Source organism: Brevundimonas kwangchunensis (genome assembly GCF_039523815.1).
GTDB lineage: Bacteria > Pseudomonadota > Alphaproteobacteria > Caulobacterales > Caulobacteraceae > Brevundimonas > Brevundimonas kwangchunensis.
In genome coordinates, this window is the sequence record NZ_BAAAGA010000001.1 from 542,267 (window position 1) to 595,219 (window position 52,953).

Here is a 52,953-nt window from a genome sequence, read left to right on the forward strand (position 1 = left end):
GGGCGAGACACTATGTGTATCTGGCGCAGCAGTTGATGGATTGATGTCCGGAGCCTTCTCCCCTTGCGGGAGGAGGTGGCCGAGCGCAGCGAGGTCGGATGAGGGGTGACCGTCAGCCACCAGCCCCCCTCATCCGCCCCTGCGGGGCACCTTCTCCCGCGAGGGGAGAAGGAAACGGATTCTGGCCTTCACCCTCGCCCCGCGACACGCTAACTGACCCCATGGCCGCCGCCGAGACCCCTGCCGATCTGTTCAAGCGCGCGCTCGCCCATGCGGCGCGGGCGCTGGCCGAGCAGTCGGAGCTGGAGGTGAATTTCGGCTCGGACGGGCCGAAGCTGTCCAACGGCGTGCTGACCCTGCCGCATCCGCCGCGCGACACCTCGGGACCGGAGAGCGCGTCACTGCGCGGGCAGGCGGACCGGCTGGCGCTGCGGCTGGCCAATCACGACGAAGGACTGAACGCCCGGCTTCGGCCGCAGGACACCCGCGCGGCCGAGGCCTTCGAGGCGATGGAGCAGGCGCGGATCGAGGCCGTGGGTTCCCGGTCGCTCGCGGGCGTGCGCGCCAATATGGACGCCGCCCTGCTGACCCGGCTGGAGAAGACGGGCGCGCTGCGCGTCACCGACGCCGAGCGGGTGCCGGCGGCCGAGGCCGTGGGGCTGCTGGTGCGCGAGCGGCTGACGGGCAAGCGCTCGCCGGACGGCGCCGGCGCCATGCTGGATCTGGTCCGCACCGAAATCGAGAACAAGGCGGGCGCCAAACTCGATGCGCTTGCCGCCGTCGCCGACGACCAGGCCGCCTTCGCCGAGCGGGTGAAGGACGTGCTGCGGGCGCTGGACCTCGATCCGGGCGACGGGCGCGGCGACGACACGTCGGAAGATGCCGGAGACGAGGCGCCGGACCCGCAGGACCCGGACGCGGCCGATCCCGAGGATCAGGAAGAGGACGACGCAGGCGGCGGCGAGGGCCAGTCGATGGACGGCTCGGCCGACGACCAGACGGCCGGCGACGAGCGCGACGCGCGACCCGACGGCGCGCCGGCCGACCCGGACGGCGAGGCCTCGGACGACGGCCCCGAGCTGAACGAAGGCGCCCTGCCCAACCGTCAGCAGACCATGGACGACGGTCGAAAGATCGACGCCTATCGCGTCTTCACAACAGCCTTCGACGAGGTGGTGGACGCCGCCGACCTGTGCGATCCGAACGAGCTGGATCGTCTGCGCAGCCTGCTGGACCAGCAGCTGACGGCGCTGTCCTCGGTCGTGGCGCGCCTGGCCAACAAGCTGCAACGCCGGCTGATGGCCCAGCAGAACCGCAGCTGGCATTTCGATCTGGAAGAAGGCGTGCTGGACACCGCCCGTCTGACCCGGATCATCACGGATCCGACCTCTCCGCTGAGCTTCAAGGCCGAGAGCGAGAGCCCGTTCCGGGACACGGTCGTGACCCTGCTGCTGGACAACTCCGGCTCGATGCGCGGGCGGCCGATCATGGTGGCGGCGGTCTGCGCCGACATTCTGGCGCGGACGCTGGAGCGCTGCGGCGTGAAGGTCGAGATCCTGGGCTTCACCACCCGGGCGTGGAAGGGCGGACAGGCGCGCGAGGCCTGGATCAGCGCCGGCAAGCCGCCGACGCCGGGCCGTCTGAACGACCTGCGCCACATCATCTACAAGGCGGCCGACGCGCCGTGGCGGCGGGCCAAGAAGAACCTCGGCCTGATGATGCGCGAGGGACTGCTGAAGGAAAACATCGACGGCGAGGCCCTGTTGTGGGCGCACGACCGGCTGATGGCCCGGCCCGAGCAGCGGCAGATCCTGATGGTGATCTCGGACGGCTCGCCGGTCGACGATTCGACCCAGTCGGCCAATGCGGCCCTCTATCTGGACAAGCATCTGCGGCAGGTGATCGAGCAGATCGAGACGAAGTCGCCGGTCGAGCTACTGGCCATCGGCATCGGCCACGACGTGACCCGCTGGTACCGCCGCGCGGTGACCATCGTGGACGTGGAACAGCTGGGCGGCGTGATGATCGAGAAGCTGGCCGAGCTGTTCGAGGCGAAGGAAGAGGCGCCGACGCGCCGGTCGAGGAAAGCCGCATGACGACGCTGCGCCGCCTGCTTCCCGCCCTCGCCGCGATGACGCTGGCGGCCTGCGCCAGCGTTTCGCCGGTCCCGACGATCCAGTCTCCCGCCTCGGGCTGGATTCCGGCCGAGGCCGGCGTGCGGTCGGTGGGGCTGGGCCTGCCCGGCGGCGCGCGACTGGCCGAGGGCGTGACGTTCGCGGGCGGAATCGAGCTGGTGCTGGCGGACGACTCGCCGCTGCACAGCCTGTCGGACTTCAAGATCATCTCCGGTCCGGAGTTCGTCAGCGTCAGCGACGCGGGCGATCTGGTGCGGGGCGTGCTGGTGCGGGACGAGGCCGGCCGGCTGACCGGCGTGGCGGAGCTGATGTACCGGCGACTGACCCTGGCTGACGGATCGCCGATCGTGGACAAGGTGGATGGCGACGCCGAGGGGCTGCTGATCACCCGCGACGGCGACCTTCTGGTCAGCTTCGAACGCAGGCACCGCATCTGGAACTATGGCGACGTCCGGGAGCCGAGCGCGCGGCCGACGGTCGCCCGGCATCCGGACTTCGACTTCCCGTTGAACGACGGGATGGAAGGCATCTCGACGGGTATCCGCGACGGCTGGCGCGTCTCGGCCGAGAACGGCGGGGTCTGGGACTGCACGCCGCGCGCCTGCACGGTCGTAACGCCCGCGCCCGATACGCCGGCGACGGACGGCGAGTATCGCACCACCGGCATGGACCGGGACGAGGCGCACGGCGGCTACTTCATCGTCCAGCGCAGCTTCGCCCCGCCGCTGGACGCCCGCGCCCAGGTCCGCCGGATGGCGGCAGACGGCTCGCTCGGCCCCGTGCTGGTCGAGTTGAAACTGCCGGGCACGACGGACAATTTCGAAGGGATCGCGGCGGTGCGAAACGGCGCGACGACGCGCCTCTATATCCTGTCGGACGACAACAACAACGCCCCGCAGCGGACGCTGCTGCTGGCGTTCGATGTCGCGAACTAGATCTTCTCGCTGACCTTGATGGCCACCCGGCAGCCGGCCTTGATGACGGCGCTGAGCAGTTCATAGGCCGGGGCGTCGCGGCTGCCGTGCTCGATGGCGTGGTCGTGGTGCGCCAGCTCCTCCTCGCGGAAGCGGGTCAGTTCGGCGGCGAGGGCCGGGTCCTGATCCTGCATCTCGGCGATCTGGTCGGCGTAGTGCTCCTCGATCACGCTCTCGACGGCCTCAGTGCAGGCGTGGGCGGCCTTCTCGCTGATCAGGGCCGTGCCGGCGCCGAGCGCCAGGGCGGCGACGCGCCACAGCGGGGTCATCACCGTCGGGCGGACGTTCTCGGCCTTCAGAAGGGCCTGGAAGCGATCCAGATGGACCTGCTCCTGACCGCGCATCTCCTCCATGTCGGCGGCGATGGCCTCCTTGCCGGCGCGACCCTCGAACACAGCGCGCTGGGCGCGGTAGATGTGGACGGCGGCGTACTCGCCCGCGTGGTCGACGCGCAGTATCTCGTCGCGGCGGCGCTTGCTGGCGCCCCGGCCGGGACGCGGCAGGGGGATGCGGCGGGCGTCGGTGTCAGATGCGTGGTGCGCGGGCATCCTTGGGCCTCTTGGCGGCGAGCAGGCTGAACACGGCAAGCGCGGCCGAGATCAGGGCGTTCCACCCTGCCATGCTGAGGCCCAGGAAGCTCCACGTCACCGCGTCGCACATGGCGATGCGCGTGACCGGGCCGCTGCCGAGGGCCAGGGAGGTCAGGCTTTCCAGATCGACCGATCCGCCGCCCGAGCAGGTGGCCGGCAGCGCCCACCATTTCAGCTCGCCACCCATGTGGAAGACGGCGGTGACGGCGCCGGTCGCGAAGACCACGGCCAGCAGGAATGCGGCGATGCGCGGCGTGCCCCGGCTGCCGCGGCTGATCAGATGCCAGACGGTGGCGATCAGGGCGATGGCGGCGGCCCCCCAGTAGACCTCGCGCTGCTTGAGGCAGAGGTTGCAGGGGTTCAGGCCGGCGAAGCGTTCGAACGCATGCGCGGCGCCCAGCATGGCCAGCGAGGCCAGAAGGGCGAAGGCGGTCCACCACCGCGTCAGGAGTCTGTACAGGCCTCTCATCGGACGACGTTCATAGCCGGGCTCGAGCGTGGGGGTAAGACCCTTCGCTCAAGGGGCGTGCGTCTGGCGCTATCCCTCCACCATGCTTCGCATGGTCCCCCTCCCCACCTTCGGTGGAAAGGTGGGGGAAGGCACACGCTCACCTCTCCACGCAGTGGGGAGGGGGCTCGACGGCGCAGCCGGCGAGACGGAGGGGGCCGATCAGATGAACCGGACCGCGAGGAAGGCGGCGAGAAGGACGCCGAGGCCGATGAAGGTCCACAGGGCCAGACGTTTCTCGACCATCTCCAGCACGACCGGCCCCCAGGTCTTCAGCACGAAGGCGACGAGGAAGAAACGACCGGCGCGGGTCAGGGCGCACAGGGCGAGGAAGAGGGCGAAGTTGAACTGGAAGATGCCCGAGGCGATCGTGATCAGCTTGAACGGGATGGGGGTCAGACCCTTGATCAGGATCACCCAGGCGCCGTGCTGCTGGAACAGGGCCTTCGACGCCTCGAAGGTGTCGGCCTTTCCCAGCCAGGTCAGGATCATCATCCCGACATCCGTCAGGAAATAGCCGATCGCATAGCCGAGGATGGCGCCCAGAACCGAGGCTACCGTGCAGACAGTGGCGTAGTAGTAGGCCCGGTCCGGACGGGCGAGGACCATCGGCCCCAGCATGACGTCGGGCGGGATCGGGAAGAAGGAGCTTTCGGTGAAGGACACCACGGCCATGGCCGGCGTGGCGTGCTTGCTGCGGGCCAGGGAGAAGACCCAGTCGTAGAGCTTGCGAAGCATTGGAATTCCGAAACGCGATCGAACGCCTCTAGCAGCCCCCGCGACAACGCGCACGACGAAACACCGGTTGAGTCGCGCTCGCGGCGATCGGCCGCTATAAGGCCCGCGCCGTTCCTCTTCCCCCCAAGGCCCGGAAACCCATGCGCTATCTGCACACCATGGTCCGCGTGACGGACATCGACGCCTCGTTGCGCTTCTGGTGCGACCTGCTCGGACTGGAGGAGGTGCGCCGCACCGAGAACGAGGCGGGCCGCTTCACCCTGATCTTCCTGGCCGCGCCGAAGGACAAGGAACGCTCCGCCGCCGAACGGTCGCCGGAAGTCGAGCTGACGTACAACTGGGACCCCGAGGTCTATACGGGCGGCCGCAACTTCGGCCACCTGGCCTATCGCGTGGACGACATCTACGCCGCCTGCCAGCGCCTGATGGACGGCGGGGTGACGATCAATCGCCCGCCGCGCGACGGCAACATGGCCTTTGTCCGATCGCCGGACGGGATCTCGATCGAGTTGCTTCAGGAAGGCGCCCCGCTGGCCCCGGCCGAGCCCTGGGCCTCGATGCCGAACACGGGAAGCTGGTGATCTTGAAGGCCCGCCCCCTCCTGTCGACGGCGGCGCTGATTGCGCTGACCGCCTGCGCCTCGACCACCGAGACCAACCCGGCCCGCACCGCGACCGAGCAGTTGCTGATCGCGCGCGCCGCCGACCGCGCCGTCGAGGGCCTGACCCTGCCGATCCCGGCGGGCTCGCGCGTCTTCGTGGACGAGCTGTATTTCCGCGTCGACAACGCCCCCTACGCCATCAGCGCCATCCGCGGCGCCCTGTCTGAAGCCGGCTATGCGGTCGTGCCGACCAGGGCCGAGGCCGATGCGGTGCTGGAGGTGCGCGCCGGGGCGCTGTCGCTGGAGCAGATGCGCCGGGTCGTCGGCCTGCCGGACATGCGGGTGCCGATCAACGAAACGTTGAACGTGGTCTCGATCCCGGAACTGTCGATCTACAGCCGCCGCGACCGGATCGGCGTGGCCGAGTTCTCGGGCTTCCTCTACGAGCCGCGCACCGGGGCCCCGCTGGGCGCCGTCCTGCCGATGACGGGCGAGTTCCGCATCCGCAGCCACAAGGTGCTGATGATCGTCTCCTGGGGGCAGCAGAACGTCGATCCGGGCGAACGCAACGAAGGCGACAGCTGGAAGCAGTTCTAGAACCGCGTCCGGTAGGCGATCAGCTGGAAGACGGCGCCGCCCGCCGCGCCGGGCAGGACGCCGAACGCGAACAGGACGCCCAGCTTCGACACCTCGCTGGCGAGCGTGGGGAGCAGATCGACTCCGGACGTTAGAAGGCTGACCGGCAGGACCGCGAGGAAGGGCAGAAGGCCGATGGCCATGACGCCACCCCCGGATATCGCCATGCCCGCGAACAGCGCGTGGCCGATGCTGCGGCAACCCCGGATGTGCAGGACGGCCCATAGCGGCAGACCTATCACCGCAGCGGGCAGACCGATAAGGGTCGTGAGCAGAGCCACGATCACATCAAGGCCATCGAGCGTCCAGGCATTCGCGAGGACGGCCAACTCCAGCACCGTGACACCGATCGCGGCCGCGACCGCTGCGATGAAGGCGACCAAGGGCGACCAGGCGCCGCGGAGCTGGGGGATGGCTGGATCGATCATGGCGACTTCCGGCTGAGGACGTGGCCGACCTTGTGCCCGCCGCCACCGCAGGGGTGATGCAGGCGTCGTGCAGCGCTGATGGTTGTTTCCCGCAAGCGGCTTGCGCCATGCCGTTCGAGCGGTGAAGGTCGCGCCCTCGTTTTCCGGAGGGTTGCCCATGCGTCGTCTGTTGATCTCCACCGCCTGTGTCGCCGCCCTGCTGACCGGCGCACCCTCGGCGGCCTTGGCCCAGACCGCGCCGGCTCCGGACATGTCGATCCAGACCGAGGATGCGCGGCTGGCGGCCTTCTTCGAACAGGCGTGGCAGGCGCGGATCGCACTGTCGCCGCAGACGATGACCTCGCTGGGCCTCAAGACCGACTACGACAAGCTGGACGACGCCACCGACGCGGCGGCCGACCGGTCTCTGGCGCTCGCCGAAAGTCAGCTGGCCCAGATGCAGGCGCAGTTCGATCCGGCGACCGTCAGCGCCGATAGCCGGATGTCGATGCGGCTGTTCGAATACGGCGTGCAGCAGGCGCGGCTGTCGAACCGCTGGCGGGACTGGGGTTTCCAGTTCGCGGCCAACGGCAATCCGACCACCAGCCTGCCGGTCTTCCTGATCAACAACCACCGGGTCGGCAGCGTCAGCGACGCCGAGGCCTATGTGTCCCGCATCCGCGCCTCGGAACGGGTCATGGGCCAGATCGCGGACGAGCTGCGCCAGCGGGCGGCGGCGGGCGTCATCTCCCCGAACTTCGTGTTCGAGCCCTCGATCGCCAACACCCGCAACATCATCACCGGCGCGCCCTTCGACGACGCCGCCGACAACCCGGTCTGGGCCGACTTCCAGCGCAAGATCGGCGCGCTGGAGACCGATCAGGCCACGAAGGACCGGCTGCTGGCCGACGGCCGCGCGGCCCTGACCGGCGAATGGAAGCGCGGCTACGAGACCGTGCTGACGGCCCTGGCCGAGGTGCAGCAACAGGCGGCGACCATGCCGGATCGCGACGGCGGCGTGTGGCGGCTGCCGGAGGGCGAGGCCTACTACAACGCCCGCCTCCAGCTCTCGACCACGACCGAACTGACCGCCGACCAGATCCACCAGATCGGTCTGCAGGAGGTCGAGCGCGTCCACGGCGAGATGCAGGCCATCATGGATCAGGTGGGCTTCGAGGGCTCGCTGCAGGAGATGTTCACCCTGCTGAAGACCGATCCGCGCTTCCAGTATCCGAACACACCGGAGGGCAAGGAGCAGTATCTGACCGACGCCCGCGCCTTCATCGCCCAGGTGATGGCGGCCGCGCCGCAGTGGTTCAGCGATCTGCCCGAAGCGGCGCTGGAGGTCCGGGCCGTCGAGGCATGGCGCGAGGCGACCGCCTCCATCGCCTTCTACAACGCCCCGGCGCCGGACGGATCACGGCCGGGCATCTACTACGTCAACCTGTCGGACATGACCCAGGTGCTGAAACCCCAGATCGAGGGCATCAGCTATCACGAGGGCGCGCCGGGCCATCACTTCCAGATCGCCTATGCGCAGGAGATGCAGGGGCTGCCGTCCTTCCGCCGGTTCGGCGGCTACGGCGCCTATGCCGAGGGCTGGGGTCTGTACGCCGAGCGGCTGGGCAAGGAGATGGGTTTCTATCAGGACCCGTATTCGGACTTCGGCCGTCTCTCGACCGAGCTGTGGCGCGCGGTGCGTCTGGTGACCGACACCGGCCTGCACGCCAAACGCTGGACCCGCGAGCAGGCGATCGAATACTTCCGCGCAAACTCGCTGCTGAGCGAGCGCGACATCGTCAAGGAAGTCGAGCGCTACATCACAAACCCGGGTCAGGCGACCAGCTACAAGATCGGCGAGCTGAAGATCATGGAACTGCGTGAGCGGGCGCGGACGGCGCTGGGCGACCGTTTCAACATCCGCGACTTCCACGCGGTCGTCCTGGGCTCCGGTTCGGTCCCGCTGGACGTGCTGGAGGATCAGGTGGACGCATGGATCGCGGCCGGCGGCGGGGCTCCCGCCGCCTGATCCGCGTGCGGCCCCGGGCCTAGTGCGCCTCGGGCGGGCGGGCCGCCGGGTCGTGGTAGGGGCTTTCGTTCTTCTTCAGCTTGCCCAGCACGAACTCGCGGTCGCAGTAGCCGCACTCGACGTGGTCGTCCTCGCCCATGTCCATATAGACCAGCGGGTGGCCGAGGGCGCCGCCGCCGCCGTCGCAAGACACGCGCTTTGACGTGACCACGATCTTTTCCGGCGGGGGGATGATCGCATCGGCGGGGCGCGTGGGCATTCGGCAGGCTCTGGCTTGGCGATTGGGTCGGGCGCACATAGGTATGCGCGCGCGCTCCTTACCGTCAAACGGAGCCGCTCGAAACCCGAAAGCGCCTGAATGACCGAGACCATCGCCCTGCCCGACAACGCCATCGAGGTCCGCGGCCTGGAAAAGACCTATGCCGGCACCAAGAAGGCCGCGCCCAAGACAGCCCTGCGCGGGGTCGATCTGGTCATCCCGCGCGGCTCGATGTTCGGCCTGCTGGGGCCGAACGGCGCGGGCAAGTCGACGCTGATCAACATCCTGTCCGGCATCGTGAACAAGAGCGCCGGGACGGTGACGATCTGGGGCCGGGACATCGACAAACAGCCGCGCGACGCCGCCGCGGCGCTGGGCGTGGTGCCACAGGAGATCGTGGCCGATGTCTTCTTCACCCCGCGCGAGGCGCTGGAGGTTCAGGCCGGCTTTTATGGCGTGCCGAAGAACGAGCGGCGCTCGGACGAACTGCTGGCCGCGCTGGGCCTGTCCGACAAGGCCAATGCCTATGTCCGCGCCCTGTCCGGCGGGATGAAGCGCCGCCTGATGGTGGCCAAGGCGCTGGTGCACAATCCGCCGATCCTGATCCTCGACGAGCCGACAGCCGGCGTGGACGTCGAGCTGCGCCGCCAGCTGTGGGAGTACGTCCGCAAGATCAACGCCGAGGGCGTGACCATCCTGCTGACCACCCACTATCTCGAGGAAGCGCAGGAGCTCTGCGACACCATCGCCATCGTCAACCGCGGTCAGGTCGTGGCCTGCGAGCCGACGCCGCAGCTGTTGCGCCGGCTGGATACGCGCAATGTCGTGGTGACGCCGGAGGGCGAGCTGGACGGCCTGCCGACAGTGAAGGGCTTCGAGGTCGTGGGACGCCCGAACGGCGCCTTCGCCATCAGCTACAAGAAGGGACAGTCGTCGGTGGAGCAGGTGCTGGCGGCCGTGCGCGCGGCCGGCGTGACCATCGCCGACATCTCGACCGAGGACCCGGATCTGGAAGACGTCTTCCTGGCGCTGACCTACGGGGATGCGTCGCAGGTCGATCCGACGAAGGACTAGATCACCATCACCGTGCCGATGAGCAGGCGGGCGCCCGGGCGGCCGACGGCCTGGTTGGTGGCGGCCTGAAGCTGGGCGACGAGACGTTCGAGGTCCGGCGGAGCGCCCGGCAGCATCTGGGCGGCAGCTTGCTGGAGCACCGTATTGTAGGCTGCGCGAAGGCGCGGGGCGGACTGGGCGACGCGAGTGCGCAGGGCGGCGTCCGGAGTGTCCACGCCGGTCTCGACCGTCATCACGCCCGTGCCGCCGCCGGGGCGACGCACGTTGGCCGTGATGGTGGGCAGACGCAGATAGCTCTGCTGGTTGCCGCCACCCCCGCCTCCGCCGCCACCCGCAGCGGCAGGCGTGGCGGCCGCGGCTGCGGCGACGGTCAGAACGGGGGCGAGGCCCAGAAGCGCGCGACGATCCATGCGGGCGTTCTCGCACAGGGCGCTTAACATTCCCTTTGGCCCGGCCTACCGGGGTTTGATGAGCATGCCGCGCGAGATCGACACCGGACTGGAAGGCTTTCGCTACTGGCCCGGCGCGCTGGACGCGACGGTGCAGAAGGCATTGGTCGCCGAGGTGCTGGCGGCGGTCGAGGACGCGCCCTTCTATCAACCGGTCACGCCCGGTGGACGGCCGTTCTCGGTACGGATGAGCAACCTCGGGCCGGTCGGCTGGGTGTCCGATCGGGCGGGCTACCGCTATCAGCCGACGCACCCCGAAACGGATCAGCCTTGGCCGCCGATCCCGCCGACGTTGCTGGACCTGTGGCGCGACCTGACCGGCTGGCCGGAGCCGCCGGACGCCTGTCTGGTCAATCTGTACCGCGAGAACGCGAAGATGGGTCTGCATCAGGATCGGGACGAGGCGGACCTGACCGCGCCGGTTCTGTCGGTATCGCTCGGTGACACGGCGGTGTTTCGCGTGGGCGCGGCGGCGGGGGGCGCAACGCGGTCGCTGAAACTGGCCTCGGGCGATGTCTGCGCCCTGACCGGGCCGGCGCGGCTGGCGCGGCACGGGATCGACCGGCTGCTGCCCGGCTCTTCGGGCCTGATCCCCGGCGGCGGGCGGATCAATCTGACGCTGCGAAAGGCCCTGCCGACTTCACGGCAATCGTGACTCGACGCTGAAGGGCGCCCCCGCCACTGTCCGGCCAAGCCAGACAGGAGCCCGCCGATGACGACGCTGATCCGCCCCGAAGGTCCGCAATCCGACGACCTGAAACTGAGCCGCCGCAGTCTGGGCGTCGGCGCCGTGGGCGGGCTGTTCATCGCCGGCTATGCGCCCGCCGCCCTCGCAGCACAGGCCGCGCCGGTGACCACTCCGGCGGACGGGCTGACGACCGGGGAGGTGACCTACCCGGCCCCGGACGGCTTCGACCTGCCGGCCTATGTGGCCCGCCCGGCCGGCGACGGGCCCTTCCCGGTGGTGATCGTCGTGTCCGAGATCTTCGGCGTGCACGAATACATCCGCGACTGCTGCCGCCGACTGGCCAAGGCCGGCTATGCGGCCATCGCCCCGGCCTTCTTCAACCGGGTCGAGGACCCGGCGCCGCTCAGCGACATGCAGCGCATCCAGCAGATCGTAGCCGCGGCCGGCTACGAGCAGGTGATGGGCGACGTCTCGGCGACGCTGGACTGGGCCAGCCAGCAACTCTGGGCCAATGGCGACAAGGTCGGCATCACCGGCTGGTGCTGGGGCGGCAAGGTCGTTTGGCAGGCCTGCGCCCGCTTCGCCGTGCTGGACGCCGGTGTAGCCTGGTACGGCCGTCTGGCCCCGGCGGCGGACGCCCAGCCGGCCGCGGTCTCGGCCGGCCAGCCGTGGCCCGTCGATCTGGCCGACAATCTGAAATGCCCGGTGCTGGGTCTCTATGGTGAGGCCGACCGCGGCATCCCCCTGCCCAGCGTCGAGGCGATGAAACAGGCACTGACCCGCGCGGGCCAGACCGGCAGCGACATCATCGTCTACGACGACGCCCCGCACGGCTTCCACGCCGACTATCGCGACAGCTACCGCGCGGCCGACGCCGCAGACGGCTGGCGCCGCCTGCTGGCCTTCTTCGACGCGCGGGTGAAGGGGTAGGGGTGTTTAGTGGCTAGTGATTGGTGATTGGCGAACGAGCGTGCGGGTACGGCGACGCGAGCTAATCCACTAACCACTAGCCACTACCTCAAGCCTTGCCGTCGAAGTTCCCACCGGCCTGTGCGGGGGCGGCATAGGCCGCATTGCCGGCAGCGGCGCCCGAGCCGCGCGCGGCGACCACGACCATGGCCGGGCGCACGACGCGGCCGAACAGGGCGTAGCCGGCCTGCAGGGTCTGGATGACCTGACCGCCCTGCACCGTCTCGGACGGCTGCTCCATCATCGCCTGATGCAGGTTCGGGTCGAAGGCCTCGCCCGGCTCCGGCGCGACGCGCTTGAGGTTGTTGGTTTCGAAGGCCTGCAGCAGCGACTTCTGCGTCAGCTCCAGACCGGTCACCAGACCAGCCTCGCCGGCGTCGGCGTCCTTGGGCGCGGCCTGAAGCGCGCGCTCGAGGTTGTCGGCTACGCCCAGCAGGTCGCGGGCGAATTTCTGGATGGCGTAGGCGCGCGCGTCGTTGTTCTGCGTTTCGGCGCGACGCTTGGTGTTCTCGGCCTCGGCGACGGCGCGCAGGGCGCGGTCCTTCCACTGGTCGCGCTCGGCGATCAGGGCGTCGATGGGGCCGAGGTCGTCGCCTTCGGTTTCGAAGCCTTCGGTCTCGCCGATGTCGGCGTCGAGTTCGGTTTCTTGATCGTGCTCAGGCGTGTCGTTCACGTGTCTTGTCCGTCCAGCATCCGGCCCAGCACCCGGGCGGTATAGTCCACCAACGGAATGACACGGGCGTAGTTCAGTCTCGCGGGTCCGATCACGCCGATGGCGCCCAGAACCCGTTGTCGGCCGCTCATATAGGGCGCCGCGATCACGGCGGAACCCGAAAGTGAAAACAGACGTGTTTCCGCGCCGATGAAGATGCGCACGCCCTGAGCCGAGGAGACGCCGTCCAGCAGGCCGATCAGCTGTTCCTTCTGCTCCAGATCGTCGAACAGGACGCGGACCCGCTCCAGATCCTCCATCGCGCCGGCATCCTGCAGGAGGTTGGCGCGACCGCGCACGATCAGGGCACGGTCGCGATCAGGCCCGCCGGACCAGGCGGCCAGTCCATCCTCGACGAGGCGCGCGGCGGCGGAATCCAGCTCGCGGCGTGCGGCGTCCAGTTCGGTCCGCATCTCGGTGCGCGCCTCGTGCAGCGGACGGCCGCGCAGGCGGGCGTTCAGGAAGTTTGACGCCTCCTGCAGGGTCGAGGGCGTGACACCGGCCTTCAGCGGCATGAGGCGGTTCTCGACCGTGCCGTCGTCGGCGACGAGCACCGCGAGCGCCTGATCGTGGCCCAGAGCCACGAACTCGACGTGCTTGACCCCCGCCTCGCGCACAGGGCTGGCGACGATGCCCGCGCCGCCGGCGAGGCCGGACAGCAGGGCGGAGGCTTCGTTCAGGGCCTCGTCGAACTTGCGGCCGCGCCCGGCGAGACGGGCGTCGATCTCGCGCCGCTCCTCCGCGCCGAGGTCGCCGATCTCCAGAAGGCCGTCGACGAACAGGCGCAGGCCGGCGTGGGTCGGGATGCGCCCGGCCGAGGTGTGCGGCGAGGCCAGCAGGCCGGCCAGCGTCAGGTCCTGCATGGTGTTGCGGATCGAGGCCGGCGACAGCGACACGCCCGACATCGACAGGGTCCGCGAGCCGACCGGCTCCCCGGTCTGCAGATAGCTCTCGACGATGCGGCGGAAGATGTCGCGGGCGCGCTGGTCGAGGCCCATCAGTCCGCCGGCGTCCATCGCGGTCGAGGTCAGCAACGGGGACTTCATGCGCGCGCCTCCCACACGGCCCGATCCAGCCGCATCACCAGACAATCGTCCTCGTCATTGAACAGCTGTCGGCCGACGTCGTGGAAGCCGAGGCGGTGATAGAAGCGATGCGCCTCGGTGTTGGTGTTCAGAGGGTCGATGACGATGGCCTCTACCGACGGATCGGCGAAGGCGCGATCGATGGCCAGGGTCATCATCTGCGTGCCGTAGCCTCGGTTGAGCGCGTCCGGAGGCCCGATCCAGATGTCCATCGCCTGCAGTCCCGGCTCGATCTCGCCCCAGTAGTGGGTTGGCTCCAGATGCGGGTCGCAGACCTGCATGACGCCGATGGCCCGGCCATCCACCTCGGCGATGTCGTAGAAGCTGACCGGCGAGCGCTCGGCCAGTTCCTCGGGCCAGTCGATGCCGTCGAAGGCGACGTCGAGGTCGGGCCGGTCGCTGGAGCAGGCGATCACATGCGGCTCGCGGTCCCACGCCTGCAACGTCGGCACGTCCGCGAGGGTCGCGGGGCGCAGACGGACCTTGCCGGGCTTGGAGGGGGACAGGCTCATGGTTTCAGGATAAGCAGCCCCGCGATTGCTTCCAAGGACCTGTCCCATGACCACGCCCCGCCATTCCGGCCGCACCCCCGAACAACTACGCACGGTGACGCTCGAGACCGGGGTGAACCGCTACGCCGAGGGCTCCTGCCTGGTGTCGTTCGGCAATACCAAGGTGCTGGTCACCGCCTCGGTCGAGGAGAACGTTCCGGGCTGGATGCGTGGCAAGGGCGCCGGCTGGGTGACGGCCGAGTACGGCATGCTGCCGCGCGCGACCCACACCCGCGGACGCCGCGAGGCCGCCGCCGGCAAGCAGACCGGCCGCACGCAGGAAATCCAGCGCCTGATCGGCCGGTCCTTGCGCGCCGTCGTCGATCTGAAGGCGCTGGGCGAGCGTCAGGTGGTTCTGGACTGCGACGTGATCCAGGCCGACGGCGGCACCCGCACCGCCGCAATCACCGGCGCCTGGGTCGCCATGGCCTCGGCCTTCGACTACCTGCGCGCCGAGGGCGTGATGGCCAACGATCCGATTCTGGATCAGGTCGCGGCCGTGTCGTGCGGCGTGTGCAGCGACCAGCCGGTGCTGGATCTGGACTATGAGGAAGACTCTTCGGCGGAGGCGGACAGCAACTTTGTCCTCACCGGTTCGGGCGCGATCGTGGAGATCCAGGCCACCGGCGAGAAGCGCGGCTTTTCGCGCGCCGAGTTCGACCGCCTGTTCCAGCTGGCCGAGGGCGGTTGCGCCGAGCTGTTCGCCCTGCAGCGGGCCGCGCTGGGCCGCTGAGGCTTTAACCCCACGTCGAAAGCGGGCATCGTCTCCCGAACCTCTCGGGAGACGATCCATGCGCCTGCCAGTTCTTCTGTCCGCCCTCGCCTTGCTCGCCGCATGCAGCCAGCCGGCCGAGGCGCCCGCTGACGCCCCCGCTCCCGCCGAGGCGGCCGCCGGTTCGACCGCCGAGCCGATGATGCCCGCCGACGCCCCGCCGCAGGAAGAAGCCGAGGCTCCGGCCGAAGGCGCCGCCGTCGCCTGTGAAACCGAGAGGGGTTCCGCAGCCGCCGTGGCGCTGGCCAGCCGCTGCACCCGCGTCAGCCCGGCCAGCCATCCGCCGTGCAACCCGGCCAACCCCTGCCAGATGATCCAGGACGAGATCGACCGTTCCTGTGCCATGTACGGGCCGGGCGAGACCAAACCGGCCGAGTGCACGGCTTAACGGTTTCAAGACTCTGAGGCTGTAGGGCTGCGGGCATGACGCCCGTGGCCACGCCCCCCGATCTTCGCGCGCTGACGTCGCTGCGCTTCCTCGCCGCCGCCTGGGTGGTGCTCTACACCGCATGGCCGCATCTGGCCGTCGGCTTCACGCCGGTGGCGGTGTCGAAGGGCTATCTGGGCGTCGAGGTCTTCTTCGTCCTGTCGGGCTTCATCCTCAGCCACGTCTATCTCGAGGCGGCCGGCGAGAAGCGGTATTCGCACAAGGGCTTCCTGTGGGCGCGGATCGCGCGGGTCTATCCGCTGCATCTGGTGACCCTGTTCGGCATGGTCGGACTGGGCATCGCGGCCGGCGTCGCGGGACTGGATGTCGACGCCAGCCTGACCGACTGGCGCTCCTTGCCCGCCCAGCTGACCATGACCCACGCCTGGGGCCTGGCGCCGAGCTCGGCGTTCAACCACCCCTCGTGGTCGATCTCGGCGGAGTGGTTCGCCTATCTGACCTTCCCGGCCTTCGCCTTCGTGGCGTGGCGGCTGCGGCAGTTCCCGGCCGTGGCCGTGGTTCTGGCGGCCGTGGTCGGGTTGGGCATCTGGGCCGTGTTCGAGCGGCTGGCCGGCTTCTCCCTGACGGAGGCGACGTTCCGCTGGGGCGCACTGCGGATCGTGCCCTGCTTCATGCTCGGGTGCGCGCTTTATCTGGTCTACCGCCGCGGCCCGATCCCGTTCGCTGGGCCGGTCGCCCTGCTGAGCGGCGCGGCCGTGATCGCCAGCGCCTCGCTGGGCCTGTGGGACCCCATCACCGTGCTGTTCGCCGGGGCGCTGATTCTGGCGCTGGGGTCGCTGGCCAACGACAAGGCCGGCGTCTTCGCCTCGAAGGCCGGGGTCTATCTCGGCGAGATCAGCTACTCGATCTACATGGTCTGCGCGCCGGCCCTGCTGGTGTCGACGAACGTCGCTGCCAAGCTGGTCGGGGCCGACGACAAACGTTTTCACGTGATTGTGTGGTTGGCCGTTGTCGCGGCCATTCCGGTCGCTGCGGTGGCGACCTACCACCTCGTCGAACGTCCGGCCCGCAAGGCTTTGAGAGGGTGGGCGGACAAAAACCGCAAAGCTTCGGGTGCGACGAAAGCGCACACCGAACTCGCCTGAAAGGGGACTTCAACCCGGCCAAACTATCCGTTACGGACTGTTTCAAGGCAGGTCGGGAAAGCCCCAAGCATGATCAAACGGCTCAAAGCCGCTGCGGTTGCAGCGACCCTCGGTTTCTTCGCGCTGGGCTTCACGGCCCCCGCCGCGCAGGCCGATCCGTATTGGCAGTGCGTGACCTTCGCCCGCATGTTCTCGGGCATCCAGATCTTCGGCGACGCCCACACTTGGTGGCGTCAGGCCCAGCAGCGGTTCCAGACCGGCCAGCGTCCGCAGACCGGGTCGGTGCTCAGCTTCGCCTCGAGCGGCCGCATGCGCCTCGGCCACGTGGCCGTCGTCTCTGAAATCCTGACCGACCGCGTCATCCGCGTGACCCACGCCAACTGGGGCGGCAGCCGCGGCAAGGTCGAGGAGAATGTCACCGTCGTGGACGTGTCTGACGACAACGATTGGACCGAGGTGAAGGTCTGGTACAACCCGATCCATGATCTGGGCACCACCGTCTATCCGACAAACGGCTTCATCTACGCCAGTGCGCCGCAGCAGCCCGCCGGCGAGATTCTCATGGCCTCGGCTTCGCACACGGCCGGCCAACCCTGATCCCCGGCCCCTGCGAGGGCCCCTCCCATGATCCGCGTCTATCGCCGGGGCTGCCAGACCAGCGAGCCCGTGATCGCCAATGCGCGCTGGGCGCTACCCGCCGACGCCGTCTGGCTGGACCTGATCGAACCGACGCCCGAGGAAGACGCCGCCGTCGAGCGGGCTCTGGGCCTGTCCGTGCCGACCCGCGCCGAGATGGCGTCGATCGAGGCCTCCAGCCGCGTCTATCGCGAGGGCGGCGCCACCTATCTGACCGCCGACATCATCACCCACGGCGATGACGAGATCCCGGGCGTCGATCCCGTGACCTTCATCGTCTCGCGCGGTCCGCTGGTCACGATCCGCTACGCCGACCCCAAGCCGTTCAGCATGGTGATGGAGAAGATGCAGCGGGAGCCGGCGCTGTGCGCCACCTCGGCCGAGATGTTCCTGATCCTGATGGAGACCATCATCGACCGGGCTTCCGACATCCTGTCGAGAAACGCCGCGCGGGTCGAAGGCATCGCCAGCCACGTCTTCTCGGGCGGACGCACGGTCGGGTTCGAGAAGCTGATCACCAAGCTGGGCCGCGCCCAGATCGCCAATGCCCGCATGGAGCAGAGCCTGGCCGGGCTGGCGCGCATCTTCGTCTTCGTCGACTCGGCCGAACTGGTCCGGTCCCGCGAGATCCGCGACCATCTGAACGCCCTGACCCGCGACGCCGAGAGCCTGATGATCCACAACCAGGCCGTCGCCGCGTCGATCGAGTTCCAGCTGTCGGCGGCGCTGGGGCTGATCAACATCGAGCAGTCGTCGATCATCAAGATCTTCTCGGTCGCGGCCGTCGCCTTCCTCCCGCCGACGCTGATCGCCTCGATCTACGGGATGAATTTCGAGCACATGCCCGAGCTGAGCTGGCCGTTCGGCTATCCGCTGGCGGTCACCGCCATGGTGCTGTCGGCCATCGCGCCGTTGCTGTGGTTCAAACGCAAGGGCTGGCTGTGACTTGACCGCGGGCGTGGCGGCGGGCTTCCTGCCGCACCCCACGGAGTTCGCCATGCGTCTGATCGCCCTCGCCGCCGCTTCCGCCCTCGTCCTGTCGGCCTGCTCGCCGGGCGCCGAAGGTCCCGCGCCCGCGCCGACCGAACCGGAGGTGCCCGTCGAACTGGCGGGGGTGAACCTGAACGAACCGGTCCGCCTGCTGGGCACCGAACCCTTCTGGGGCATCACCCTGAGCGGAAACGAGCTGGTCTATTCCGGCGTCGACCGCCCCGAGCAGCGCGCGCCCCTGCCCGCGCCGACCCTGCAGGGCACGGTGGCGACCTACGAGACCGCCACGGCCAACGGCTCGCCGATCTCGATCATGCTGGCCGCCACCGAATGCTCGGACGGCATGAGCGACCGCACCTATCCGCTGACCGCACGGGTGAAGATCGGGAGCGAGGAGTTGTCCGGCTGCGCCGCCTCCCAGGCCGCGATCATGAGCGCCGGCGAGAGCGGCCCGGTCCAGGCGCCGGCTCAGCCCGCCGCCTGATCCCTGAGGCTGCGCATCGCCGCCAGCCGCCCGAATGCGATCGTCAGGGCCTTGCGCCGGGCGGGGGCCAGCGGATTCAGCGGCGCATCGCGCACCACCGCCCCGCCGAAGCCGTCGGCCACGATCAGTCCCGGATCGACCGACAGGATGTCCTGCGGAAACTCCGGCGCGACGGCGAAGTAGAAGGCGTCACAGAAGGGGCCGTACTCGCCCCACTTCCGGTCGACGCGATAGTCCTCGATGCCGGACTTCACCTCGCAGATAACGATGTCGCCCTTCGGCCCCAGCGCCATCACATCGGCCCGCCGCCCGTTCGGCAGGCAGACCTCGAGCAGCGGCGCATAGCCCAGATCCACCATCAGCCGCGCCGCCCCGCGCGTGACTGACAGGGTGGTCTCGGGACGGCTGAAGACGAGATCGATCTGGAGGGCGGCGGCGGGCATGCCGAAGTTATGTTCCGGATGTGTTCCGGTTTCAACTGCCTGTGGTTCGACCGGGCGTCCGGCTCTGATCGAGCTCCTTGATGCGTCCGAGTCCGACGCAACAGAAGCCGATGCCGAGCCAGAACACGGTCGCTGCCGGTATCCAGAACCGTTCCGCGATCAACAGGACCACCCCCAGGATCAGGATGATTTTCGAAGCGACGTCGCCATCGATGCGGTTCATGCCAGCCCCCATGCCGTTCGCGGGAAGTCTGCGCGAGAGGCGGAGCGTCCGCAACACGGTCGACCGGCTTACCGCCCTGTATGCACGACCTCGCCGGTGTCGAGACCCGCGGCGCGGGCGCGCCTCAGCGTTTCGGCGCGGACCGCTTCGGAAGGGCTCTGGCTGCGGTGCCAGACCCACCAGTCCGACTTGTTGGGCAGGGCCAGGATGGCCCAGCTGTAGTCCGGAGCGTGGTCGAAGACCTGATAGTTCTGGCCCGCCAGACCGCCGACGCCCAGCAGGCCGGTCAGGGTAAAGCGGAAGCGCGTGTTGGTCCCGGGATTGGTCACCCGGGCGTTGGCCCGCAACGTCTCGACCTCGCCGTCCGCCCGGCGGGTGCAGGTGACGACGATGCCATAGCGATTGGCCTGGGCCTGCGGCGTGAAATCGATCTGCGCGCGGCGGCAGTCCTTCTGCGCATCGTTCGGGCTGCGCGCGATCTCGAACCAGCGGCCGTCGAAGCGGTCCATGTCGATGCTGGCGACCTGGGCCGAAGCAGCCACAGGGGCGGAAGCGATCAGAAGGGCCAGTGCGGCCGTGCGGATAGTCATGCGGTCTCTCCCTTCCCCCACGATGAATACGCGCGAGGGAAGGGTCCGGATGCTCGCGAGGATGAAACCGTCAGAGAATGTAGCGGCTCAGGTCGGCGTTCTTCGCCAGTTCGCCGATCTTCTCGCGCACCGCCTCGCCGTTGAACTCGACCGTCTGGCCGGCGAGGTCGGAGGCCTTGAAGCTGGTCTCCTCCAGCACCCGCTCCAGCACCGTCTGCAGGCGGCGGGCGCCGATGTTCTCGACCGTCGAGTTGGCCGCCACCGCCGCGTCGGCCATGGCCTCGACCGCGTCGGGCGTGAAGGTCAGCGTCACATCCTCGGTGGCCAGCAGGGCCTGGTTCTGACGGATCAGATTGGCCTCGGGCTCGGTCAGGATGCGCACGAAGTCGTCGCGGGTCAGGGCCTTCAGCTCGACCCGGATCGGCAGACGGCCCTGCAACTCGGGCAGCAGGTCCGACGGCTTGGCGACGTGGAAGGCGCCCGAGGCGATGAACAGGACGTGGTCCGACTTCACCGGCCCGTATTTGGTCGAGACCGTCGTCCCCTCGATCAGGGGCAGCAGGTCGCGCTGCACCCCCTCGCGGCTGACGTCGGCGCCGCGGGCGTCTGAGCGGGCGGCGACCTTGTCGATCTCGTCCAGGAAGACGATGCCCTCGTTCTCGGCCAGCAGCAGGGCCTCCTGCGTCAGGCTTTCCTGATCCAGCAGCTTGTCGCTTTCCTCGGTCGTCAGCGGGCCGACGGCGTCGCGCACGGTCAGCTTGACCGACTTGGTCTTCTGGCCGCCCAGCTTGCCCAGCATCTCGGACAGATTGATCATCCCGACATTGCCGCCGCCGGGCAGGTCCAGCCCCTGCATCGGGTTGGCGGTGTCGGCCAGCTGGATCTCGATCTCCTTGTCGTCCAGTTCGCCGGCCCGTAGCTTCTTCCTGAAACTGTCGCGGGTGGCCGGCTGGGAGCCGGGGCCGACGAGGGCGTCGAGGATCCGCTCCTCGGCCTGCCCCTCGGCCTTGGCCTTCACCCCCGCCCGGCGCTTGTCGCGCACCATCAGCAGGGCGGCCTCGACGAGGTCGCGCATGATCTGGTCGACGTCACGGCCGACGTAGCCGACCTCGGTGAATTTGGTCGCCTCGACCTTCAGGAAGGGCGAACCGGCCAGCTTCGCCAGCCGCCGCGCGATCTCGGTCTTCCCGACGCCCGTCGGCCCGATCATCAGAATGTTCTTGGGCGTAACCTCGTCGCGCAAATCCTCAGGCACGCGCTTGCGACGCCAGCGATTGCGCAGGGCCACGGCCACGGCGCGCTTGGCGTCGTGCTGGCCGACGATGAAGCGGTCGAGTTCTGAGACGATTTCGCGGGGGGAGAGGTCGGTCATTTGGTTGAGATAGGGCGGTGGCGGTGGCTTGGGGAGGGGTGCGGCGATTGGGGCGGCGGCGCGGGGTTGGCGGTGTCGGGTTCATCACCAAGGACACGAAGGATGCACGAAGGACACCAAGGTGTCAGAGAACGACGCGACGGATGCCGTTCTTGAGAAGCACGCTGTTGAAGTTGATCAGGTAGCCGAGCCTCGCGCCTGAGAACCGCAGGTATGTGAGGATTTGCGCCGTACGGATCGACGCCAGTGCGTCGATCGATTTCACCTCCACGACCACCGAGCCTTCGACCAGAAGATCGATGCGATAGCCGACATCGACCCGCACCTCGTCGTAGGTGACTGGAACACCGACCTGTCTCTGACATCTCAGTCCGGCCTTGCCGAGCTCCTGTGCCAGACAGGCCTCGTAGACGCTCTCAAGCAGACCCGGCCCCAAAGCGCGATGAACCGCGAAAGCGGCGTTCAGCGTCCGGCGGCCGATCTGGTCGATGGCGGAGGAGACCGGTGATATCCCTTGGTGTCCTTCGTGCATCCTTGGTGCTCTTGGTGATGAACCTCCTCCAGCACGCACAACACAACCACAGGACGCACCCTTACTCCAGCGTCTCCACCGTCAGGTTGCCGTTGGTGTAGACGCAAATTTCCGCCGCCAGTGCCATCGACCGTCGCGCGATGGTCTCGGCGTCCAGGTCCGTGTTCTCGATCAGGGCCCGCGCCGCCGACAGGGCGTAGTTGCCGCCCGAGCCGACAGCGGCGACGCCGTGCTCCGGCTCCAGCACGTCGCCGACGCCGGTGACGGTGAAGATCGAGCTCCGGTCCGCCACCAGGAGCATGGCCTCGAGCCGGCGCAGATAGCGATCCGTGCGCCAGTCCTTGGCCAGGTCCACGCACGCGCGGGCAAGCTGGTCCGGATACTGCTCCAGCTTGGCCTCCAGCCGCTCGATCAGGGTGAAGGCGTCGGCCGTCGCGCCGGCGAAGCCCGCCAGCACCTTGCCGCCGGCCAGAACCCGCACCTTGCGCGCCGCGCCCTTGACGATGGTCGGTCCCATGGAGACCTGGCCGTCGCCGGCGATGACGGTGCGGCCGTTCTTGCGCACCGCGATGATGGTTGTGCCGTGCCAGCCCGGCGAGGGGGTCGTGTCGTTAGTCATCTGTTTCAGATGGAGTCCGAAATGCGGCCGCGCAAGCGGAAAGCGAAGACAAAACAACGCTGAGCTTAGCCATATTATAGCCGATGTAACGGGTTACATAGCAATTCTGTACCGTATTTCCCCACATCGAGAGGAAGCAACGTGCTTCACCGAGTGATCTACGCCAGCGAAGCCGTTGGCGCGACCGGTACGTCGGTCCTGTCGATCGCCCAGATCCTGGGCGAGTCGGAAATCAATAATCGTCGGGACCACCTGACCGGCTGCATCATGTTCCACCGCGGGCATATCCTGCAGGTTCTGGAGGGCGCCCGGACAGATCTGGACCGCCTGATGCGCCGCCTGCTGGCCGACCCGCGCCACGCCAATGTGCGCGTCCTCGTGGACATGCCGATCACGGGCCGCGCCATGGACGAGCCGATGAGCCTGTGCGGCGACCCGGCCGCCCTGCTGGAGCGCGCCGGCCTGACCGGCATCCCCAACATCACCGCCAACGAGGCTGAGGCGATGCTGGAGCTGCGCAAGGCCGCCTGAGGGCGTGACCTGACGGCTCGCAGCGCCTAACTGGGGCGGGTGAGCTTTTCCGAAGACGAGATCGAGCGGTACGCCCGCCACCTGGTGCTGTCCGAGGTCGGTGGCCCGGGGCAGCAGCGGCTGAAGGCCGCGCGCGTCGGCCTGATCGGCGTGGGCGGCGTGGGTGCGCCGGCGGCCCTGTATCTGGCTGCGGCCGGCATCGGGACCCTGCGCCTGATCGACGACGACACGGTGGGCCTGTCCAACCTGCAACGCCAGATCGCCTTTGCGACGCCCGACATCGGCCGCCCCAAGATCGAGGCGGCGTCGGAGACCCTGTCGGCCCTGAACCCCCACGTCGTGATCGAGCACCGGGCGGAACGCCTGACCTCAGCCAATGCCGCCGCACTGATCGCCGACTGCGACGTCATAATCGACGGCACGGACGACTTCGCCGCCCGGTTCGCCGTCAGTTCAGCCTGCACGGCGGCGGGCATCCCGCTGGTCTCGGGCGCGCTGGGCCGCTGGAGCGGTCAGGTCGGGGTCTTCCACGGCCGGCCCTGCTATCGCTGCATGGTGCCGGACGCGCCGCCGGACGCCGAGACCTGCTCACGCGTCGGGGTGATCGGGGCGCTGGCCGGCGTGGTCGGGTCCATGGCCGCCCTGGAGGCGATCAAGCTGATCGCCGGCGCGGGCGAGCCCCTGTCCGGCCGCCTGCTGATCTACGACGGCCTGACCGGCTCGGCGCGCACCGCGAAGGTCGCCGCCGACCCGGACTGCCCGGACTGCGGTCAGGCGAACGCTCGACCCAGCAAGGTGACGTAGCGCTCCATCAATTCCCGCTCCTGACCCGCAGGCCAGTCGCCGTGGCCGAAGCCTTCGATCTCGATCAGTTCCGACGCCTTCCCGGCGGCTCTCAGGGCCTCGTGCATGCGCCTGGACTGAATGACGGGCACGACCGTGTCGGTCACCCCATGCACCAGCAGGATCGGGCACGTCAGGTCCTGAACACGTCGACGGGGTGAAGCCGTCGCGAGCGCCGGACCCATGGTGCGCGGATCTCCGATCCGTCTGGTCCAGAACTCGTAGGTCGGCTTGCCGGGAAGCTCGTCCTCGCGCTCTTCCCACGCCAGCATGTCCGGCAGATCGTAGACACCGCAGATCCCGATCGCCGCCCGGTACAGGTCCGGCCGTTTTGCGGCGCCCATCAGGGCTGCATAGCCGCCGTAGCTCGTCCCCACGATCGCGACCTTGTCGGCAGGCAACCCCTTGGCATTGACGACGTGGACGACGGCGTCCTCGACATCCTCCTGCATGCGGTCGCCCCATCGGGTCCAGCCCTGGCGCGCGAAGTCGAGGCCATAGCCGCCCGAGCCCCGGAAATTCGGCCGGAGCACCCACCACCCCTGCGCCGCGAACACCTGGACCTGATGATCCCAGGCCTGGGTGTCGCGCATCTCGGGTCCCCCGTGCGGAAGAACCACCAGCGGCCCAGGCGCGCCACCGGGCGGCGCCGTCAGATAGGCCTCGATGACCGCGCCATCCCGGGTGGTGACGGAAAGAGTCTCGTTGGATCCCAGTCGTTCAGCGTCGTAGGTCCGGCGAGCGCCGACGCCGACGATCGCCCGGGCCGCCCTGTCATAGAAGTACCAGGCCCCCGGCTCCCTCGGTCCGGTGACATAGGCGATGAAGCGGTTCCGGTCGCGCGACACCTCCGTCAAATGGACATCGCACTCGTTCTCGAAGAACTGCCGCAGGGCGGCGTGGTGCGGCGTCAACGCCGGCTCGGCGAACTCGTACTCGAGATGTTCGGCGTAGTAGGCGGCGCCGAGGAAGTTTCCGGCGCTGTCGTTCAGGCCATAGCTGACGTCCCGCCCCGAACGGGCGTTGATCGGCTGCCCCATGGCGAGGGTGCGCAGATCCAGTTCCCGCACCGCCTCGAAATCATCGCCCGCCGTGCGAGCCCGGACCAGAACCACGCCCGGACGATCGGTTTCGGCCACCCACGCGAAGTCCGGCGTATCGACCACGCGGGTCTGGCGCACCATTTTCCAGTCCGTTTCTCCCGGAGCGCGGCCGTAGACCGTCTCCATCGTGCCGCGCGAGTTGAGGTCGTGGCGCATGACCGCCGCACCGCCCTGGGTCTGCCACCCGATCGTGAGGCCCGAGCCGCGCTCTATCCGTTCGGCTGCGCCGGTCGCGATGTTGACCCGGTGCAGCCCCAGCACGCCCTCCCGCTCCCACGCGGTCATGAGGACGTGGTCAGGATCGTTGGGCAACATGTCGACGACCCGGCCCATATCGACCGAGTGTCGCATCCGTTCGCGCTGATCGTTGAACAGGATCACGGCCTCGCCCGTGCCGACATGGATCGAGATCACACGTCTCGCGGTGAGTTCCGCCGTACGGCTTCGGCGGTTGGAGCCGGTGGCCATCTGCGCGCGAGCGGCCTGGGTGACGGCGACCCGCACCAGAAGACGGTCGTCGCTGCCCCACCGCATCGCCTCGGCAACCACAGCGCCCAGCTCGATGCGTTGGCGGGATCCTTCGGGATCCTCGGCGCGGATGATGTCGATGACGCCTTGCGGCTGCTCCTCGGTCCCCAACTGGTCCAGCACCGCAATGCGGGCGCCGTTCGGCGAGAGACTGACAGCCCGCGTCCGGTTGCGGCCGAAGAAGTCCTCCAGCCGATACGGAGCGACAGACCGGGTTGCGCCAGACGCCCCTCCCGCCATGACCAGACCGCCGAGCAGACAGCCGCCGAGCATTAAACCACGCCGCGACAGCGCCATCCGCGCTGCCGCCTTCGATACAGATTTCACTATTGTCCCCCGACGCTTGTCTCGACACACAACCGAAGGTGCGCCGTTACGTCAAGCGTGCACGTCAGAGCATCGCAGGGATGACGCGGTCCGGCGGACGGTGGCCGCGCGCATAGGTCATGATGTTGGCGATGACGCGGTCACCCATGTCCTGACGGGCCTCGATCGTCGCCGAGCCGAGGTGGGGCAGCAGGACGACGTTGGCGTGACCGATCAGGCCGGGATGCACGGCCGGCTCGTTCTCGAACACGTCCAGACCGACACCGGCGATCCGGCGCGTCGCCACGACCTCGGCCAGCGCCGCCTCGTCGATCAGTTCGCCGCGGGCGGTGTTGATCAGGATGGCGTGAGGTTGCAATCGGGCCAGACGGTCGGCGGACAGCAGGTGATGCGTCTCCTTCGTCGCCGGGCAATTCAGCGAGATGACGTCCATTCGCTGCAGCATCTGGTCCAGATCGTCCCACCAGGTCGCGCCCAGCTCCTCGGCGATCATGTCCGGAACGGGTTTGCGGTTGTGATAATGGACCTGCATGCCGAAGGCCTTCGCCCGGCGGGCCAGCGATTGGCCGATGCGACCCATGCCGACGATGCCCAGCCGCTTGCCCCACAGCTTGCGCCCGGTCATCCAGGTCGGGGTCCAGCCCCCGAACCGGCCCTCCTGCATCACCTGCGCGCCCTCGACGATGCGGCGGCTGACGGCGAGGATCAGGCTCATGGCGAGGTCGGCTGTGTCCTCGGTCAGGACGCCCGGCGTATTGGTGACGATCAGCCCCTTCGCCACGGCGGCGTCGATATCGATGTGGTCCACGCCCGCGCCGAAATTGGCGATCATTTTCAGCCGCGGTCCGGCCTTGTCGATCAGGTCGGCGTCGATGGTGTCGGTGATGGTTGGCGACAGGACGTCGGCATAGCTGACGGCGTGTTCCAGCGCCGCCCGATCCATTGGCCTGTCGGTCAGATTCAGCTCGGCGTCGAACAGCTCGCGCATCCGCGTCTCGACCGCGTCCGGCAAGCGTCTGGTTAATACGACCTTAAGCCTGGGCGGGGACATTGGCGGCTTCAACTCCGATTCACTCCGGCTTTAATGGTCCTCCCGGTGTCTGGCAAAGCGCGCGAACGCCTCAGGCGGGTTCTGGTCGTCACAGGCCTGCTGGGCGTGGCCGCGCTGACGACCGCTTCGCAGACCATGCCGGACGGTCGCCCGACCCCCAGTCGCCAGCCAGTGCCGCGCTGGCTGTCGCTGAAGTCGGATGAGGTGCGCGCCCGGGAAGGACCCGGCCTCGATTACCGGATCATGTGGGAATACCAGACCTCGGGCCTCCCGGTTCAGGTGATCGCCGAGACCACCGAATGGCGGAAGATCTGCGATCCGGAAGGCGCCGTCGCCTGGGTCCACCGCTCGGTCGTGTCCAGTCGACGCAGCCTCTTCAACGCCTCCGCAGAGGAAATCCCGATCCACTCCAGCCGCTCGGCGACCTCGTCGGTGCGCGCCCGCCTGTCGCCGCGCTCGCTGGTGTCGATGGACGAGTGCGAGGACGGCTGGTGCGAGGTCCGCATCCGCCGGATGCGCGGCTGGGTGCAGCAAAGGGCCGTTTTCGGAGCCCAGGAACGCCCGCTGTGCAACGCCAATCGGCCCGCCGGGCGGGGCCGTTCGACGCGTTGAACCGGTCCCTCGCGGGCGGGAACTTCGTCTGAAAAGGTTTGAGACGGCGCGAAGCCTCGTGTACCCCGGCGTCGAAACCGCCGGAGAGCGTCCTTGAGCCAGTCGAAATATCCGTCCTCGTTCGATTACGAAGCCCTGCTGGCCTCGGGCCGCGGCGAACTGTTCGGACCGGGCAACGCCCAGCTGCCGGCTCCGCCGATGCTGATGTTCGACCGCATCACGCAGATCAGCGCGGACGGCGGCGCCCACGGCAAGGGCTATGTCGAGGCCGAGCTGGATATCCATCCGGACCTCTGGTTCTTCCAGTGCCACTTCATCGGCGATCCGGTGATGCCGGGTTGCCTGGGCCTGGACGCCATGTGGCAGCTGGTCGGCTTCTACCTCGGCTGGATCGGTGGTCCGGGCAAGGGGCGCGCGCTGGGCGTCGGCGAGGTGAAGTTCACCGGCCAAGTCCTGCCGACCGTCAAGAAGGTCGTTTACAAGATCGACCTGAAGCGCGTGATCAACCGCAAGCTGGTCATGGGCATCGCCGACGGCGTGCTCGAGGCCGACGGCGAGGTGATCTACACCTGCAACGACATGCGCGTTGGCCTGTTCGGCGCAACCGCCGAAGCAGCAGCCGGCGAATAAGTCCCTATCTCTTCCGAGACCGCGGCGAACGCGGCGACCGAGCGTACCAAGAAGGAAACCACCATGCGGCGTGTCGTTGTCACCGGCCTGGGCATTGTCTCCTCCATCGGCACGGGGGCCCAAGAGGTCACCGCCTCGCTGCGCGAAGCGAAGTCGGGCGTCCAGCACGCCGCCGATCACGCCGCGCACGGCTTCCGCTCGCAGGTCTGGGCGCCGCCCTCGATGGGCCATACCGCCGAGGACTGGGCCGACAAGGTCGACCGCCGCGCAGCCCGTTTCCTCGCCAACGGCACCGCCTGGGCGCACATCGCCTTCGAGGAAGCCCTGAAGGACTCGGGCCTGTCGCCCGACGAGATCAAGGACCCGCGCATCGGTCTGGTGGTCGGCGAGGGCGGTCCCTCGACGCAGGTGATCCTGCAGGCGGCCCAGACGACCGTCGAAAAAGGTTCGCCAAAGCGCATCGGGCCGTTCGCGGTGCCGAAAGCCATGGCTTCGGGCCCCTCGGCCGTGCTCGCCACTTGGTTCGAGCTGAAGGGCATCAACTATTCGATCAGCTCGGCCTGCGCGACCAGCGCCCACTGCATCGGCGCCGGCGCGGAACAGATCGCCTGGGGCAAGCAGGACGTGGTCTTCGCGGGCGGCTGCGAGGACATCGACTGGTCGATGTCCAACATGTTCGACGCCATGGGCGCCATGTCGTCCAACTTCAACGATTCCCCGGCAACCGCGAGTCGTGCCTATGACAGGGACCGCGACGGCTTCGTCATCGCCGGCGGCGCGGCCATCGTGGTGCTGGAAGAGTACGAGCGAGCCGTGGCGCGCGGCGCGAAAATCTATGCCGAAGTCACCGGCTACGCCGCCAACTCGGACGGTTACGACATGGTGGCCCCGTCGGGCGAGGGCGCCGAGCGCTGCATGAAGCTGGCGCTGGAAATGGCCGGCAATCCGAAGATCGACTACCTGAACCCGCACGGCACCTCGACGCCGGTCGGCGACAGCAAGGAGATGGGCGCGGTGCGCAACGTCTTCGGCGACCAGCTGCCGATGATCTCCTCGACCAAGTCGCTGACGGGCCACTCGCTGGGCGCCGCCGGTGCTCAGGAGGCGATCTATTGCCTGCTGATGATGGACAACGACTTCGCGTCGGAAAGCGCCCACATCGAGAACCTCGATCCCGAGTTCGAGGGCATGCCGATCCTGCGCAAGCGCCACGACGGCCCGCTGAAGCACGTGATGTCGAACTCGTTCGGCTTCGGCGGCACCAACGGCACGTTGATCCTGTCGAAGGTCTGAACGATCAGTTCCGGTCGGGCTGTCTCAGCCCGGTCCAGCGCTCCGACGCCGCCGCAGTGATGCAGGCGGCGAGCGCATCGTCGTCCCGGTCCAGATCCCTGACGCCATGCATGCGGGCTGCGCCCGGCCAGAGCCATGTGTCCTGCAGGCCGGCGTCGGCCGGGACCACGCCGCGACCGAAGCAGGTCACGCGCATGGTTTGACCGTCGATGTGGCGGGGCGCGGTCTCCGGATCGTCGTCGAGCACGACCACCACGACCGGGGGTCCTGCCGGCGCCTCGGCTCGCGTCAGGTAGAACCGGATGCAGTAGTCGAGCCCGGCGCCCATGCGATCGTCGAGGCATGACTCGAAGCGATCGGGCTGAACTGACGCCCGCGCCAACCGGAACATCCCCCAGCTCGGGTCGCCGAGCCGTTCGAGTCGGCCCCGGCCATAAGCTTCCTGCCCGCGCCGAAGACTATCGAGCGTCACCAACACGACAGCGACCTCGGTCCGGTCCCGCGGCGCGACGGCCTCCGGGAAGGCGCCGATCGTCAGGGCGAGGGTCGCGGCGAGGAGGCTCATGACGCCATCCTTGCCCGTGGTCCGATGCAGATCAGCCGTCGGAACCTGACGCGCCCGGCGACCCGGGCCACGAACACGCTCTCCCCTCGCTTGCCCCTGAACGCCGGACCGTCCAGAAAGGCGCCATTGATTTGAGGAGAGCGCCGATGGCCGCCGAATCCGCCTGGAACATGCCCAAGGGCGAACTGATGAAGGGCAAGAAGGGCCTGATCATGGGGGTGGCGAACGCCAACTCCATCGCCTGGGGCATCGCCCAGCAGCTGGCCGCCCAGGGCGCCGAACTGGCCTTCACCTACCTCGGCGAAGGGCTGGAGCGTCGCGTGCGTCCGCTGGCCGAGAGCGTCGGCGCCAAGCTGATCGTCCCGGCCGACGTCACCGATGACGCCTCGATGGACGCCTGTTTCGAGGAACTGGAGAAGACCTTCGGCACGATCGACTTCGTCGTCCACTCGGTGGCCTTCGCCAACAAGAACGAGCTGCAGGGCTCGTTCGTCGACAACACCACCCGCGACAGCTTCCTGCTGGCCATGAACATCTCGGTGTTCAGCTTCGTCGACGTCGCCAAACGCGCCTCCAGGCTGATGCCGAACGGCGGCTCGATGGTCACCATGACCTACCTCGGCGCCGAGCGGGCCATCCCGAACTACAACACCATGGGCGTGGCCAAGGCCGGCCTGGAAGCGGCGACCCGCTACATCGCCCGCGACCTCGGTCCCAAGGGCATTCGCGTCAACGCCATCTCGGCCGGCGCCATGCGCACCCTGTCGCTGGCCGGCATCTCGGGCGGTCGCGGCATGATCGCCCAAGGCCGCGCCATGTCGGCGATGAAGGAGGACACCTCGATGGAGGGCGTCGCCGGCGCCGCCCTGTGGCTGTGCTCGGACCTCGGCTTCTCGACCACCGGCGAAGTCGTCCACGTCGACGCCGGCTTCCACATGATGGGTCTGGGCGACAGCGAGGAGGCGTAAGCCTTCCCCTCGATCCAGCCGGACGGTAAGCGCGAGGGATGAGCCCCTCGCGCCTGCCCGTGTCCGTCTTCACCGCCGCCGCGGTCGGCACGGTGATCGGCTTCGGCGGGACCGTGGCGCTGGTGGTTCAGGCCGGACAGGTGCTGGGCGCCTCGCCGGCGCAGATCGTCTCCATGGTCACCGCCCTGTGCCTCGGCATCGGCGTGCCGGGCATGCTGCTGAGCTGGCGGCTGAAGGTTCCGATCATCCTGGCCTGGTCCACGCCGGGCGCGGCCCTGCTGGCGGCCTCGACGCTGGGTCTGGGCTGGCCGACGGCGATCGGCGCCTTCATGCTGGCCGGCGCGATGATGGTGGTGACGGGGCTGGTCCCGGCGCTGGGTCGGCTGGCCGCGCGCATCCCCGGCGGCATCGCCTCGGCCATGCTGGCGGGCGTGCTGCTGCCCTTCTGCATCAAGCTGTTTCTGGTCTTCCCGACGGACATCGCCCTGGCTGCAGGCCTGTTCGCGGTCTTCCTGATCATGCGCCGTCTGGCCCCGAGCTGGGCCCTTCCCGCCGTTCTGGTCGGCGCCTTCGCGGTGCTGGCCGTGCGAGGGCAGGTCACCTTGCCGCCCGGCACGGATCTGTTCGGCGAACTGCACCCGGTTCTGCCTGTGTTCGACCCGGTCGCGGCGATCAGCCTGGCCGTGCCGCTTTTCCTCGTGACCCTCGTCTCGCAAAACCTGCCGGGGCTGGTGGTGCTGAAGGCCTCGGGCTTCGAGCCGCCGCCCGAACCGCTGCTGCTGTCGACCGGACTGGCGACGGTGATGCTGGCGCCCTTCGGAGCCTACGGCATCAATCTGGCGGCCATCGTCGCGGCCATCTGCACCGGGCCGGACGCCCATCCGGATCCGTCGCGCAGGTGGTGGGTCGGGGTGATCTACGGCGCCCTGTATCTGATCGTCGCCCTGTTCGCCGCGCCTTTGGCCGGGCTGTTCATCGCCATGCCGCCGGCGGCTCTGGCGGTGCTGACGGGGCTGGCCCTGATCGGACCGCTGACGGGCGCCCTGACCGGCGCCATGGCCGAGCCGAAGGACCGGGAGGCGGCTGTGATCGCCTTTGCCGCCACCGCCTCGGGCGTGGCTCTGTTCGGCATCGGCTCGGCCTTCTGGGGCCTGCTGGCGGGCTTCGTGACGCTGGCGGCGCTGCGCTGGCGCAAGACGAACTGAGCCGCCCTCACGACACTGTGTCCGGTCGCCGACTTTACGGCGACGCCGCCTTCTGGCGCCGTGGCGCTCCGAACAGGAGAACGGCCATGGCGCACAAGTTCGAGATCTACAAGGACAAGGCGGGCGAGTTCCGCGTCCGCTTCAAATACAATTCCGAGACCCTCTTCTCGACCGAAGGCTATTCGTCGAAAGCCTCGGCGCAGAACGCCATCGACTCGATCAAGAAGAACGGGCCGAGCGCGCCGACCGAGGACAACAGCTAGTCCGGCTCGCGCTCGCCGACCTCGTTCGGGCGAACCGCCAGCAGCCAGCCGTCCGACAGGTAGACGTCCGGCACGGCGTCGCGCGTGAAGGGCAGATACCAGGTCGGGCCGCCGGCGGCGGGCGCGATCTCCAGCATGTCCGAGGCGCCGAAGTTCTGGACGGACTTCACCGTTCCCAGCACCACGCCCTCGGGGTCGCGCGCCTGAAGGCCGATCAGATCGGTCAGGTAGAACTCGTCCTCTTCCGGCTCCGGCAGGCGGTCGCGCGGGATGAACAGCTTGAGCCCGCGCAGGGCGTCGGCCTGTTCCTTGGTGGTGATTTCCTTCGCCTTGCCGACCACGCCGTTCTTGTCCGGCCGTCCGGACAGCAGGGTCAGGCCGGTGGAGCCGTCCGCGCGCAGCAGGTCGCGATAGGTCAGCAGCGCCATCGGGTCGGCCGTATAGGCCGTCACCCGCACGTCGCCGCGCACGCCGAACCCGCCGGCCACTTGGGCCACGAGAATGAGTTTGTCGTCCTGCGCCAATCGCTCGCTCCGCATGGGGTCAGCCCCGGATAGCAGAAAGGCGACGCCCGCGGGCGCCGCCTTTCGATGTTCAGTCCGGCGAACCGGAAGACATCAGCCTTCCGACTTCTCTTCGGTCGCTTCTTCAGCAGCGGCTTCAGCGGCCGGAGCCTCTTCAGCGGCGACTTCGGCGGCCGGAGCTTCCTCGGCGGCCGGCTCTTCAGCCGGAGCCGGAGCGGCGGCGGCGGCAGCGGCTTCAGCCTTGGCGCGCTCGGCGGCTTCAGCGGCTTCCACCTTGGCGGCGGCTTCGGCTTCGGCGCGGTCGGCTTCGCGCTGGGCGCGCTCGGCGGCGCGTTCCTGCGCCTTCTTGCCCGGCTGGGCCTTGTTCGGGTTGTTGCCCTGGGTCCACTTGACCTTGCCGGCCAGCTCTTCGTTCTGCGACAGGAAGCGCGCGACGCGGTCGGTCGGCTGGGCGCCCTTCGACAGCCATTCCGAAATACGGTCGGCCTTCAGGGTGACGCGCGGCTGCTCGCCGTCGCGCGGCAGCATCGGGTTGTACGAACCGACGCGCTCGATGAACTTGCCGTCGCGCGGAGCGTGCGAGTCGGCGACGACGATGTAGTAGTACGGGCGCTTCTTGGCGCCACCACGGGCCAGACGGATCTTCAGCATTTCAGGTCTCTTTCGGTAGTCAGTTCTTTTTGGGGAAGCCGGGGAGGCCCGGAAGCCCTCCCGGAAGTTGTCCGCCGCCCCCGAGAGGGTTTCCAAGCCCGGCGAGCCGGTCCTGAATGGCTTTCAGTTCGTCGGCGCTCGGCTCGGGCATCTTGCCCCCGCCCATCGCCTTCAGGCGGGCCATGTCCGGACCGCCCATTCCTCCGCCGCCGAGGCCGCCCAGCATGGCGGCCATCTGCTGCATCTTCTTCGGCCCGCCCCGCGACAGCGACTTGACCATGTCGGCCATCTGCCGGTGCTGCTTGAGCAGGCGGTTGATCTCCTGAACCTCGACCCCGGCGCCGGCGGCGATGCGCTTCTTGCGGCTGGCGTTCAGCAGGTCGGGCTTCTTGCGCTCGGCCTTGGTCATCGAGCTGATGATCGCTTCCTGACGGGCGATCATGCGGTCGTCGACATTGGCCTCGGCCATCTGGGCCTTCATCTTCGCGACGCCGGGCAGCATGCCCATGATGCCCTGAAGACCACCCATCTTCTTCATCTGCTGCAGCTGGGCGGCGAGGTCGTTCAGGTCGAACTGCCCCTTCGCCAGCTTGCGGGCCATGGCCTCGGCCTTGGAGGCGTCCAGCTCCTGGCTCGCCTTCTCGACCAGGGCGACGATATCGCCCTGACCCAGGATGCGGCCGGCGACGCGGCGGGCGTCGAAGACGTCGAGGGCGTCGACCTTCTCGCCGGCGCCCAGATATTTGATCGGCAGGCCGGTGACGGCGCGCATCGACAGCATGGCGCCGCCGCGGCCGTCGCCGTCGGCGCGGGTCAGGACCAGGCCGGTCAGCGGCAGGCGTTCGTGGAAGGCGCGGGCGGTGCGGACGGCGTCCTGACCGGTCAGGCTGTCGGCGACCAGCAGGGTCTCGACGGGCTTGGCGACAGCGGCCACCTCGGCCACCTCTGCCATCAGGGCCTCGTCGAGGGTGATGCGGCCGGCGGTGTCGAGGATCAGGACGTCGAAGCCCTGCAGCTTCGCCGACTGCAGCGCGCGTTTGGTGATCTGGACCGCGCTCTCGCCCTTCACGATCGGAAGGGTCGTGACCTCGATCTGCTTGCCGAGGGTTTCGAGCTGCTCCATGGCCGCCGGACGACGCGTGTCCAGCGAGGCCATCATGACCTTCTTGCGGTCGAACTTCGTCAGACGCAGCGCCAGCTTGGCCGAGGTCGTGGTTTTACCCGAACCCTGCAGGCCGGCCATCAGGATGACGGCGGGCGGCGTGGCGTTCAGATTGATGCCGACCGGCTCCTCGCCGCCCAGCATCTCGATCAGGCCGTCGTAGACGATCTTGACCACCTGATCGGCCGGCTTGACCGAACGGATGACTTCCTCGCCGGTGGCGCGCTCGGTGGCGAAGGCGATGAAGTCCTTGACGACGGGCAGGGCGACGTCGGCCTCGAGCAGCGCCACGCGAACCTCGCGCATCGCCTCGGCGACATCCTTTTCGGACAGGGCGCCGCGACCGGTGATCCGGTCGAAGACGCCTGTCAGCCGCTCGTTCAGAGCCTCGAACATTCACTACCTCTTTTGGCGCAGGTGAAACGGCTCCATACGACAACGGCCTCTGGCGACGATCACGTCGGCAGAGGGTTCTCGCCCACCTCGTCCGGACATCCCTGAAGCGCTAACGCTACGCGGCTTGAGCGCGGGAACCGGGGTCGTGTGGGAGGAGACGCGAGGTTCACTTGCGTCGGAAGCGGCGGCTTATGGCGGAAAAGTCCGGCCAAGACAAGGCGCGGGCGGCTACCGGCCCTTGTCAGCCCTGCAGGGTCATCGTCTAGTCCGCACCGAACAGGGAGTTGAACACATGATCCGCAGGACTGTCCGCCCGTTGGCCCTCGCCGCCGTGCTTCTGGCGACCACCGCCCCGATGGCCATCGCCCAGACCGCCGAGGCGCCGCAGCGGCGCGAGGTCGGGGCGCTGGTTTATGATGGCGTGCCGGCGATCCCGGCCAGCCTGCGTCCGCAGATCCAGCGCTATCGCAACGCCCGCGGCGCCGGTTTTCAGGACTGGATGGCCGACGGCTCCATCCTCATCAGCACCCGCTTCGGCGAGACCTCCCAGCTGCACCGCGTCGCCGCCCCGGGCGCCGACCGCCGCCAGCTGACCTTCTTCGGCGAGCCGATCGGCGGCGCCACGGTCATTCCGGGCACGAACCGCTACGCCTATTCGCGCGATGCCGGCGGAGCTGAATATTTCCAGATCTATCTGGCGGACGAGCACGGCGGCGAGATCGCCCTGACCGAGGCCGGCACCCGGAACCAGAGCCTGCTCTTCTCCCGCGACGGCAAGACCGCCTTCTGGTCGCAGGTCCGGCCGGGTCAGTCGGTCTATGAAATCATCGCCGGCGACGTCGAACGTCCCGGCGAGCGCCGCGTCGTCCATCGCGGCGAGGGCAGCTGGTCTCCGGTCGATGTCTCGGCCGACGGCCGCACCCTGCTGATGAGCAAATACATCTCGGTGCAGGAAAGCGAGCTGTGGGTGCTGGACCTGACCACCGGTCAGGCCCGCGAGCTGCGCCCGACCGACGGCAAGATTTCCTGGGGCGACGCCTCCCTGACGCCGGACGGCCGCAGTGTCATCGCCACCAGCGACGAGGGCTCGGACTTCAGCCGCCTGGTGCAGGTGTCGGTCGCCGACGGCTCGGTGACACCGCTGGTCGACGATCTGAACTGGGACGTCGAGGGTGTCGAGCTGTCCGACGACGGCCGCCTTCTGGCCTACACCGTGAACGAGGACGGTTACGCCAAGGTCCATGTGCGCGACCTGCGCACCCGCCGCGCCCTGCCCCAGCCCGAGCTTCCGGTCGGCACGGCCGGCGGTCTGGAGTTCTCTCCGGACGGCCGGACCCTGGCCCTGACCCTGTCGACCCCGTCCAGCTCGGGCGATGTCTGGACATGGGATGTCGAGAACGGCGGCCTGACCCGCTGGACCGAGTCCGAAGTCGGCCCGGTCGATCCCTCGACCTTCGTGACGCCGGAGCTGGTGCGCTTCGACTCCTTCGACGGGCTCAGCGTTCCGGCCTTCGTCTACAAGCCGCGCGAGGTCGACGGCCGCGCCCCTGTCATTATCGACATCCACGGCGGCCCCGAGGGCCAGTCGCGCCCCGGCTTCAACCCCGGCTACCAGCAGTGGGTCAACGACCTCGGCGCCGTGGTGATCGTGCCGAACGTCCGAGGCTCGACCGGCTACGGCAAGGCCTATGTGGCCATGGACAACGGCCCGCTGCGCCAGAACTCGGTGAAGGACATCGGCGCCCTGCTGGACTGGATCGCAACCCAGCCCGACCTCGACCCGTCGCGCGTCGTCGTCCACGGCGGATCGTACGGCGGCTTCATGGTGCTGGCCTCCAGCGCGGCCTATCCGGATCGTCTGGCCGGCGTCGTCGACATCGTCGGCATCTCGAACTTCGTCACCTTCCTGCAGAACACCGAGGGCTATCGCCGCGACCTGCGCCGGGCGGAATATGGCGACGAGCGCGATCCGGAGATGCGGGCCATCTTCGACCAGATCTCGCCGCTGAACCTGACCGACCGGATGACCGCGCCCCTGCTGGTCATCCAGGGCGCCAACGATCCGCGGGTTCCGCGCTCGGAGGCCGAACAGATCGTCTCGGCCGTTCGCGGTCACGACCGCCCGGTCTGGTACCTGCTGGCGATGGACGAGGGTCACGGCTTCCGCAAGAAGTCCAACTCCGACGCCCAGGCCGAGGTGACCAACCTGTTCCTGCGTCAGGTCTTCGGCTTGCCGACGGACCCGGCCGCCGGGTCGCAATAGGTCGTGCCGTCAGCGAAACCCTCCACCTCCGCTGAAGCCGACGACCTCTATCTGGCGGGCCTCGATCTGCTGCTCGGCATGATGGGGACGCCCGAGCCGGAACAAGCCGTCGAGGCGTTCAGGGCCGCACAGGCGGCAGGCTCACCCGCCGCCGCCGCGCGGCTGGCCGTACTGGCGGGCGTCGGCTTGGGCCGGGACCAGAGCTGGTCGGACAGCCTCGACCTGCTCGAGGCCGCAGCTGTTCTGGGCGACCGCTCCGCACAACGCCAGCTGGCCCTGCTGACCTCGGATGTCGCCGTCACCGCCCGCATCCGCACCTCGACCACCCACGGGCCCGCCGTCTGGGCGAAGGCCCGCGCGGGCGTCGATATCGACGCGTGGATCAGGCCGCCGACCGGCAAGGTCGGGTCGGATGCGCCGCGTATCGTCACCTTCGAACGCTTCGCGACACCCGAGGTCTGCCGCTGGCTGATGCGGCGCGGCGAAGGCGCGATGGAGCCGGCCATGGTCAATGACCCGGCGACCGGCCAGCCGCGCACGGATCCCATGCGCACCAATGGCGTCGCCCGCATCGGCCTTGCCGACACCGATGTCGTCGTCCTGCTGACGCAGGCACGCATCTCGGCCGCCACAGGGCTGGCCAACGCCTGCCTGGAGACCCCCAACCTGCTCTGCTATGCGCCCGGACAGCAGTACCGGCCGCACCATGATTTCTTCAATCCGGCGGCCGGCGGGTTCGCGGACGAGATCGCCATCCTCGGACAACGGGTGGCGACCTTCCTGATCTATCTGAACGACGACTACACGGGCGGTGAAACCGACTTTCCTTCGGTCGGACAACGCTACCGGGGCGGCACGGGCGACGCCCTTCTGTTCGTCAACGTTCGCCCCGACGGCTCGCCGGATCCCGACACCCTGCACGCCGGTCTTCCGCCGGCACGCGGCCGCAAATGGGTTCTGTCACAGTGGATCAGGGACAAGCCGCAGGCGATTGGTTGAATCGCGGCGAACGCTCGCCCGCCTTCGGCGTTGGCGTTTGGCATGGCCGATTCCAGAACCCCTGATACGGTGGCGCTTCCAGCCTCCCCGCTGAAAGCCTCACAGATGAATGCTGTCGCCGACGATCAACTGCGCGAGGAAGTCCGCCTGCTGGGCGGGTTGCTGGGCGAGGTCATCCGGGACGAGGGCGGGCAGCAACTCTACGACCGTATCGAGGCGGTGCGACAGGCCTCGGTCGCTTGGCACCGGGATGCAGGATCGGCCGACGCCGAGCGACTGGAGGCTCTGCTGGGAGAGCTGTCTCTCGATCAGGCCGTCGGGCTGGCGCACGGTTTCGCCGTCTTCTCCCTGCTGGCCAATGTGGCCGAGGATCGGGCCGGCCAGCGCCGCGCACGGCTGCAGACCGCCGAGGGCGACCGCCCCGACACCGCCGACGGCGCCCTGGCCCGCCTTGAGGCCGCCGGTCGCACCACCGCCGACGCCCGCGATCTGCTGGCCGGCGCCCTGATCTCTCCGGTGCTGACCGCCCACCCGTCGGAGGTGCGCCGCAAGAGCGTGATCGACCGCATCGCCGCCGTCTCCGACGTGCTGGACGCCTGCGACCGCAACGGATCCGCCTGCGATCTCGAAGCCCGCGATGCAGGGCTACGGCGGCAGGCGACCATCCTCTGGACCACACGGCTGGTCCGGCAAGCGGGCCTGAAGGTTCAGGACGAGATCGACACCGTCGTCTCCTTCCTCGACAGCATCTTCCTGCACGTCGCCCCGGCCCAGCTGGCGGACTGGCGCAAACGGCTGGACGCGCCCGACCTCGAACCCTTCATCCGCATCGGCACCTGGGTGGGCGGCGACCGGGACGGCAATCCCAATGTCGACGCCGGGGTGCTGGAGGCCGCCTTCGCCGCCCAGTCTCGCGCTGTGCTGCGGTTCTATCTGCGCGAGGTGAATGCGCTGGGCGCCGAGCTCAGCCTGTCGGCGTCGCTGTCCGACGTCTCGCCCGAGCTGGCCGCGCTGGCCGAGGCGTCGGGCGACGATTCCCCCCACCGCGCGGACGAGCCCTACCGCCGCGTGCTGAGCCATATCTACGCCCGACTGGCGGCGACCCATCCGGTGCTGACCGGCCAGCCCGCGCCGCTGGCGGCCCAGTTCGACGCCGAACCCTACGCCGGGCCCGACGCCTTCCGCGCCGACCTGAAGATCATCCACGACAGTCTGGTCGCGAACCACGGCGCCATCTTCGCCGACGACCGGCTGGCGCGGCTGATCATCGCTGCCGATATCTTCGGCTTCCACATGGCGACGCTGGACCTGCGCCAGAACGCCGACGTGCACGAGCGGGTGGTCGCCGACCTGCTGAAGGTGGCCGGCGTCTGTCCCGACTACCTCGCGCTGGAAGAGGAGGCGCGACTGGACCTGCTGTCGGCCGAGCTCGCCTCGGGCCGCCTGCTGTTCAACGCCTGGTCGGAGTACGAGCCCGAGACGCTGAAGGAGCGCGAGATCCTGCTGGCCGCCGCCCGGGTGCTGGCGCGCTTCGGGCCGCAGGCGATCCGAACGCACATCGTCTCCAAGACCGACGCGCCGTCCGACCTGCTGGAGGTCTATCTGCTGCTGAAGGAGGTCGGGCTCTATCGCCCCGACCAGCCCGAAACCTGCCCGATCCAGGCCGCCGCCCTGTTCGAGACCATCGACGACCTGCGCGCCTCTCGCCCGACGATGGAGCGGGTGCTGAAGGAACCCTCCGCCCTCGCCGTCGCCCAGGCGCGCGGGGTGCAGGAGGTGATGATCGGCTATTCGGACTCCAACAAGGACGGGTCCTATCTGACCTCGACCTGGGAGCTCCATCAGGCCTCGCGCGAGCTGCTGGAGGTCGTCGGCGAAGCGGGCGTGCGGTTGCAGCTGTTCCACGGCCGGGGCGGCGCTGTGGGCCGCGGTGGCGGCTCCAGCTTCGCCGCCGTGCTGGGCCAGCCGCAGGGCACGGTCGCCGGCCGCATCCGCGTGACGGAGCAGGGCGAGGTCATCGCCAACAAGTACGGCGAGCCCGAGGTCGCGCGCCGCAACCTCGATGCCCTGACCTGCGGCGTGCTGCTGGCCTCGCTGGCCCCCCCGCCGGACGCCGAGATGACGCGACGACACGGGGCGACGCTGGACCGTTTGTCCGCCGCCTCGATGCAGGCCTACCGCAAGCTGGTCTACGAGACCGACGGCTTCGTCGACTACTTCCGGGCCGCCACCCCCATCGCCGAGATCGCCGACCTGAAGATCGGCTCCCGGCCCGCCTCCCGCTCGACCTCGACCGCCATCGAGGACCTGCGCGCCATTCCCTGGGTGTTCAGCTGGAGCCAGAGCCGGGTGATGCTGCCGGGCTGGTTCGGCTTCGGCTCCGCAATCGAGGGGATCGATCCCCTCGAACTACAGACGATGTATCGCGACTGGCCCTTCTTCCGGACGCTGGTGCAGAACATGGAGATGGTCATGGCCAAGGCCGACATGACCATCGCCCGGCGCTACGCCTCGCTGGTCCCCGACCGCGCCCTGGCAGACCGCATCTTCGGCGAGATCCTGAAGGAGTGGGAGCGCACCGAGGCCGCGGTGCTGGCCATCACCGGACAGGACGCCCTGCTGGGCGGCCAGCCAGAACTGGACCGGCTGATCCGCCTGCGCATGCCCTATGTCGAACCGCTGAACCATGTTCAGATCGAGCTGATCCGCCGCCGACGGGCGGGCGACGACGATCCGCGCGTTCGCGAGGGCATTCTGCTGGCCCTGAACGGGGTCGCGGCCGGGCTGCGCAACAGCGGCTGATCGCCGTTCAGCTTTCCGCGATTTAATGCGGTGTCGCGATTTCGCCGCCGAAGTCTCACGCAGCCGAAACAGGACAGGCGCATCTCCCGCCCTGTCGCCGACCCCGGGTGACAGCAAAGCGATCCGAAGGAGACCGCCATGAAAGTTCTCGCCTCAGTGACCGTCGCCTGTGTTCTCGCCGCCGCCGCCGGCGCCGCCGGTGCCGCCTCCGCCCAGTCGGCGCGCGTGTCGTTCGGCGACCTCGACCTCTCCACCATCTCGGGCGCCGACGCCTTCGACGCCCGCGTCGATACGGCCGCCCGCAAGGTGTGCCGCGGCGCCCGACGCACGGGCAGCGCCATTACCGACCGCGAGGCCTGTCGCGTGGCGGTGCAGACCGAGGCGCTTGCAAGCCTGCCCTCGATCGCCCGTGCGGACTATGCCTCGGCCCGCCGCACTCTCGACCTCTGATGGTGAAGGCCGAGGGGAGCCTCCGGAGCCGCCCCTCGGTCACATACATAAGCCTGGCTTGTTCGTAACTTTGCCGTTCTTGCCCTGAAATCACCTGTTTGTCGCCATTCTGGTCTGGCGATCGTCACACAAGCCCCTCATCTGCCTTGTCGTCGCACACATCGCGACAGGAGGATGATCCGATGACCAAGACCCTGTTTTCCGTCGCCGCCCTCGGCCTGCTGACGGCCGCCCCCGCCTTCGCCCAGGACACTGTTCGCGTCCGCGTGAACGACCTCGATCTGTCGACCCGCGCCGGCGCCGTCGCCTTCGACACCCGCGTCGCCGCCGAGGCCCGCACCGCCTGCCTGCGCGGTTCGCGCTCGATCCCCAACGCCGTCTGCATCCAGCGCGTCCAGCGCGAGGTGCTGGCGCAGTTGCCGCAGGCCCGTCAGGACGACTACGCCCGCGCCCGCCGCGCCGGCGACATCGAGGCCCGCGCCTTCACCGGCTGGGCGGCCTGACCGACACCGGCGGCAGGAGGGTTCGGGTCCCTGTCGCCAACGTCGAATAGAAGAAAGGCCCGCGGACGCATCCGCGGGCCTTTCTTTTTTGCCCTACCGCCCCACGCGCGGCGTGGGGCTGCTTGAGGGCGCCGACTGCCCCTCAAGCAGCGAGGTCCCGCGGGCCGAGCGATAGGGGCCTGACTTTACTAGGAAGTCGGGAACCCACGCACCTTCAGCAGCGCCGCCACTTCCGGGTCGCGACCACGGAACCGGCGATAGGCCTCGCCGCGATCGGTCGTGTTGCCCTCGGCCAGGATGATGGCCTTGTAGCGGGCGGCGATGTCCGGATTGAAGACATCGCCCGACTCCTCGAAATAGGCCCAGGTGTCCGCGTCCATCACCTCGGACCACAGGTACGAGTAGTAGCCGGCCGAGTAGGCGTCGGACGTGAACAGGTGATTGAACTGCGGCAGGCGGTGCCGCATCACGATCTCGCGCGGCATGCCGTAGCGAGCCAGGCTGTCACGCTCGAAGGCGTCGATGTCGGTCGGCGGCGTGGCCTGGGTGTGCAGGTCCATGTCCACCAGCGCCGAGGACAGATAGCTGACCGTCGCATAGCCCTGGTTGAAGGTGGAGGCGGCCTCGATCTTGTCGACCAGCGACTGCGGCATCGGCTGCCCCGTCTCCACATGCTTCATGTAGCCGTCGAGGATCGGGCGGCTCAGCACCCAGTGCTCGTGCACCTGCGACGGGTACTCGACGTAGTCGCGCGGCGTGCCGCCCAGCGCCGGGTATGTGTAGGCCGCCGACAGCGAGTGCAGGGCGTGACCGAACTCGTGGAACAGGGTCTCGGCGTCGTCCAGCGAGATCAGGATCGGCTCGCCGCCCTCGGCCTTGGTGAAGTTGTTGTTGTTCGACGACAGGACGTTCTTCACGCCGTCGTAGGTCGAGTAGCTGCGGTAGGTCGTGGCCCAGGCGCCCGAGCGCTTGCCGGCGCGCGAGAAGTCGTCCGAGTAGAACAGGCCGACATGGCTGCCGTCCGACTTGTTGGTGACCTCGAACACCTCGACGTCCGGATGGAAGCCCGGGACCGTGCCGCGCGGCAGCGGCTTGAAGTCGAACCCGTACAGGCGACCGGCCATATAGAAGGCGCCGCGCTTGACGTTGTTCAGCTCGAAGTACGGCTTCAGCTCGTTCTGATCCAGGTCGTACTTCTGCTTCCGGACCTTCTCGGCATAGTACAGATAGTCCCACGGCTCGATGTCGTGACCGGCGATCGCGCGCATGTCCGCGACCTCCTCGGCGACGCGGGCCTTGGCCGGAGCCCAGACGCGCTCCATCAGGCTCATGGCCGCGGCGGGCGTCTTCGCCATGGTGTCCTGCATCCGCCATTCGGCGTGGTTGGCGAAGCCCAGCAGACGGGCGCGCTCGGCGCGCAGGCGGACGATTTCGGCGATCGTCGCATTGGTGTCGTTGCCGTCGCCGTTGTCGCCGCGGTTCACGAACTTGCGCCAGACCTGCTCGCGCATCGCGCGGTCGTCACCGAAGCTCAGGAAGGGATCCACGCTGGAGCGGGTGTTGACGATGGCCCAGCCCTGCACGTTTCGGGCGCGGGCCGCTGCTGCGGCGGCGGCCTTGTTCGACGCCGGCAGGCCGGCCACGCCGGCCTCGGTCGGGATCACGGTCCAGGCGTTCTCGTCGGCCACGACCTTCTGGCCGAAGGAGGTGAAGGCGTTGGACAGGGCGGTGTTGATGCGGCCCAGCTCGGCCTTGCCGGCGGCGTCGAGCGCGGCGCCGTTACGGATGAAGGAGTCGCGCGAACGTTCGGCCAGACGGGTCTGCTCAGCGGTCAGGCCGGCGGCGCGGGCGTTGTCGGCCACGGCCTTCACGCGCTGGAACAGGCGCTCGTTGAAGGTGATCTCGTCGCCGGCGGCGGACAGGACCGGCGACACTTCGCGGTCGACCTGCTGGTACTCGGCCGAGCCGATGTTCGAGGTCATCACGCCATACAGGGCGCTGGCGCGCTGCAGCGGCTGGCCGGCCATCTGGGTGGCGACCAGGGTGTTGGCGAAGGTCGGCGGCTCGGGATTGTTGGCGATGGCGAGGTATTCGGCGCGGCGCAGCTCGATGCCTTCCAGCAGGGCTTCCTTCAGCTTGGCCGGGGTCACGCGATCCCACGGCGGCACGCCTTCGTAGGGACCTGTCCACGGCTGCAGCAGTTCCGCGCGCGGAGTCTGCACCGGCAGCAGGGCGCGCGCCACGGCGGCATCGGCTTGCAGGGTGGCGGCGGGCGTCCCGCCCGCGCCTGCACCGGCGGTCGCACAACCCGAAAGCGCCACGAAGCTGCCTCCAGCGATAAGAAGGTGTCGTCTGTTCACGCGGAAAACTCCGTCAGTCTTTGATCGTTGCCGGGGACCCTAGGCCTTACCGACCTCTGCTGTCACATGACAGCCCTGTAATCCTGCCCGGTGGACGCGGTGAGGCCATGCGGCTAAAGCCCGCGCCATGGCCATTGGCGTTTTCGACTCCGGCGTGGGCGGGCTGACCGTCCATCGCGAACTGACCCGTCGGTTTCCCGAGCGGGACTTCGTCTATCTGGCCGACCAGGCCAACGCCCCCTACGGCGGTCGCGGCGGCGAGGAGATCGTCGACCTGACGCGCGCGGGCTGCGAGCGGCTGTTCGAGGCCGGGGCCAATGTCATCGTCCTGGCCTGCAACACCGCCAGCGCCATCGCCCTGCGCCGCCTGCAGCAGACCTGGGTGCCCGAGGCGCGTGAGCGTCACGGCCGTCCGATCAATGTGCTGGGCATCATCGTCCCGACCATCGAGGCGGCCACCGGCCTGCCTTGGACCTACGAGGCCGAACGGCTGGGCGACAAGATCGAGGCGCTGGAGATCACCGGCGTCTTCTGCACCGCCGCCACGGCGATGAGCCGGGTCTATGAGATCGAGATCGACAAGCGCCGCGAGGATCTGGCCGTCTTCTCGGAACCCTGCCCGGGCCTCGCCGGCCTGATCGAGCTGGGCGCCCCGACCGAGGAGTTGGACGTGGTGGTCCGCGATCACGTCGACGCCCTGCGCCGCCGCATCGGCCGGCATCCGGACAAGGCCATTCTGGGCTGCACCCACTACGAGATCGTCGCCGAGGTCTTCGCCTCGGCCCTGCCGGAAGGCACAGCCCTGATCCACCAGCCGACCGCCGTCGCCGACGCGCTGGAGCGCTATTTCGAACGCCATCCGGAGTACGCACTGGGCGGGTCGGGCCGTCGGGACTTCCTGACCACCGGCAAGGCCGGCCCGCAGTCGGATCTGGTCAGCCAGTTCTGGGGCGCGCCCCTGACCTTCCAGCCGGCTTGACGAAAGTCGTTCCCGGTCGCCCCATGCGGCCGGGAGGATCCGCCATGCTGAAGACCCTGCTCGCCGCCGGCGCCATGGCCGTGGCGCTGATCGCCTCGCCCGCCGCCGCCCAGGTGATCGAGCGCAGCGACGATCATTTCGTGCTCCGCTACGAGATCGATCTGGAGTACCCGCCCGAGGACATGTGGACCGCGCTCGGCCAGATCGGCGAGTGGTGGGACAGCGCGCATACTTGGAGCGGCGACGCCTCGAACATGTCGGTTACCCTGGAGCCGGGCGCCTGCTTCTGCGAACGGCTGGCCGACGGGACCGACTTCGAGCACGGGCGCGTGGTCGAGGCCGATCCGGAGACCGGCGTGCTGTTCGACGCGCCGCTGGGGCCGCTGAAGGGCAAGGCGACCATGGCCCGGTGGAGCGTGGGCTGGACCGGCTCGCCCATGGGCGCGGGCACTCGACTGGTGATGACCTATGTCGTGCGCGGTCCGGGCGTCGGCGCCTGGGCCGAGGGTGTGGATTCGGTGATGCGCACCCAGTACGGCCGGTACAGCCATTTCATGCACTACGGAGAGGCGCCGGAACCTTCGCCTCCCACCCCCACGCCCTGAGCCACAGCTCCATCAGCATCAGGTTGGGGACCCAACACAGGATGGCGATGGCCGGGTAGACGACGGCGAAGTCCAGCCGCCAGATCTCCGCCAGCGGGATCATGATGCGCAGGGTCACCGCGGCGAAGGTCAGCGACAGGCTGCGCAGCATCCAGCGGCGATGCTGGGCGAAATCGCCGGTCATGGCCAGCCGCCAGCCCATCGCGGTCGTGCCGAACCAGAAGATGCCCAACAGGCTGAACGCGACGCTGGCTACCGGCCCCGCCGTGCTGGTCAGCGCCAGTCCGAGTCCTGCGACCGCGCCGATCAGGCAGGCGATCACATAGACCCGCCCGGCGATGCGGTGCCACCGCCGACGCGGCCCGCGCCACGTCACCTGTTGGAAGGCGCCCAACGCCAGCGCGACCACGCCTCCGCCGACGTGGGCCAGAAACACCGCTGGCCGCGCCTGCAGATGCCCCGCCATACCCTCGGCCATGATCGGCTCGGGCAGCAGAAAGCGGGCGCTGAACAGGGCGACCGCCAGGCACATCAGGGCCAGAAGTCCGAACAGGGTATGGGTCGCGACGCGCTGCATGCAGGCTCTCCGGGAAAGGGGAGCCGCCCGCTTGAACGCTTCGGCCGGGCCGTGCAGCTTCGCTTTCGCGAACGGTGCGATCCGTTTCGCGAACGGGAGCGGGCGTGACGGACCTTGGCGTGAAGAGCGGGATGGGCCGCCTGCGGATCGGCCGCTCGGGCGTGGTCGAGATCGTCGGCCTGCTGCTGCTTGGCGTCTTTCTCGCCGCGACCTCGGCCTTCGATTCCGAGGAAATCCCGACCGTCCCCCGCTACCTCTACTGGATCGCGGCCCTGGTCGGCGGCGGGGTGATCGCCGCCCTCATCGAACCCTGGATCGCCGCCCGCCTGCCCGGCCGGCCGCGCCTGTTCGCCCTCGCCCAACTGGTCGCCATGACGCCGCCGATCACGCTCTGGATCACCGTCCTGCCGATGTGCCTGTGGGGCGACCCGTTCCGCATCGAGCGCCTGTACTGGACGATGCCCAGCGTGGTGACGGTCAACGTCGCGGTGATCGGTCTGGCCTGGGTCGTCCGGCAGGCTTTCAAGCCAAAGACCGCTCCGGCTGTGGACGGCGCCCCGCCGCCGGCGATCCGGGCGAAGCTGGCGCCGCGACTGGCCCGCGCCCGGTTGATCGCCATCGAGGCCGAGGATCACTATCTGCGCATCCACACAGATGCGGGCTCGGAGCTGGTGCTGATGCGGTTCGGCGATGCGCTCGATGCGCTGACCGCCGCCGACGGCTTCCGGACGCACCGCTCGTGGTGGGTGGCCCGGACCGCCGTCGAGACCGCCCGCTGGAAGGGCGGTCGGGGCGAACTGGTCCTGTCGACCGGCGCCGTGGCGCCCGTCAGCCGGACCTATGCCGCCGCCCTGAAGGGGACGGACTGGGCCGCCCCCGTCATGGCCGACGGTTAGTTCGCCAGCGCCGTCTCGGACGCGATGATGCGGCTGGCGGCATGGACCACCGCGCCGATGCGCAGGGCGGCCTGCACCTGGGTGGCCGGCACGCCGTGCTTGCGCAGTTCGCCCTCGTGGGCGTCCAGGCAGGCGCCGCAGCCGTTGATGCCGGAGACGGCCGTCGACCACAGCTCGAAGTCCATCTTGTCCACGCCCGGGTTGGCGATGATGTTCATGCGCAGCTTGGCCGGGATGGTCGTGTACTCCTGGTTCTTCATCAGGTGCAGCGACCGGTAGTAGATGTTGTTCATGCCCATGATGGCGGCGGCCGCCTTGGCCGCATTCAGGGCTTCGGGCGACAGGACGGTCGCGGCCTGGGCCTCGATGGCCTTGACCACCGGAGCCACGCCGATGGCGTGAGCCGAGGCGACGAAACAGCCCCACTTCTGCTGGTCGTTCAGAACCGTCTCGCCGGCCAGCGACGACAGGTTCAGGGAGATGTCCTTGCCATAGGCAGGGATGAGGTCGCGCAGGGCGTCGATCGACATGAGGGTGTCCTGTCGTGAGAAGTGATAAGCGAGCGCAGGGGTGAGCAAGGGGCGGCGGCGAACCTGCTCACCCCTTGCTCACCAGCACTCTTCACCCGGCCTTAGGCAGCCAAGGTTTCGCCGCCCAGCGGGCGGTTGCAGGCGCACAGTTCGTCGGTCTGCAGGGCGTCGACGACGCGCAGGGTGTCGGCCGGGGCGCGACCCACGTTCAGGTTGGTGACGTAGACGTGCTGCACGACGTTGTGCGGGTCGACCACGAAGGTGGCGCGCAGGGCGACGCCCTCTTCCTCATTCAGGACGCCGAGTTCGCGGGCGAACTTGCCGCCGTTGTCGGCGAACTGCCAGATCGGCAGCTTGTTCAGGTCGGCGTGGTCACGGCGCCAGGCCAGCTTGACGAACTCGTTGTCGGTCGAGCCGCCCAGAACGACGGTGTCGCGATCCTCGAAGTCCTTACCGAGGCGAGCGAACTCGGCGATCTCGGTCGGGCACACGAAGGTGAAGTCCTTCGGGTAGAAAAAGATGACCTTCCACTTGCCCTCGAAGCTGTTCTGATCGATTGCCTCGAAGGCCGACACGCCGTTCTCTTCGTGGCTGTTGAAGCCCGGCTTCACGCCGACCAGCTTGAATTCCGGCAGTTTTTGACCGACGCCCAGCATCGCTGTTCTCCGTATTGGACAGATGGGATTGTGGAATCTCGGAGCGCCGGGGGAGCGGCGCCGCAGCTGCGAGATGGACTTTGCGATGCACAAAGTCAATCGTTCCATAAAACTCATTTCGATAGATTTTTCCTATAGTCCTCATAAGCCTCCATCTGGCGCGCGCGGGTTTACGGCGGGTCGTGATCCCGTCAGTCTCGATGTTCCAGAAGCGAGGATTTCCGATGCGCCGACCGATCGCCTGCCTGCTGCTCGCCGCCGTCGCCCTGCCATCTGCGGTGGTCGCCCAGACACCGCCCGCTTCGATCGGGGATCGTTATGTCCCGGCGCCCTGGTGGATGCGCGATCCGGTGATCGCCTCGGTCGGTTACGTCCGCACCGAAATCCCCGCCAACCGGGCCGCGTTCAACGCCAGCTTCCAGTCGATCGACCGCTCCGCCGCCGAGGCCTCGCGCAAGGCGGCCGACCAGATCCGCGAGCTCAGCCGGGCGCTCGGCGCCTATGGCGCGACCGTGGTGCGGGTTGAAACCTCCATCACCACCCGCCCGCTCTACGACCAGTACCGCGACGAGAATGGCGTCCTGCGTGACAACACCCGCGCCGACCGGATCGCCCGATATCAGGCCGACGCCACCGTCTCCCTGACCGTTCGCGATGTCGAGGTGCTGGAACGGGTCTACGCCACCGTCACCGCGTCGCAGCCGACCTCGGTGAGTCAGGTCTGGTTCACTCTGGATCCCGACAACACGGTGAAGACGTGGCTTCAAGGCGAGGCAGTCAAGGACGCGGCGCGGCGGGCGCGGGAAGCCGCCTCGAACGCCGGAACCTCGCTGGGCGGAGTGCGAGTGATCGACCCCACCGGCCGGGCCTGCGAAACCGACGTCCTCGCCGGCTGGCCTTCGTACGCCAGCAATCAGGAACAGGCGACCACCGTAGATGATGTCGTCGTCACCGGCAGCCGTATCGCCGCCCGCGGCATGGCGTCCCCCGCTCCGCCAGCAGCGCCACCACCGCCGCCCGGCGCGCAGGCTCCAACCGAAGCCCAGATAGAGGCCGCGCGTCTGGCCCTGCAGCCGCCCCTGCGCGAGCTGACGGATCGCGCCTGCGTCGTGTACGCCCTGAACTGAAGTACGGGGTTGTGGCTTGACGCTTCGCCCACACCGCGCGACCGAAGGCCGATGAGCACTTCCTTCAGGGCCGATCCCGCCTTCGACGCCGGCTCCGTCGTCGTCTGCGACTGGCCCCTCTGTCAGGTGCGTCTGCAGGACGACGCGCGGTTTCCATGGCTGATCCTGATCCCGCGCGGCGAGGGGCTGCACGAGCTCGAGGATCTGTCGGCGGCCGACCGGGCTGTGCTGATGGAGGAGATCGTGCGCGCGGGCGAGATCGTGCGCGAGCTGGGCGAGACGGCCTTCCGCCCGGTGCAGAAGCTGAACGTCGCCGCGATCGGCAACGTCACCGCCCAGCTTCATGTGCATGTCGTGGGTCGCCGCCACGACGACGGCCTGTGGCCCGATCCGGTCTGGGGCAAGGGGCCGGCGCAGCCCTATGGCTCCGCGCTTCAGGCGGCGGTGTCGCGTGTTCGGCTCAGCCCGGCCGGCTGACCGTCACCGTCTTCGGCCGGCCGTCGCCCGTCAGGGTTCCGCGCCAGCCTGAGCCGTCGGCCTCCAGCGCCAGAACACCCAGACCTTCCAGAGTCACGGTGCGACCGTCCGCGGTCACGACACCCGAGCCTTCGCCTCCGCGCCAGCCGCCCTCGATCAGGGCGCCGCGGTCGCTGATGACCATATTGAACAGCACATGGCCGCGCTCGTCCGTCACCCGCCAGGCGCCGTCCAGCGGGCCGGCGGTCTGGTCGACCCGGATCTCCGCCGAAGCGACGCCCTGGTCATACGCCGCCTCATTGTCCGACGGCGTGAACTCATAGGAGCGGACGTAGCGGTCGACGGAGACCGGCGCCTCCAGCGGGCGGCGGTGCAGATCTCCCGCGCCGTCGCCCTGCGCCGGCTCGCGACCGAAGTCCGACGGCGGCTCGAACGGCCGGATCGCCGGCGCCTGATACAGCGACAGCGTGGACGGATGCGGCTCTGCCTGCTGTTGCATCAGCAGGCCCGCGAAGGCGGCGACGATGAACCCCGACATGAAACGAAAGCTGCCGCCAGCTTGCGTCGCCGACTAGTGCAGACAGGTCACAGACGAAATCGTGATGTGCGCCGCAACCGCTCATCACGCATCTGCGAGCCCCTCCTCGACCTTGGCCGCGTTGACCCCCCGGTTCCGGCTGACTAAAGCCTGTTCACCGATTTCGAGCGCCTGATTTCGTTCGGGTTTTTGAGAACCATTCGCATATGTCGAACACTCCCCAGCCGGGCAGTCCGACGGCCGATCGCACCGGCCGTTTCGTGAACCAGCCCAACGGCCGCGTCCGTCCGCTGTCCCCCCATCTCCAGACCTGGCGCTGGCACGTCACCATGACGGCCTCGATCCTGTTCCGGGTGACCATCGGCGCCGCCAGCTTCGGCGCCCTGTTCGCCCTCGGCTGGGTGTTCGCGGTCGCCAGCGGTCCGGAAGCCTATGCGGGCCTGCTGGCCTTCGCCGGCTCGCCGCTGGGCCTGCTGATCGCCTTCGGCCTGACGGTGGTGCTGTTCTCCTTCACCCTCAACGGCGGTCGCCACCTGATCAACGACACCGGCAACGGCCTGACGCTGAAGTCGGCGGTGCTGCTGTCGAACATCGCCGTCTGGGGCCCGATCCCGCTGGCCATCCTGTTCTGGGTCGTCCTGTTCGCCACCGGGAGGGTTTCGCTGTGAGCGGTCCCGCGCAGTTCAGGAAGAACGTCAAGATTTCCGAGCGCCACGGCGCCGGCGAATGGGCGCTGGAGCGCGTCGCCCTGCTGGCGCTGATGCCGCTGGGCCTGTGGGTCGCCTCGAGCGCCTTCACCCTGGCCGGCGCCGGCTACGACACGGTCGCCGCCTGGTTCGCCAACACGCTGAACGCCGGCCTGGCCATCGCCACCGCCGTGATCTTCTGCCTATTCGGCGCTCTCGCCTGGAAGGTCATCGTCGAGGACTACGTCCACAAGCCCGCCAGCAAGGGCCTGTGCCTGTTCTTGGTGAACCTCGTCTTCTTCGCGCTGGCCGCCGCCAGCGTCTTCTTCATCGTGCGTCTGGCGCTGGGCTCGGCCCCGCTTCCGGCCGGCATCGGAGCCTGATCGCGTGGCTGCTTACGAATTCGTCGATCACGAATACGACGTCGTCGTCCTCGGCGCCGGGGGCTCCGGCCTTCGCGCCGCGCTCGGCGCCGCCCAGCAGGGCCTGAAGGTCGCCTGCGTCACCAAGGTCTTCCCGACCCGCTCGCACACCGTGGCCGCCCAAGGCGGCATCTCGGCCTCGCTGGGCAATATGGGCGAGGACAGCTGGCAGTGGCACATGTACGACACCGTCAAGGGGTCGGACTGGCTGGGCGACCAGGACGCCATCGAATACCTGGTCCGCAACGCGCCCAAGGCCGTCTACGAGCTGGAACACTGGGGCGTGCCCTTCAGCCGGACGGATGAAGGCAAGATCTACCAGCGCGCCTTCGGCGGCATGACCCGCAACTTCGGCGAAGGCCCGGTGCAGCGCACCTGCGCCGCCGCCGACCGCACCGGCCACGCCATCCTCCATACGCTTTACGGCCAGTCGGTCCGTCGCGAGGTCGAGTTCTTCGTCGAGTATTTCGGCCTCGACCTGATCATGCAGGACGGCGTCTGCACCGGCCTGACCGCGCTGAAGCTGGATGACGGGACCCTGCACCGTTTCCGCGCCAAGCTGGTGATCCTGGCCACCGGCGGCTACGGCCGCGCCTACTTCTCGGCCACCTCGGCCCACACCTGCACCGGCGACGGCAACGCCATGGTGCTGCGCGCCGGCCTGCCGCTGCAGGACATGGAGTTCGTGCAGTTCCACCCGACCGGCATCTACGGCGCCGGCTGCCTGATCACCGAGGGCGCCCGCGGCGAGGGCGGCTATCTGACCAACTCCGAAGGCGAGCGCTTCATGGAGCGCTATGCGCCGACCGTGAAGGACCTCGCCCCGCGCGAC

Annotated in this window: 61 protein-coding genes (1 of these 61 running past the window's edge); 35 read left to right on the forward strand and 26 right to left on the reverse strand. The window is 68.7% G+C overall.

The genetic code is table 11. The features are described from left to right. Window positions 1-221 precede the first annotated feature (221 nt). Both cobT and ABDZ95_RS02605 read left to right on the forward strand, forming a co-directional pair. Entirely contained in the window at window positions 222-2,096 is a 1,875-nt protein-coding gene (cobT, locus tag ABDZ95_RS02600) for a cobaltochelatase subunit CobT (RefSeq protein WP_343789919.1), read from the forward strand. After that, on the forward strand, window positions 2,093-3,070 hold the full coding sequence (locus ABDZ95_RS02605) for an esterase-like activity of phytase family protein (protein ID WP_343789922.1): 978 nt from the start codon (window positions 2,093-2,095) through the stop codon (window positions 3,068-3,070). Before cobT ends, ABDZ95_RS02605 begins: the two co-directional genes overlap by 4 nt. Here ABDZ95_RS02605 and ABDZ95_RS02610 read toward each other — a convergent pair. The 3 genes from ABDZ95_RS02610 to ABDZ95_RS02620 form a co-directional block, all read right to left on the reverse strand. Next, window positions 3,067-3,657 (reverse strand): demethoxyubiquinone hydroxylase family protein, encoded by a 591-nt coding sequence (locus ABDZ95_RS02610; RefSeq protein ID WP_343789925.1) that lies wholly within the window; start codon window positions 3,655-3,657, stop codon window positions 3,067-3,069. The two genes, ABDZ95_RS02605 and ABDZ95_RS02610, sit on opposite strands and share 4 nt — an antisense overlap. Next, the gene (locus ABDZ95_RS02615; protein WP_343789928.1) at window positions 3,635-4,168 is read right to left on the reverse strand and encodes a disulfide bond formation protein B; all 534 of its coding nucleotides are present in this window, start codon (window positions 4,166-4,168) and stop codon (window positions 3,635-3,637) included. The genes ABDZ95_RS02610 and ABDZ95_RS02615 overlap by 23 nt, the downstream gene beginning before the upstream one ends. 201 nt (window positions 4,169-4,369) lie before the next feature. After that, window positions 4,370-4,945 carry a YqaA family protein gene (locus ABDZ95_RS02620; RefSeq protein WP_343789931.1) on the reverse strand — a complete coding sequence of 192 codons (576 nt, stop codon included), beginning with the start codon at window positions 4,943-4,945 and terminating at the stop codon, window positions 4,370-4,372. A 140-nt stretch (window positions 4,946-5,085) separates the two neighbouring features. On the opposite strand from ABDZ95_RS02620, the gene ABDZ95_RS02625 reads away from it, so the two are divergent. Together ABDZ95_RS02625 and ABDZ95_RS02630 are read left to right on the forward strand one after the other, a co-directional pair. After that, window positions 5,086-5,526 (forward strand): VOC family protein, encoded by a 441-nt coding sequence (locus ABDZ95_RS02625; protein WP_343789934.1) that lies wholly within the window; start codon window positions 5,086-5,088, stop codon window positions 5,524-5,526. A 2-nt stretch (window positions 5,527-5,528) separates the two neighbouring features. Beyond that, a complete protein-coding gene (locus ABDZ95_RS02630; protein WP_425542934.1) occupies window positions 5,529-6,143 on the forward strand; it encodes a DUF6655 family protein in 615 nt (204 codons plus the stop codon). On the opposite strand, the gene ABDZ95_RS02635 is transcribed toward ABDZ95_RS02630, so the two are convergent. After that, window positions 6,140-6,610 (reverse strand): hypothetical protein, encoded by a 471-nt coding sequence (locus ABDZ95_RS02635; RefSeq protein WP_343789939.1) that lies wholly within the window; start codon window positions 6,608-6,610, stop codon window positions 6,140-6,142. The two genes, ABDZ95_RS02630 and ABDZ95_RS02635, sit on opposite strands and share 4 nt — an antisense overlap. A 157-nt stretch (window positions 6,611-6,767) precedes the next feature. On the opposite strand from ABDZ95_RS02635, the gene ABDZ95_RS02640 reads away from it, so the two are divergent. Next, window positions 6,768-8,618: a DUF885 domain-containing protein gene (locus ABDZ95_RS02640; RefSeq protein ID WP_343789942.1), complete on the forward strand. Its 1,851-nt coding sequence runs from the start codon at window positions 6,768-6,770 to the stop codon at window positions 8,616-8,618. Window positions 8,619-8,637: 19 nt separating this feature from the next. Here the strand turns inward: ABDZ95_RS02640 and ABDZ95_RS02645 are convergent, their stop codons facing one another. Further along, window positions 8,638-8,877 (reverse strand): zinc-finger domain-containing protein, encoded by a 240-nt coding sequence (locus ABDZ95_RS02645; protein ID WP_343789945.1) that lies wholly within the window; start codon window positions 8,875-8,877, stop codon window positions 8,638-8,640. Window positions 8,878-8,976: 99 nt separating this feature from the next. Here ABDZ95_RS02645 and ABDZ95_RS02650 point away from each other — a divergent pair, with 99 nt between their 5' ends. Next, on the forward strand, window positions 8,977-9,951 hold the full coding sequence (locus ABDZ95_RS02650; protein ID WP_343789948.1) for an ABC transporter ATP-binding protein: 975 nt from the start codon (window positions 8,977-8,979) through the stop codon (window positions 9,949-9,951). Here ABDZ95_RS02650 and ABDZ95_RS02655 read toward each other — a convergent pair. Further along, window positions 9,948-10,391: a Tat pathway signal protein gene (locus ABDZ95_RS02655; protein WP_343789951.1), complete on the reverse strand. Its 444-nt coding sequence runs from the start codon at window positions 10,389-10,391 to the stop codon at window positions 9,948-9,950. The genes ABDZ95_RS02650 and ABDZ95_RS02655 overlap by 4 nt on opposite strands. A gap of 28 nt (window positions 10,392-10,419) precedes the next feature. Between ABDZ95_RS02655 and ABDZ95_RS02660 the strand changes: the two genes are divergently transcribed. Next, window positions 10,420-11,055 carry an alpha-ketoglutarate-dependent dioxygenase AlkB gene (locus ABDZ95_RS02660; RefSeq protein ID WP_425542935.1) on the forward strand — a complete coding sequence of 212 codons (636 nt, stop codon included), beginning with the start codon at window positions 10,420-10,422 and terminating at the stop codon, window positions 11,053-11,055. 57 nt (window positions 11,056-11,112) lie between these two features. Then, the gene (locus tag ABDZ95_RS02665) at window positions 11,113-12,018 is read left to right on the forward strand and encodes a dienelactone hydrolase family protein (RefSeq protein ID WP_343789954.1); all 906 of its coding nucleotides are present in this window, start codon (window positions 11,113-11,115) and stop codon (window positions 12,016-12,018) included. 88 nt (window positions 12,019-12,106) lie between these two features. Here the strand turns inward: ABDZ95_RS02665 and grpE are convergent, their stop codons facing one another. The 3 genes from grpE to ABDZ95_RS02680 are packed head-to-tail and all read right to left on the reverse strand — an operon-like array spanning window position 12,107 to window position 14,366. After that, entirely contained in the window at window positions 12,107-12,730 is a 624-nt protein-coding gene (gene grpE / locus ABDZ95_RS02670; RefSeq protein WP_343789957.1) for a nucleotide exchange factor GrpE, read from the reverse strand. Further along, the gene (gene hrcA / locus ABDZ95_RS02675) at window positions 12,727-13,785 is read right to left on the reverse strand and encodes a heat-inducible transcriptional repressor HrcA (protein ID WP_343791220.1); all 1,059 of its coding nucleotides are present in this window, start codon (window positions 13,783-13,785) and stop codon (window positions 12,727-12,729) included. The genes grpE and hrcA overlap by 4 nt, the downstream gene beginning before the upstream one ends. 26 nt (window positions 13,786-13,811) lie before the next feature. Further along, on the reverse strand, window positions 13,812-14,366 hold the full coding sequence (locus ABDZ95_RS02680) for a GNAT family N-acetyltransferase (protein ID WP_343789960.1): 555 nt from the start codon (window positions 14,364-14,366) through the stop codon (window positions 13,812-13,814). A 46-nt stretch (window positions 14,367-14,412) separates the two neighbouring features. Here ABDZ95_RS02680 and rph point away from each other — a divergent pair, with 46 nt between their 5' ends. From rph to ABDZ95_RS02710, 6 genes are all read left to right on the forward strand, one after another. Continuing rightward, window positions 14,413-15,138: a ribonuclease PH gene (rph, locus tag ABDZ95_RS02685; RefSeq protein ID WP_343789963.1), complete on the forward strand. Its 726-nt coding sequence runs from the start codon at window positions 14,413-14,415 to the stop codon at window positions 15,136-15,138. 58 nt (window positions 15,139-15,196) lie between these two features. After that, window positions 15,197-15,565 carry a hypothetical protein gene (locus tag ABDZ95_RS02690; RefSeq protein WP_343789966.1) on the forward strand — a complete coding sequence of 123 codons (369 nt, stop codon included), beginning with the start codon at window positions 15,197-15,199 and terminating at the stop codon, window positions 15,563-15,565. Between the two features lie 35 nt (window positions 15,566-15,600). Continuing rightward, on the forward strand, window positions 15,601-16,710 hold the full coding sequence (locus ABDZ95_RS02695; RefSeq protein WP_343789969.1) for an acyltransferase family protein: 1,110 nt from the start codon (window positions 15,601-15,603) through the stop codon (window positions 16,708-16,710). Between the two features lie 69 nt (window positions 16,711-16,779). Then, complete coding sequence (locus ABDZ95_RS02700) at window positions 16,780-17,307, forward strand: CHAP domain-containing protein (protein WP_343789972.1); 528 nt, start codon at window positions 16,780-16,782, stop codon at window positions 17,305-17,307. A 27-nt stretch (window positions 17,308-17,334) separates the two neighbouring features. Next, window positions 17,335-18,291 carry a magnesium transporter CorA family protein gene (locus ABDZ95_RS02705; protein ID WP_343789975.1) on the forward strand — a complete coding sequence of 319 codons (957 nt, stop codon included), beginning with the start codon at window positions 17,335-17,337 and terminating at the stop codon, window positions 18,289-18,291. A 1-nt stretch (window position 18,292) separates the two neighbouring features. Continuing rightward, window positions 18,293-18,820 carry a COG3650 family protein gene (locus ABDZ95_RS02710; RefSeq protein ID WP_343789978.1) on the forward strand — a complete coding sequence of 176 codons (528 nt, stop codon included), beginning with the start codon at window positions 18,293-18,295 and terminating at the stop codon, window positions 18,818-18,820. On the opposite strand, the gene mmcB is transcribed toward ABDZ95_RS02710, so the two are convergent. The 6 genes from mmcB to hslV form a co-directional block, all read right to left on the reverse strand. Continuing rightward, the gene (gene mmcB / locus ABDZ95_RS02715; protein ID WP_343789982.1) at window positions 18,805-19,263 is read right to left on the reverse strand and encodes a DNA repair putative endonuclease MmcB; all 459 of its coding nucleotides are present in this window, start codon (window positions 19,261-19,263) and stop codon (window positions 18,805-18,807) included. The two genes, ABDZ95_RS02710 and mmcB, sit on opposite strands and share 16 nt — an antisense overlap. A 31-nt stretch (window positions 19,264-19,294) precedes the next feature. Continuing rightward, complete coding sequence (locus tag ABDZ95_RS02720; RefSeq protein ID WP_343789985.1) at window positions 19,295-19,486, reverse strand: hypothetical protein; 192 nt, start codon at window positions 19,484-19,486, stop codon at window positions 19,295-19,297. A 68-nt stretch (window positions 19,487-19,554) separates the two neighbouring features. Further along, entirely contained in the window at window positions 19,555-20,076 is a 522-nt protein-coding gene (locus ABDZ95_RS02725) for a lipocalin family protein (protein WP_343789988.1), read from the reverse strand. Window positions 20,077-20,146: 70 nt separating this feature from the next. Next, window positions 20,147-21,448 carry an ATP-dependent protease ATPase subunit HslU gene (gene hslU, locus ABDZ95_RS02730; RefSeq protein ID WP_343789992.1) on the reverse strand — a complete coding sequence of 434 codons (1,302 nt, stop codon included), beginning with the start codon at window positions 21,446-21,448 and terminating at the stop codon, window positions 20,147-20,149. A gap of 124 nt (window positions 21,449-21,572) precedes the next feature. Then, window positions 21,573-21,980: a GxxExxY protein gene (locus tag ABDZ95_RS02735; protein WP_343789995.1), complete on the reverse strand. Its 408-nt coding sequence runs from the start codon at window positions 21,978-21,980 to the stop codon at window positions 21,573-21,575. A gap of 61 nt (window positions 21,981-22,041) precedes the next feature. Further along, a complete protein-coding gene (gene hslV / locus ABDZ95_RS02740; protein WP_343789998.1) occupies window positions 22,042-22,599 on the reverse strand; it encodes an ATP-dependent protease subunit HslV in 558 nt (185 codons plus the stop codon). 141 nt (window positions 22,600-22,740) lie between these two features. Here hslV and ABDZ95_RS02745 point away from each other — a divergent pair, with 141 nt between their 5' ends. Both ABDZ95_RS02745 and ABDZ95_RS02750 read left to right on the forward strand, forming a co-directional pair. After that, entirely contained in the window at window positions 22,741-23,130 is a 390-nt protein-coding gene (locus tag ABDZ95_RS02745) for a BLUF domain-containing protein (protein ID WP_343790001.1), read from the forward strand. Between the two features lie 39 nt (window positions 23,131-23,169). After that, window positions 23,170-23,934, forward strand: a complete 765-nt coding sequence (locus ABDZ95_RS02750; protein ID WP_343790004.1) for a HesA/MoeB/ThiF family protein — start codon at window positions 23,170-23,172, stop codon at window positions 23,932-23,934. On the opposite strand, the gene ABDZ95_RS02755 is transcribed toward ABDZ95_RS02750, so the two are convergent. Together ABDZ95_RS02755 and ABDZ95_RS02760 are read right to left on the reverse strand one after the other, a co-directional pair. Beyond that, window positions 23,901-25,877, reverse strand: a complete 1,977-nt coding sequence (locus ABDZ95_RS02755) for an alpha/beta hydrolase family protein (RefSeq protein ID WP_343790008.1) — start codon at window positions 25,875-25,877, stop codon at window positions 23,901-23,903. The two genes, ABDZ95_RS02750 and ABDZ95_RS02755, sit on opposite strands and share 34 nt — an antisense overlap. A gap of 118 nt (window positions 25,878-25,995) precedes the next feature. Further along, window positions 25,996-26,982: a 2-hydroxyacid dehydrogenase gene (locus ABDZ95_RS02760; protein WP_343790010.1), complete on the reverse strand. Its 987-nt coding sequence runs from the start codon at window positions 26,980-26,982 to the stop codon at window positions 25,996-25,998. Between the two features lie 45 nt (window positions 26,983-27,027). On the opposite strand from ABDZ95_RS02760, the gene ABDZ95_RS02765 reads away from it, so the two are divergent. The 3 genes from ABDZ95_RS02765 to fabB all read left to right on the forward strand — a co-directional run bounded on the left by ABDZ95_RS02765 (window position 27,028) and on the right by fabB (window position 29,517). Further along, window positions 27,028-27,594, forward strand: a complete 567-nt coding sequence (locus tag ABDZ95_RS02765; RefSeq protein ID WP_343790013.1) for an SH3 domain-containing protein — start codon at window positions 27,028-27,030, stop codon at window positions 27,592-27,594. Window positions 27,595-27,687: 93 nt separating this feature from the next. Continuing rightward, entirely contained in the window at window positions 27,688-28,224 is a 537-nt protein-coding gene (fabA, locus tag ABDZ95_RS02770; RefSeq protein WP_343790016.1) for a 3-hydroxyacyl-[acyl-carrier-protein] dehydratase FabA, read from the forward strand. Between the two features lie 63 nt (window positions 28,225-28,287). Further along, window positions 28,288-29,517, forward strand: coding sequence for a beta-ketoacyl-ACP synthase I (gene fabB, locus ABDZ95_RS02775; RefSeq protein ID WP_343790019.1), 1,230 nt, complete (start codon window positions 28,288-28,290; stop codon window positions 29,515-29,517). A 4-nt stretch (window positions 29,518-29,521) separates the two neighbouring features. On the opposite strand, the gene ABDZ95_RS02780 is transcribed toward fabB, so the two are convergent. Then, window positions 29,522-30,082, reverse strand: a complete 561-nt coding sequence (locus tag ABDZ95_RS02780) for a hypothetical protein (protein ID WP_343790022.1) — start codon at window positions 30,080-30,082, stop codon at window positions 29,522-29,524. 170 nt (window positions 30,083-30,252) lie between these two features. On the opposite strand from ABDZ95_RS02780, the gene ABDZ95_RS02785 reads away from it, so the two are divergent. From ABDZ95_RS02785 to ABDZ95_RS02795, 3 genes are all read left to right on the forward strand, one after another. Continuing rightward, window positions 30,253-31,050, forward strand: a complete 798-nt coding sequence (locus ABDZ95_RS02785) for an enoyl-ACP reductase FabI (RefSeq protein WP_425542958.1) — start codon at window positions 30,253-30,255, stop codon at window positions 31,048-31,050. A gap of 38 nt (window positions 31,051-31,088) precedes the next feature. Beyond that, on the forward strand, window positions 31,089-32,255 hold the full coding sequence (locus ABDZ95_RS02790) for a benzoate/H(+) symporter BenE family transporter (protein ID WP_343790028.1): 1,167 nt from the start codon (window positions 31,089-31,091) through the stop codon (window positions 32,253-32,255). A gap of 86 nt (window positions 32,256-32,341) precedes the next feature. Next, on the forward strand, window positions 32,342-32,518 hold the full coding sequence (locus tag ABDZ95_RS02795; RefSeq protein ID WP_343790031.1) for a YegP family protein: 177 nt from the start codon (window positions 32,342-32,344) through the stop codon (window positions 32,516-32,518). Here the strand turns inward: ABDZ95_RS02795 and rimM are convergent. The 3 genes from rimM to ffh form a co-directional block, all read right to left on the reverse strand. Next, window positions 32,515-33,042, reverse strand: a complete 528-nt coding sequence (gene rimM / locus ABDZ95_RS02800; protein WP_343790034.1) for a ribosome maturation factor RimM — start codon at window positions 33,040-33,042, stop codon at window positions 32,515-32,517. The genes ABDZ95_RS02795 and rimM overlap by 4 nt on opposite strands. Before the next feature lie 93 nt (window positions 33,043-33,135). Beyond that, window positions 33,136-33,693 (reverse strand): 30S ribosomal protein S16, encoded by a 558-nt coding sequence (gene rpsP, locus ABDZ95_RS02805; protein ID WP_343790037.1) that lies wholly within the window; start codon window positions 33,691-33,693, stop codon window positions 33,136-33,138. Window positions 33,694-33,712: 19 nt separating this feature from the next. Continuing rightward, a complete protein-coding gene (ffh, locus tag ABDZ95_RS02810) occupies window positions 33,713-35,251 on the reverse strand; it encodes a signal recognition particle protein (protein ID WP_343790040.1) in 1,539 nt (512 codons plus the stop codon). 292 nt (window positions 35,252-35,543) lie between these two features. Between ffh and ABDZ95_RS02815 the strand changes: the two genes are divergently transcribed. The 5 genes from ABDZ95_RS02815 to ABDZ95_RS02835 all read left to right on the forward strand — a co-directional run bounded on the left by ABDZ95_RS02815 (window position 35,544) and on the right by ABDZ95_RS02835 (window position 42,268). Then, the gene (locus ABDZ95_RS02815) at window positions 35,544-37,514 is read left to right on the forward strand and encodes a S9 family peptidase (RefSeq protein ID WP_343790043.1); all 1,971 of its coding nucleotides are present in this window, start codon (window positions 35,544-35,546) and stop codon (window positions 37,512-37,514) included. 3 nt (window positions 37,515-37,517) lie between these two features. Then, window positions 37,518-38,513, forward strand: a complete 996-nt coding sequence (locus ABDZ95_RS02820; RefSeq protein ID WP_343790047.1) for a prolyl hydroxylase family protein — start codon at window positions 37,518-37,520, stop codon at window positions 38,511-38,513. 105 nt (window positions 38,514-38,618) lie between these two features. Next, on the forward strand, window positions 38,619-41,315 hold the full coding sequence (gene ppc / locus ABDZ95_RS02825; protein ID WP_343790050.1) for a phosphoenolpyruvate carboxylase: 2,697 nt from the start codon (window positions 38,619-38,621) through the stop codon (window positions 41,313-41,315). Window positions 41,316-41,453: 138 nt separating this feature from the next. Continuing rightward, window positions 41,454-41,765 carry a UrcA family protein gene (locus ABDZ95_RS02830; RefSeq protein WP_343790053.1) on the forward strand — a complete coding sequence of 104 codons (312 nt, stop codon included), beginning with the start codon at window positions 41,454-41,456 and terminating at the stop codon, window positions 41,763-41,765. A 182-nt stretch (window positions 41,766-41,947) separates the two neighbouring features. Continuing rightward, a complete protein-coding gene (locus ABDZ95_RS02835; protein WP_343790056.1) occupies window positions 41,948-42,268 on the forward strand; it encodes a UrcA family protein in 321 nt (106 codons plus the stop codon). A gap of 188 nt (window positions 42,269-42,456) precedes the next feature. Here ABDZ95_RS02835 and ABDZ95_RS02840 read toward each other — a convergent pair whose 3' ends face one another. Beyond that, window positions 42,457-44,628, reverse strand: a complete 2,172-nt coding sequence (locus ABDZ95_RS02840; protein WP_343790059.1) for a M3 family metallopeptidase — start codon at window positions 44,626-44,628, stop codon at window positions 42,457-42,459. Between the two features lie 127 nt (window positions 44,629-44,755). Here ABDZ95_RS02840 and ABDZ95_RS02845 point away from each other — a divergent pair, with 127 nt between their 5' ends. Next, window positions 44,756-45,607, forward strand: coding sequence for a glutamate racemase (locus tag ABDZ95_RS02845; protein WP_343790062.1), 852 nt, complete (start codon window positions 44,756-44,758; stop codon window positions 45,605-45,607). 44 nt (window positions 45,608-45,651) lie between these two features. Beyond that, window positions 45,652-46,212, forward strand: a complete 561-nt coding sequence (locus ABDZ95_RS02850) for an SRPBCC family protein (protein ID WP_343790065.1) — start codon at window positions 45,652-45,654, stop codon at window positions 46,210-46,212. Here ABDZ95_RS02850 and ABDZ95_RS02855 read toward each other — a convergent pair. Beyond that, the gene (locus ABDZ95_RS02855) at window positions 46,160-46,789 is read right to left on the reverse strand and encodes a DUF2306 domain-containing protein (protein WP_343790068.1); all 630 of its coding nucleotides are present in this window, start codon (window positions 46,787-46,789) and stop codon (window positions 46,160-46,162) included. The two genes, ABDZ95_RS02850 and ABDZ95_RS02855, sit on opposite strands and share 53 nt — an antisense overlap. 104 nt (window positions 46,790-46,893) lie before the next feature. Here ABDZ95_RS02855 and ABDZ95_RS02860 point away from each other — a divergent pair, with 104 nt between their 5' ends. Continuing rightward, window positions 46,894-47,685, forward strand: coding sequence for a LytTR family DNA-binding domain-containing protein (locus ABDZ95_RS02860; RefSeq protein WP_343790071.1), 792 nt, complete (start codon window positions 46,894-46,896; stop codon window positions 47,683-47,685). Here the strand turns inward: ABDZ95_RS02860 and ahpD are convergent. Both ahpD and ABDZ95_RS02870 read right to left on the reverse strand, forming a co-directional pair. After that, a complete protein-coding gene (gene ahpD, locus ABDZ95_RS02865) occupies window positions 47,682-48,215 on the reverse strand; it encodes an alkylhydroperoxidase, AhpD family (protein WP_343790074.1) in 534 nt (177 codons plus the stop codon). The genes ABDZ95_RS02860 and ahpD overlap by 4 nt on opposite strands. Before the next feature lie 101 nt (window positions 48,216-48,316). Continuing rightward, complete coding sequence (locus ABDZ95_RS02870; protein ID WP_343790077.1) at window positions 48,317-48,871, reverse strand: peroxiredoxin; 555 nt, start codon at window positions 48,869-48,871, stop codon at window positions 48,317-48,319. A gap of 224 nt (window positions 48,872-49,095) precedes the next feature. Here ABDZ95_RS02870 and ABDZ95_RS02875 point away from each other — a divergent pair, with 224 nt between their 5' ends. Together ABDZ95_RS02875 and ABDZ95_RS02880 are read left to right on the forward strand one after the other, a co-directional pair. Further along, a complete protein-coding gene (locus ABDZ95_RS02875; RefSeq protein ID WP_343790080.1) occupies window positions 49,096-49,998 on the forward strand; it encodes an SIMPL domain-containing protein in 903 nt (300 codons plus the stop codon). A gap of 51 nt (window positions 49,999-50,049) precedes the next feature. Continuing rightward, window positions 50,050-50,475, forward strand: a complete 426-nt coding sequence (locus tag ABDZ95_RS02880) for an HIT domain-containing protein (protein ID WP_343790083.1) — start codon at window positions 50,050-50,052, stop codon at window positions 50,473-50,475. On the opposite strand, the gene ABDZ95_RS02885 is transcribed toward ABDZ95_RS02880, so the two are convergent. Beyond that, complete coding sequence (locus ABDZ95_RS02885; RefSeq protein WP_343790086.1) at window positions 50,459-51,013, reverse strand: hypothetical protein; 555 nt, start codon at window positions 51,011-51,013, stop codon at window positions 50,459-50,461. The two genes, ABDZ95_RS02880 and ABDZ95_RS02885, sit on opposite strands and share 17 nt — an antisense overlap. Window positions 51,014-51,219: 206 nt before the next feature. Between ABDZ95_RS02885 and sdhC the strand changes: the two genes are divergently transcribed. The 3 genes in view from sdhC to sdhA are tightly spaced (at most 4 nt apart) and all read left to right on the forward strand, a layout consistent with a single transcriptional unit that may run on beyond the window. Beyond that, the gene (gene sdhC, locus ABDZ95_RS02890) at window positions 51,220-51,681 is read left to right on the forward strand and encodes a succinate dehydrogenase, cytochrome b556 subunit (protein ID WP_343790089.1); all 462 of its coding nucleotides are present in this window, start codon (window positions 51,220-51,222) and stop codon (window positions 51,679-51,681) included. After that, window positions 51,678-52,082, forward strand: a complete 405-nt coding sequence (gene sdhD, locus ABDZ95_RS02895) for a succinate dehydrogenase, hydrophobic membrane anchor protein (protein ID WP_343790093.1) — start codon at window positions 51,678-51,680, stop codon at window positions 52,080-52,082. The genes sdhC and sdhD overlap by 4 nt, the downstream gene beginning before the upstream one ends. 4 nt (window positions 52,083-52,086) lie before the next feature. After that, a protein-coding gene (sdhA, locus tag ABDZ95_RS02900) for a succinate dehydrogenase flavoprotein subunit (protein WP_343790096.1) crosses the window boundary here: on the forward strand, window positions 52,087-52,953 show its beginning. The gene runs 918 nt beyond the window's last position; 867 of the gene's 1,785 nt are visible here — the first part of the coding sequence; it begins with the start codon at window positions 52,087-52,089; the stop codon falls past the right edge of the window.

Bases quoted from the DNA above. Each gene is read 5' to 3' on its own strand.
- hrcA (WP_343791220.1), bottom strand. From the start codon at position 13,785: ATGGACGCCGGCGGACTGATGGGCCTCGACCAGCGCGCCCGCGACATC.
- cobT (WP_343789919.1), top strand. From the start codon at position 222: ATGGCCGCCGCCGAGACCCCTGCCGATCTGTTCAAGCGCGCGCTCGCC.
- ABDZ95_RS02655 (WP_343789951.1), bottom strand. From the start codon at position 10,391: ATGTTAAGCGCCCTGTGCGAGAACGCCCGCATGGATCGTCGCGCGCTT.
- ABDZ95_RS02650 (WP_343789948.1), top strand. From the start codon at position 8,977: ATGACCGAGACCATCGCCCTGCCCGACAACGCCATCGAGGTCCGCGGC.
- ABDZ95_RS02665 (WP_343789954.1), top strand. From the start codon at position 11,113: ATGACGACGCTGATCCGCCCCGAAGGTCCGCAATCCGACGACCTGAAA.
- ABDZ95_RS02755 (WP_343790008.1), bottom strand. From the start codon at position 25,877: ATGCTCGGCGGCTGTCTGCTCGGCGGTCTGGTCATGGCGGGAGGGGCG.
- ABDZ95_RS02645 (WP_343789945.1), bottom strand. From the start codon at position 8,877: ATGCCCACGCGCCCCGCCGATGCGATCATCCCCCCGCCGGAAAAGATC.
- ABDZ95_RS02705 (WP_343789975.1), top strand. From the start codon at position 17,335: ATGATCCGCGTCTATCGCCGGGGCTGCCAGACCAGCGAGCCCGTGATC.
- ABDZ95_RS02680 (WP_343789960.1), bottom strand. From the start codon at position 14,366: ATGAGCCTGTCCCCCTCCAAGCCCGGCAAGGTCCGTCTGCGCCCCGCG.
- ABDZ95_RS02695 (WP_343789969.1), top strand. From the start codon at position 15,601: ATGACGCCCGTGGCCACGCCCCCCGATCTTCGCGCGCTGACGTCGCTG.
- ABDZ95_RS02690 (WP_343789966.1), top strand. From the start codon at position 15,197: ATGCGCCTGCCAGTTCTTCTGTCCGCCCTCGCCTTGCTCGCCGCATGC.
- ABDZ95_RS02640 (WP_343789942.1), top strand. From the start codon at position 6,768: ATGCGTCGTCTGTTGATCTCCACCGCCTGTGTCGCCGCCCTGCTGACC.
- ABDZ95_RS02830 (WP_343790053.1), top strand. From the start codon at position 41,454: ATGAAAGTTCTCGCCTCAGTGACCGTCGCCTGTGTTCTCGCCGCCGCC.
- ABDZ95_RS02760 (WP_343790010.1), bottom strand. From the start codon at position 26,982: ATGTCCCCGCCCAGGCTTAAGGTCGTATTAACCAGACGCTTGCCGGAC.
- ABDZ95_RS02870 (WP_343790077.1), bottom strand. From the start codon at position 48,871: ATGCTGGGCGTCGGTCAAAAACTGCCGGAATTCAAGCTGGTCGGCGTG.
- ahpD (WP_343790074.1), bottom strand. From the start codon at position 48,215: ATGTCGATCGACGCCCTGCGCGACCTCATCCCTGCCTATGGCAAGGAC.
- ABDZ95_RS02790 (WP_343790028.1), top strand. From the start codon at position 31,089: ATGAGCCCCTCGCGCCTGCCCGTGTCCGTCTTCACCGCCGCCGCGGTC.
- ABDZ95_RS02885 (WP_343790086.1), bottom strand. From the start codon at position 51,013: ATGTCGGGGTTCATCGTCGCCGCCTTCGCGGGCCTGCTGATGCAACAG.
- fabB (WP_343790019.1), top strand. From the start codon at position 28,288: ATGCGGCGTGTCGTTGTCACCGGCCTGGGCATTGTCTCCTCCATCGGC.
- rph (WP_343789963.1), top strand. From the start codon at position 14,413: ATGACCACGCCCCGCCATTCCGGCCGCACCCCCGAACAACTACGCACG.
- ABDZ95_RS02660 (WP_425542935.1), top strand. From the start codon at position 10,420: ATGAGCATGCCGCGCGAGATCGACACCGGACTGGAAGGCTTTCGCTAC.
- ffh (WP_343790040.1), bottom strand. From the start codon at position 35,251: ATGTTCGAGGCTCTGAACGAGCGGCTGACAGGCGTCTTCGACCGGATC.
- ABDZ95_RS02615 (WP_343789928.1), bottom strand. From the start codon at position 4,168: ATGAGAGGCCTGTACAGACTCCTGACGCGGTGGTGGACCGCCTTCGCC.
- ABDZ95_RS02735 (WP_343789995.1), bottom strand. From the start codon at position 21,980: ATGCACGAAGGACACCAAGGGATATCACCGGTCTCCTCCGCCATCGAC.
- ABDZ95_RS02635 (WP_343789939.1), bottom strand. From the start codon at position 6,610: ATGATCGATCCAGCCATCCCCCAGCTCCGCGGCGCCTGGTCGCCCTTG.
- mmcB (WP_343789982.1), bottom strand. From the start codon at position 19,263: ATGCCCGCCGCCGCCCTCCAGATCGATCTCGTCTTCAGCCGTCCCGAG.
- rpsP (WP_343790037.1), bottom strand. From the start codon at position 33,693: ATGCTGAAGATCCGTCTGGCCCGTGGTGGCGCCAAGAAGCGCCCGTAC.
- ABDZ95_RS02880 (WP_343790083.1), top strand. From the start codon at position 50,050: ATGAGCACTTCCTTCAGGGCCGATCCCGCCTTCGACGCCGGCTCCGTC.
- ABDZ95_RS02855 (WP_343790068.1), bottom strand. From the start codon at position 46,789: ATGCAGCGCGTCGCGACCCATACCCTGTTCGGACTTCTGGCCCTGATG.
- ABDZ95_RS02795 (WP_343790031.1), top strand. From the start codon at position 32,342: ATGGCGCACAAGTTCGAGATCTACAAGGACAAGGCGGGCGAGTTCCGC.
- ABDZ95_RS02625 (WP_343789934.1), top strand. From the start codon at position 5,086: ATGCGCTATCTGCACACCATGGTCCGCGTGACGGACATCGACGCCTCG.
- ppc (WP_343790050.1), top strand. From the start codon at position 38,619: ATGAATGCTGTCGCCGACGATCAACTGCGCGAGGAAGTCCGCCTGCTG.
- ABDZ95_RS02605 (WP_343789922.1), top strand. From the start codon at position 2,093: ATGACGACGCTGCGCCGCCTGCTTCCCGCCCTCGCCGCGATGACGCTG.
- ABDZ95_RS02845 (WP_343790062.1), top strand. From the start codon at position 44,756: ATGGCCATTGGCGTTTTCGACTCCGGCGTGGGCGGGCTGACCGTCCAT.
- ABDZ95_RS02785 (WP_425542958.1), top strand. From the start codon at position 30,253: ATGCCCAAGGGCGAACTGATGAAGGGCAAGAAGGGCCTGATCATGGGG.
- ABDZ95_RS02815 (WP_343790043.1), top strand. From the start codon at position 35,544: ATGATCCGCAGGACTGTCCGCCCGTTGGCCCTCGCCGCCGTGCTTCTG.
- ABDZ95_RS02700 (WP_343789972.1), top strand. From the start codon at position 16,780: ATGATCAAACGGCTCAAAGCCGCTGCGGTTGCAGCGACCCTCGGTTTC.
- ABDZ95_RS02725 (WP_343789988.1), bottom strand. From the start codon at position 20,076: ATGACTATCCGCACGGCCGCACTGGCCCTTCTGATCGCTTCCGCCCCT.
- hslU (WP_343789992.1), bottom strand. From the start codon at position 21,448: ATGACCGACCTCTCCCCCCGCGAAATCGTCTCAGAACTCGACCGCTTC.
- ABDZ95_RS02620 (WP_343789931.1), bottom strand. From the start codon at position 4,945: ATGCTTCGCAAGCTCTACGACTGGGTCTTCTCCCTGGCCCGCAGCAAG.
- ABDZ95_RS02610 (WP_343789925.1), bottom strand. From the start codon at position 3,657: ATGCCCGCGCACCACGCATCTGACACCGACGCCCGCCGCATCCCCCTG.
- ABDZ95_RS02850 (WP_343790065.1), top strand. From the start codon at position 45,652: ATGCTGAAGACCCTGCTCGCCGCCGGCGCCATGGCCGTGGCGCTGATC.
- hslV (WP_343789998.1), bottom strand. From the start codon at position 22,599: ATGACTAACGACACGACCCCCTCGCCGGGCTGGCACGGCACAACCATC.
- ABDZ95_RS02835 (WP_343790056.1), top strand. From the start codon at position 41,948: ATGACCAAGACCCTGTTTTCCGTCGCCGCCCTCGGCCTGCTGACGGCC.
- sdhC (WP_343790089.1), top strand. From the start codon at position 51,220: ATGTCGAACACTCCCCAGCCGGGCAGTCCGACGGCCGATCGCACCGGC.
- ABDZ95_RS02780 (WP_343790022.1), bottom strand. From the start codon at position 30,082: ATGAGCCTCCTCGCCGCGACCCTCGCCCTGACGATCGGCGCCTTCCCG.
- ABDZ95_RS02875 (WP_343790080.1), top strand. From the start codon at position 49,096: ATGCGCCGACCGATCGCCTGCCTGCTGCTCGCCGCCGTCGCCCTGCCA.
- ABDZ95_RS02720 (WP_343789985.1), bottom strand. From the start codon at position 19,486: ATGAACCGCATCGATGGCGACGTCGCTTCGAAAATCATCCTGATCCTG.